At 65.9% G+C, this 55,521-nt stretch carries 55 protein-coding genes and 1 pseudogene (2 of these 56 cut by a window edge); 36 read left to right on the forward strand and 20 right to left on the reverse strand.

Annotated features, from left to right (window positions below; genetic code table 11):
- Both HUT07_RS02025 and HUT07_RS02030 read left to right on the forward strand, forming a co-directional pair.
- On the forward strand, positions 1-904 hold the 3' portion of the coding sequence (locus HUT07_RS02025; RefSeq protein WP_176019512.1) for a YafY family protein. It extends 68 nt beyond the left edge of the window; only the last 904 of its 972 coding nucleotides appear in the window; its start codon lies off the left edge, out of view; it ends in the stop codon at positions 902-904.
- 26 nt (positions 905-930) lie between these two features.
- Positions 931-1,725 carry a MetQ/NlpA family ABC transporter substrate-binding protein gene (locus tag HUT07_RS02030; protein WP_176019513.1) on the forward strand — a complete coding sequence of 265 codons (795 nt, stop codon included), beginning with the start codon at positions 931-933 and terminating at the stop codon, positions 1,723-1,725.
- Between the two features lie 139 nt (positions 1,726-1,864).
- Here HUT07_RS02030 and glpK read toward each other — a convergent pair whose 3' ends face one another.
- From glpK to HUT07_RS02045, 3 genes are all read right to left on the reverse strand, one after another.
- Positions 1,865-3,364, reverse strand: coding sequence for a glycerol kinase GlpK (glpK, locus tag HUT07_RS02035; RefSeq protein WP_176019514.1), 1,500 nt, complete (start codon positions 3,362-3,364; stop codon positions 1,865-1,867).
- A gap of 53 nt (positions 3,365-3,417) precedes the next feature.
- Positions 3,418-4,902 (reverse strand): glycerol-3-phosphate dehydrogenase, encoded by a 1,485-nt coding sequence (gene glpD / locus HUT07_RS02040; RefSeq protein WP_176019515.1) that lies wholly within the window; start codon positions 4,900-4,902, stop codon positions 3,418-3,420.
- A gap of 102 nt (positions 4,903-5,004) precedes the next feature.
- Positions 5,005-5,637, reverse strand: coding sequence for an OmpW family outer membrane protein (locus tag HUT07_RS02045; RefSeq protein ID WP_176019516.1), 633 nt, complete (start codon positions 5,635-5,637; stop codon positions 5,005-5,007).
- 186 nt (positions 5,638-5,823) lie between these two features.
- Here HUT07_RS02045 and HUT07_RS02050 point away from each other — a divergent pair, with 186 nt between their 5' ends.
- The 3 genes from HUT07_RS02050 to lpdA all read left to right on the forward strand — a co-directional run bounded on the left by HUT07_RS02050 (position 5,824) and on the right by lpdA (position 10,148).
- A complete protein-coding gene (locus HUT07_RS02050) occupies positions 5,824-6,393 on the forward strand; it encodes a DNA-deoxyinosine glycosylase (RefSeq protein WP_176019517.1) in 570 nt (189 codons plus the stop codon).
- Positions 6,394-6,506: 113 nt separating this feature from the next.
- Positions 6,507-8,231: a dihydrolipoyllysine-residue acetyltransferase gene (gene aceF / locus HUT07_RS02055; protein WP_176019518.1), complete on the forward strand. Its 1,725-nt coding sequence runs from the start codon at positions 6,507-6,509 to the stop codon at positions 8,229-8,231.
- A 108-nt stretch (positions 8,232-8,339) separates the two neighbouring features.
- Positions 8,340-10,148, forward strand: coding sequence for a dihydrolipoyl dehydrogenase (gene lpdA / locus HUT07_RS02060; protein ID WP_176019519.1), 1,809 nt, complete (start codon positions 8,340-8,342; stop codon positions 10,146-10,148).
- Positions 10,149-10,603: 455 nt separating this feature from the next.
- Here lpdA and HUT07_RS02065 read toward each other — a convergent pair whose 3' ends face one another.
- Positions 10,604-11,422, reverse strand: coding sequence for a hypothetical protein (locus tag HUT07_RS02065; RefSeq protein WP_089237057.1), 819 nt, complete (start codon positions 11,420-11,422; stop codon positions 10,604-10,606).
- Between the two features lie 497 nt (positions 11,423-11,919).
- On the opposite strand from HUT07_RS02065, the gene HUT07_RS02070 reads away from it, so the two are divergent.
- The 9 genes from HUT07_RS02070 to HUT07_RS02110 all read left to right on the forward strand — a co-directional run bounded on the left by HUT07_RS02070 (position 11,920) and on the right by HUT07_RS02110 (position 19,085).
- Positions 11,920-12,252, forward strand: a complete 333-nt coding sequence (locus HUT07_RS02070) for a hypothetical protein (protein WP_032952006.1) — start codon at positions 11,920-11,922, stop codon at positions 12,250-12,252.
- Positions 12,253-12,283: 31 nt separating this feature from the next.
- Positions 12,284-13,072 carry a F0F1 ATP synthase subunit A gene (gene atpB / locus HUT07_RS02075; protein ID WP_176019520.1) on the forward strand — a complete coding sequence of 263 codons (789 nt, stop codon included), beginning with the start codon at positions 12,284-12,286 and terminating at the stop codon, positions 13,070-13,072.
- A 64-nt stretch (positions 13,073-13,136) separates the two neighbouring features.
- Positions 13,137-13,439 carry a F0F1 ATP synthase subunit C gene (gene atpE / locus HUT07_RS02080; RefSeq protein WP_089237053.1) on the forward strand — a complete coding sequence of 101 codons (303 nt, stop codon included), beginning with the start codon at positions 13,137-13,139 and terminating at the stop codon, positions 13,437-13,439.
- A 114-nt stretch (positions 13,440-13,553) separates the two neighbouring features.
- On the forward strand, positions 13,554-14,024 hold the full coding sequence (locus HUT07_RS02085; RefSeq protein ID WP_025877365.1) for a F0F1 ATP synthase subunit B: 471 nt from the start codon (positions 13,554-13,556) through the stop codon (positions 14,022-14,024).
- 2 nt (positions 14,025-14,026) lie between these two features.
- On the forward strand, positions 14,027-14,554 hold the full coding sequence (locus HUT07_RS02090) for a F0F1 ATP synthase subunit delta (RefSeq protein WP_089237051.1): 528 nt from the start codon (positions 14,027-14,029) through the stop codon (positions 14,552-14,554).
- Positions 14,555-14,598: 44 nt separating this feature from the next.
- A complete protein-coding gene (gene atpA, locus HUT07_RS02095) occupies positions 14,599-16,146 on the forward strand; it encodes a F0F1 ATP synthase subunit alpha (RefSeq protein ID WP_176019521.1) in 1,548 nt (515 codons plus the stop codon).
- Positions 16,147-16,241: 95 nt separating this feature from the next.
- Positions 16,242-17,105, forward strand: a complete 864-nt coding sequence (atpG, locus tag HUT07_RS02100; RefSeq protein WP_089237047.1) for a F0F1 ATP synthase subunit gamma — start codon at positions 16,242-16,244, stop codon at positions 17,103-17,105.
- Between the two features lie 38 nt (positions 17,106-17,143).
- A complete protein-coding gene (atpD, locus tag HUT07_RS02105) occupies positions 17,144-18,550 on the forward strand; it encodes a F0F1 ATP synthase subunit beta (RefSeq protein WP_176019522.1) in 1,407 nt (468 codons plus the stop codon).
- 112 nt (positions 18,551-18,662) lie between these two features.
- Entirely contained in the window at positions 18,663-19,085 is a 423-nt protein-coding gene (locus tag HUT07_RS02110; RefSeq protein WP_025877355.1) for a F0F1 ATP synthase subunit epsilon, read from the forward strand.
- 91 nt (positions 19,086-19,176) lie between these two features.
- On the opposite strand, the gene HUT07_RS02115 is transcribed toward HUT07_RS02110, so the two are convergent.
- Positions 19,177-19,560, reverse strand: coding sequence for a GtrA family protein (locus tag HUT07_RS02115; protein WP_176019523.1), 384 nt, complete (start codon positions 19,558-19,560; stop codon positions 19,177-19,179).
- Between the two features lie 79 nt (positions 19,561-19,639).
- Here HUT07_RS02115 and glmU point away from each other — a divergent pair, with 79 nt between their 5' ends.
- Positions 19,640-21,007: a bifunctional UDP-N-acetylglucosamine diphosphorylase/glucosamine-1-phosphate N-acetyltransferase GlmU gene (gene glmU / locus HUT07_RS02120; RefSeq protein WP_176019524.1), complete on the forward strand. Its 1,368-nt coding sequence runs from the start codon at positions 19,640-19,642 to the stop codon at positions 21,005-21,007.
- The gene (locus HUT07_RS02125; RefSeq protein WP_176019525.1) at positions 20,976-21,509 is read left to right on the forward strand and encodes a GNAT family N-acetyltransferase; all 534 of its coding nucleotides are present in this window, start codon (positions 20,976-20,978) and stop codon (positions 21,507-21,509) included. The genes glmU and HUT07_RS02125 overlap by 32 nt, the downstream gene beginning before the upstream one ends.
- Before the next feature lie 140 nt (positions 21,510-21,649).
- On the opposite strand, the pseudogene HUT07_RS02130 reads toward HUT07_RS02125, so the two are convergent.
- The 7 genes and pseudogenes from HUT07_RS02130 to HUT07_RS02160 form a co-directional block, all read right to left on the reverse strand.
- Positions 21,650-23,083: pseudogene (locus HUT07_RS02130) on the reverse strand (ATP-binding protein); the annotation flags it as partial.
- Positions 23,008-24,354, reverse strand: coding sequence for a sigma-54 dependent transcriptional regulator (locus HUT07_RS02135; protein ID WP_176019527.1), 1,347 nt, complete (start codon positions 24,352-24,354; stop codon positions 23,008-23,010). The gene HUT07_RS02135 and the pseudogene HUT07_RS02130, both read right to left, overlap by 76 nt.
- 136 nt (positions 24,355-24,490) lie before the next feature.
- Entirely contained in the window at positions 24,491-24,883 is a 393-nt protein-coding gene (locus tag HUT07_RS02140; RefSeq protein ID WP_176019528.1) for a PDZ domain-containing protein, read from the reverse strand.
- 1 nt (position 24,884) lies between these two features.
- Entirely contained in the window at positions 24,885-26,099 is a 1,215-nt protein-coding gene (locus tag HUT07_RS02145; RefSeq protein WP_176019529.1) for an FtsX-like permease family protein, read from the reverse strand.
- Positions 26,100-26,120: 21 nt separating this feature from the next.
- Positions 26,121-27,425 carry an ABC transporter permease gene (locus HUT07_RS02150; protein WP_176019530.1) on the reverse strand — a complete coding sequence of 435 codons (1,305 nt, stop codon included), beginning with the start codon at positions 27,423-27,425 and terminating at the stop codon, positions 26,121-26,123.
- Between the two features lie 10 nt (positions 27,426-27,435).
- Positions 27,436-28,158 carry an ABC transporter ATP-binding protein gene (locus HUT07_RS02155; RefSeq protein ID WP_025877338.1) on the reverse strand — a complete coding sequence of 241 codons (723 nt, stop codon included), beginning with the start codon at positions 28,156-28,158 and terminating at the stop codon, positions 27,436-27,438.
- Positions 28,159-28,189: 31 nt separating this feature from the next.
- A complete protein-coding gene (locus HUT07_RS02160) occupies positions 28,190-29,467 on the reverse strand; it encodes an efflux RND transporter periplasmic adaptor subunit (protein WP_176019531.1) in 1,278 nt (425 codons plus the stop codon).
- A gap of 214 nt (positions 29,468-29,681) precedes the next feature.
- Here HUT07_RS02160 and glmS point away from each other — a divergent pair, with 214 nt between their 5' ends.
- From glmS to HUT07_RS02180, 4 genes are all read left to right on the forward strand, one after another.
- Positions 29,682-31,520: a glutamine--fructose-6-phosphate transaminase (isomerizing) gene (glmS, locus tag HUT07_RS02165; protein WP_176019532.1), complete on the forward strand. Its 1,839-nt coding sequence runs from the start codon at positions 29,682-29,684 to the stop codon at positions 31,518-31,520.
- 112 nt (positions 31,521-31,632) lie between these two features.
- Positions 31,633-32,001, forward strand: coding sequence for a hypothetical protein (locus HUT07_RS02170; RefSeq protein WP_176019533.1), 369 nt, complete (start codon positions 31,633-31,635; stop codon positions 31,999-32,001).
- Positions 32,002-32,109: 108 nt separating this feature from the next.
- Positions 32,110-32,571 (forward strand): DUF2846 domain-containing protein, encoded by a 462-nt coding sequence (locus HUT07_RS02175; protein WP_176019534.1) that lies wholly within the window; start codon positions 32,110-32,112, stop codon positions 32,569-32,571.
- 504 nt (positions 32,572-33,075) lie between these two features.
- Positions 33,076-33,507, forward strand: a complete 432-nt coding sequence (locus HUT07_RS02180) for a CBS domain-containing protein (protein WP_176019535.1) — start codon at positions 33,076-33,078, stop codon at positions 33,505-33,507.
- A gap of 92 nt (positions 33,508-33,599) precedes the next feature.
- Here HUT07_RS02180 and HUT07_RS02185 read toward each other — a convergent pair whose 3' ends face one another.
- Positions 33,600-34,028, reverse strand: coding sequence for a VOC family protein (locus HUT07_RS02185; RefSeq protein ID WP_176019536.1), 429 nt, complete (start codon positions 34,026-34,028; stop codon positions 33,600-33,602).
- 126 nt (positions 34,029-34,154) lie between these two features.
- Positions 34,155-34,673, reverse strand: coding sequence for a lactoylglutathione lyase (gene gloA, locus HUT07_RS02190; protein ID WP_176019537.1), 519 nt, complete (start codon positions 34,671-34,673; stop codon positions 34,155-34,157).
- A gap of 126 nt (positions 34,674-34,799) precedes the next feature.
- Between gloA and HUT07_RS02195 the strand changes: the two genes are divergently transcribed.
- Positions 34,800-35,912: a PLP-dependent cysteine synthase family protein gene (locus HUT07_RS02195; RefSeq protein WP_176019538.1), complete on the forward strand. Its 1,113-nt coding sequence runs from the start codon at positions 34,800-34,802 to the stop codon at positions 35,910-35,912.
- Between the two features lie 97 nt (positions 35,913-36,009).
- Here the strand turns inward: HUT07_RS02195 and HUT07_RS02200 are convergent, their stop codons facing one another.
- On the reverse strand, positions 36,010-36,414 hold the full coding sequence (locus HUT07_RS02200; RefSeq protein WP_176019539.1) for a hypothetical protein: 405 nt from the start codon (positions 36,412-36,414) through the stop codon (positions 36,010-36,012).
- A 170-nt stretch (positions 36,415-36,584) separates the two neighbouring features.
- Here HUT07_RS02200 and HUT07_RS02205 point away from each other — a divergent pair, with 170 nt between their 5' ends.
- On the forward strand, positions 36,585-38,615 hold the full coding sequence (locus HUT07_RS02205; protein WP_176019540.1) for a M3 family metallopeptidase: 2,031 nt from the start codon (positions 36,585-36,587) through the stop codon (positions 38,613-38,615).
- Between the two features lie 107 nt (positions 38,616-38,722).
- On the opposite strand, the gene HUT07_RS02210 is transcribed toward HUT07_RS02205, so the two are convergent.
- From HUT07_RS02210 to HUT07_RS02220, 3 genes are all read right to left on the reverse strand, one after another.
- Positions 38,723-39,523 (reverse strand): SDR family oxidoreductase, encoded by an 801-nt coding sequence (locus HUT07_RS02210; RefSeq protein ID WP_176019541.1) that lies wholly within the window; start codon positions 39,521-39,523, stop codon positions 38,723-38,725.
- Entirely contained in the window at positions 39,520-40,086 is a 567-nt protein-coding gene (locus HUT07_RS02215) for a DUF1415 domain-containing protein (RefSeq protein WP_176019542.1), read from the reverse strand. Before HUT07_RS02215 ends, HUT07_RS02210 begins: the two co-directional genes overlap by 4 nt.
- Positions 40,087-40,192: 106 nt before the next feature.
- A complete protein-coding gene (locus tag HUT07_RS02220) occupies positions 40,193-40,675 on the reverse strand; it encodes a YajQ family cyclic di-GMP-binding protein (protein ID WP_176019543.1) in 483 nt (160 codons plus the stop codon).
- 155 nt (positions 40,676-40,830) lie between these two features.
- Here HUT07_RS02220 and HUT07_RS02225 point away from each other — a divergent pair, with 155 nt between their 5' ends.
- The 3 genes from HUT07_RS02225 (at position 40,831) to HUT07_RS02235 (ending at position 43,630) form a co-directional block, all read left to right on the forward strand.
- On the forward strand, positions 40,831-41,727 hold the full coding sequence (locus HUT07_RS02225) for a DMT family transporter (protein ID WP_176019544.1): 897 nt from the start codon (positions 40,831-40,833) through the stop codon (positions 41,725-41,727).
- Between the two features lie 209 nt (positions 41,728-41,936).
- The gene (locus HUT07_RS02230; protein ID WP_176019545.1) at positions 41,937-42,944 is read left to right on the forward strand and encodes a methionine ABC transporter ATP-binding protein; all 1,008 of its coding nucleotides are present in this window, start codon (positions 41,937-41,939) and stop codon (positions 42,942-42,944) included.
- Complete coding sequence (locus tag HUT07_RS02235; RefSeq protein WP_176019546.1) at positions 42,941-43,630, forward strand: methionine ABC transporter permease; 690 nt, start codon at positions 42,941-42,943, stop codon at positions 43,628-43,630. The genes HUT07_RS02230 and HUT07_RS02235 overlap by 4 nt, the downstream gene beginning before the upstream one ends.
- Positions 43,631-43,697: 67 nt before the next feature.
- Here HUT07_RS02235 and HUT07_RS02240 read toward each other — a convergent pair whose 3' ends face one another.
- Positions 43,698-44,297: a lipocalin family protein gene (locus HUT07_RS02240; RefSeq protein ID WP_176019547.1), complete on the reverse strand. Its 600-nt coding sequence runs from the start codon at positions 44,295-44,297 to the stop codon at positions 43,698-43,700.
- A 125-nt stretch (positions 44,298-44,422) separates the two neighbouring features.
- Here HUT07_RS02240 and HUT07_RS02245 point away from each other — a divergent pair, with 125 nt between their 5' ends.
- Positions 44,423-44,740: a hypothetical protein gene (locus HUT07_RS02245; RefSeq protein ID WP_176019548.1), complete on the forward strand. Its 318-nt coding sequence runs from the start codon at positions 44,423-44,425 to the stop codon at positions 44,738-44,740.
- 69 nt (positions 44,741-44,809) lie between these two features.
- Positions 44,810-46,906, forward strand: coding sequence for a prolyl oligopeptidase family serine peptidase (locus tag HUT07_RS02250; protein ID WP_176019549.1), 2,097 nt, complete (start codon positions 44,810-44,812; stop codon positions 46,904-46,906).
- Positions 46,907-47,016: 110 nt separating this feature from the next.
- On the opposite strand, the gene HUT07_RS02255 is transcribed toward HUT07_RS02250, so the two are convergent.
- On the reverse strand, positions 47,017-48,201 hold the full coding sequence (locus HUT07_RS02255; protein ID WP_176019550.1) for a pyridoxal phosphate-dependent aminotransferase: 1,185 nt from the start codon (positions 48,199-48,201) through the stop codon (positions 47,017-47,019).
- Between the two features lie 203 nt (positions 48,202-48,404).
- Here HUT07_RS02255 and HUT07_RS02260 point away from each other — a divergent pair, with 203 nt between their 5' ends.
- The 9 genes from HUT07_RS02260 to hslU form a co-directional block, all read left to right on the forward strand.
- On the forward strand, positions 48,405-50,537 hold the full coding sequence (locus tag HUT07_RS02260) for a S9 family peptidase (RefSeq protein WP_176019551.1): 2,133 nt from the start codon (positions 48,405-48,407) through the stop codon (positions 50,535-50,537).
- A gap of 56 nt (positions 50,538-50,593) precedes the next feature.
- On the forward strand, positions 50,594-51,016 hold the full coding sequence (locus tag HUT07_RS02265; protein ID WP_176019552.1) for a YbaN family protein: 423 nt from the start codon (positions 50,594-50,596) through the stop codon (positions 51,014-51,016).
- A gap of 68 nt (positions 51,017-51,084) precedes the next feature.
- A complete protein-coding gene (locus HUT07_RS02270) occupies positions 51,085-51,324 on the forward strand; it encodes a lipoprotein (protein ID WP_176019553.1) in 240 nt (79 codons plus the stop codon).
- Positions 51,317-52,168, forward strand: a complete 852-nt coding sequence (dapF, locus tag HUT07_RS02275; protein ID WP_176019554.1) for a diaminopimelate epimerase — start codon at positions 51,317-51,319, stop codon at positions 52,166-52,168. Before HUT07_RS02270 ends, dapF begins: the two co-directional genes overlap by 8 nt.
- A complete protein-coding gene (locus HUT07_RS02280; RefSeq protein ID WP_176019555.1) occupies positions 52,165-52,839 on the forward strand; it encodes a DUF484 family protein in 675 nt (224 codons plus the stop codon). Before dapF ends, HUT07_RS02280 begins: the two co-directional genes overlap by 4 nt.
- A gap of 16 nt (positions 52,840-52,855) precedes the next feature.
- Entirely contained in the window at positions 52,856-53,749 is an 894-nt protein-coding gene (gene xerC, locus HUT07_RS02285) for a tyrosine recombinase XerC (protein WP_176019556.1), read from the forward strand.
- Between the two features lie 176 nt (positions 53,750-53,925).
- Entirely contained in the window at positions 53,926-54,126 is a 201-nt protein-coding gene (locus tag HUT07_RS02290; protein WP_025877286.1) for a DUF3079 domain-containing protein, read from the forward strand.
- A 74-nt stretch (positions 54,127-54,200) separates the two neighbouring features.
- Positions 54,201-54,752: an ATP-dependent protease subunit HslV gene (gene hslV, locus HUT07_RS02295; RefSeq protein ID WP_108758868.1), complete on the forward strand. Its 552-nt coding sequence runs from the start codon at positions 54,201-54,203 to the stop codon at positions 54,750-54,752.
- Positions 54,753-54,812: 60 nt separating this feature from the next.
- Positions 54,813-55,521 carry the 5' portion of an ATP-dependent protease ATPase subunit HslU gene (gene hslU / locus HUT07_RS02300; RefSeq protein ID WP_176019557.1) on the forward strand. It continues 668 nt past the right edge of the window, so 709 of the gene's 1,377 nt are visible here — the first part of the coding sequence; its start codon is at positions 54,813-54,815; its stop codon lies off the right edge, out of view.

The raw sequence follows: 55,521 nt of genomic DNA on the forward strand, positions 1-55,521 counted from the left end.
GGCGACCCTGCAGGACAAGCTCGGTTGCTCCCGGGCCACCGTCTACCGCGACCTGGCGTTCCTGCGCGATGCGCTGATGGCGCCGATCGAGGGCGATGGCGAGGCCGGCTTCCGCTACCTGGCCGACGAGAGCGACCGCTTCGAGCTGCCCGGCCTGTGGCTGAGCTCGGAGGAGCTGCACGCACTGCTGGCCTCGCAGCACCTGCTGGCCCGTACCGGCGGCGGCGTGCTGTCTTCGGTGCTGGCGCCGCTGCAGCAGCGCATCGAGAGCCTGCTGGCTGCCCAGGCAGGTGTTTCCAGCTGGCCGGTGGACCGGGTGCGGGTGATTCCGCACCGTGGCCGCAAGTTCGATGAAGCCAGCTTCCGCTCGGTCGCCTCGGCAGTGCTGGAGCGAAAGCAGCTGGGCTTTGAATACCGTGCCCGCTCGACCGATGAAGCGACCAAGCGCACCGTATCGCCGCAGCGGCTGACCCATTACCGCGACAACTGGTATCTGGACGGCTGGGACCATGACCGCGAGGCCCTGCGCAGCTTTGCGGTGGACCGCATCTACAAGGCGCGGGTGATCGACAGTACCGCCCGCGATGTCGCCGACAGTGAGCTGGACGAACAGCTGGGCGCCAGTTACGGCATCTTCTCCGGTGCGCCAAAGGGCTGGGCAACCATCCTGTTCAGTGCCAAGGCCGCGCGCTGGGTGGCCGATGAGCACTGGCACTCCAAGCAGCAGGGCCGCTTCCTTCCTGATGGCCGCTACGAACTGAAAGTGCCTTACAGCGTGTCGCGCGAACTGTTGATGGACGTGTTGCACTACGGGTCCGATGCCGAGATCGTCGAGCCGATGATGCTGCGCGAGCAGGCCAAGGCATTGCTGGAACTGGCCCTGACCAACTACGAAAAATCCTGACACCTCCCCCGAGATCGATTGCGCCCATGAAGAAGACCCTGTTGCTGCCCCTGTTCGCCGCTGCGCTGGCCCTGACCGCCTGCGGCAAGTCCGGCGAGCCTTCGCAGAAGCTGGTGGTGGCCGCCACCGCCGTGCCGCACGCCGAGATCCTGGAAGTGGTCAAGCCGATCCTCAAGCAGGAAGGCGTGGAGCTGGACGTGCGCGTGTTCAACGACTACGTGCAGCCCAACGACCAGCTGGTGCAGAAGCAGGTGGATGCCAACTACTTCCAGACCGAGCCGTACCTGGACGCCTACAACCGCGACCGCAAGACCGACCTGACCAAGGTCATCGGCGTGCACATCGAGCCCTTCGGTGCGTACTCGCGCAAGATCAAGTCGCTGGCTGAGCTGCGTGAAGGGGCCGATGTGGTGATCCCCAACGACCCGAGCAACAACAGCCGCGCACTGATCCTGCTGCACAAGGCCGGTGTGATCGAGCTGAAGGACCCGACCAATGCGTTGGCAACGCAGCGCGACATCGTCTCCAACCCGAAGAACCTGAAGTTCCGCGAGCTGGATTCGGCGATGCTGCCGCGCGTGCTGGACCAGGTTGATCTGGCCCTGATCAACACCAACTATGCGCTGGATGCCGGCCTCAACCCGACCAAGGACGCGCTGGCGATCGAGAGCAAGGACTCGCCGTACGTGAACTTCCTGGTCGCTCGCCCGGACAACAAGGACGACGCCCGCGTGCAGAAGCTGGCCAAGGCGCTGACCAGCCCGCAGGTGAAGACCTTCATCGAGACCAAGTACAAGGGCGCTGTGCTGCCGGCGTTCTGACTGCGGCTGATCTGTTGATTTGAAGGGTAGATGTCGACCTTGGTCGACACTGCCCTTCCTGAAGAGCCGGGCCCACGCTCGGCTCTGCTGTTTTCGGCATTCCACCAACGGCAGCCGAGCATGGCTCGGCTCTACAATGTCAATCGACGTGGAAGGCGAGGGTGGCGGCCACGGCCTGCTGCCACCCTGCGTACAGCTTCTCGCGCCTGGCGACCGCCATCTGCGGTTCGAAGCGTCGATCCAGCCCCCACTGTGCCGCGATCTGCTCGCGGCTTTCCCAGAAGCCGACCGCCAGCCCGGCCAGGTAGGCGGCCCCCAGCGCGGTGGTCTCGGTCAGCCGCGGTCGCAGCAGCGGTACGCCGAGGATGTCGGCCTGGAAGCCGGCGAGGAAGTCGTTGCCGATCGCACCGCCATCGGCGCGCAGTTCACTGAGCGATATGCCCGCATCGGACTGCATTGCATCCAGTACGTCGCGGGTCTGGTAGGCCATCGCCTCCAGCGCTGCGCGCACGAAGTGCGCCTTGCGGGTGCCACGGGTCAGGCCGAACATCGCGCCGCGTACGTCGCTGCGCCAGTACGGTGCCCCCAGGCCGACGAAGGCCGGCACCAGATACACGCCCGCGCTGTCCGGCACCTGTGCGGCCAAGGCCTGGCTGTCGCCGGCACGATCGATCATGCGCAGGCCATCGCGCAGCCACTGCACCACCGAGCCGGCGACGAAGATCGACCCTTCCAGCGCATATTCCACCTTTCCCTCCAGGCCCCACGCAATGGTGGTCAGCAGGCCATTGCGCGAACGTACGGCCTGCGTGCCGGTGTGCATCAGCATGAAGCAGCCGGTGCCATAGGTGTTCTTGACCATGCCCGGCTGGAAGCAGGCCTGGCCGAACAGCGCAGCCTGCTGGTCACCGGCGATGCCGGCGATCGGGATCGGGTGGTCGAAGAAGAACTGCGGGCGCGTGTGCGCATACACCGAACTGGAATCACGCACCTGCGGCAGCATCGCACGGGGGATGTCCAGCAGTGCCAGCAGGTCGTCGTCCCAGTCCAGGGTATGGATGTTGAACAGCAACGTGCGCGCGGCGTTGCTGTAGTCGGTCACGTGCGCCTGACCGCCGCTGAGATTCCACACCAGCCAGCTGTCGATGGTGCCGAACAGCAGTTCGCCACGTTCGGCGCGCTGCTGCGCGCCTTCGACGTGATCGAGGATCCAGCGGATCTTGGTGGCCGAGAAGTAGGCGTCGATCAGCAGGCCGGTGCGCTCGCGGATCAGCGCTTCGTGGCCGCCGGACTTCAGCCGCTCGCAGATCGCCTGGCTCTGCCGCGACTGCCAGACGATGGCGTTGTGGATGGGTTGTCCGCTGTTGCGGTCCCAGACCACCGTGGTTTCGCGCTGGTTGGTGATGCCCAGCGCCGCGATGTGGCGGGGATCGATCTGTTCGCGGCTGAGCAGCTCGGTGATCGTGGCGTAGACGCTGGTCAGGATCTCGCGCGGGTCATGCTCGACCCAGCCCGGCTGTGGAAACACCTGGGTGAACTCGCGCTGCGCGCTGCCGACGATGTCGCCAGCGCGATCGAACAGAATCGCGCGCGAACTGGTGGTTCCCTGGTCGATGGCCAGCACGTAACGGGGCGTCATGCAGCATCTCCGGTGACGATGTTGAAAGCGTAATGCATCGGCGGTGCCAGGCATTACCGGCAATGTGAATCCATCCACGCCTGCAGCCGCGCTGCTTGTGACGCATCCATCTGCAGCCCCAGCTTGCTCCGTCGCCACAGTACATCCTCGGCGGTGCGGGCCCACTCGTGGTCGCACAGGTACGCCAGCTCGCGTGCGTGCAGGCCCGCGCCAAAGTCCTCGCCCAGATCGAGCAGGGTGTTCGCTCCGCGCAGCAGATCGACGCTGCGGCTGCCATAGGCACTTGCCCAGCGTCGCCGTGTGACTTCCGGCAACCAGGGGGCCTGCTGCTGCAATTGCTGACGTGCCTGCCCGGCATCGCCCCAGTCGCCGCCAGGCAGCGGGGCACCTGTCGCCGTCCAGGCTGGGCCTGCGTGGGGCAGGTGGGGGCGCAGCAGGTCCAGTGCTTCCTCGGCCAGCACACGGTACGTGGTCAGCTTGCCGCCGAGCACGTGCAGCGCAGGCGCACCTTCGGCGTCCAGGTGCAGGCGATAGTCACGGCTCAGTTTTGCCGCGCGCGGGTCCGGGTTGGCCAGCAACGGGCGCACGCCGGCAAACTGCCAGACCACCTCGGTGGCTGAGATCGGATCGCGCAGGTAGCCGTTGGCCGCGCTGCACAGGTAGTCCACTTCCGAGGGCAGCACCGTGCAGCGTGCGGGATCGCCGCGATAGTCGGTGTCGGTGGTGCCGATGAGCAGATGGTCGTGGAAGGGCAGCAGGAACACCACGCGGCCATCAGGCTGCTGCAGCAGGCAGGCCCTGTCGTGCGGCCAGGGGCGGCGCAGCACGATGTGGCTGCCCTGCACCAGGCGCAGCGCAGGTCCGCCGCTGCGGGCGTGCATGCGCTCCAGCAGGCCGCCAGCCCACGGGCCTGCGGCGTTGGCCACCGCCTGTGCCTGCACGATCTGCTGATGGCCGGAAGTGTTTTCCAGCACCACGCGCCAGCGCCCGTGCTCGCGCCGCAGGTCCACGCAGCGCGTGCTGGTCAGGATGCGAGCACCGCGTTGCGCAGCGTCGAACGCATTGAGGATGACCAGCCGCGCATCGTCCACCTGTGCATCGGCGTAGCTGAAGGCCTGCTGCAGCTGTGGCGACAGCAGCGCGCCGAGCGGATCGTCGCGCAGATCCACACCGCGCGAGGCGGGGAAGGCGGGGCTGCGGCTACCCAGATGGTCGTACAGCCAGAGCCCGAGGCGCAGCATCCAGCGCGGGCGCAGGTGCGGTTGCCACGGGAGCACGAAGCACAGTGGCCGCACCAGGAACGGCGCCTGCCGGCGCACCACTTCGCGTTCGCCCAGGGCCTTGCGCACAAGGCTGAACTCGCTCTGCTCCAGATAGCGCAGGCCGCCATGGATCAGCTTGCTGCTGGCGCTGGACGTATGTGCTGCCAGGTCGTGCTGTTCGCACAGCAGCACCTTCAGGCCACGGCCACTGGCATCACGGGCGATCCCGGCACCGTTGATGCCACCGCCGATCACCAGCAGGTCGACCTCGTCCATCGCGCCTCCGCATCTTGTTTGTCGACTCTACCTAATGCGGGTGACGGAAACGAAGACGGGCCCCGAAGGGCCCGTCGCGGTAGAACAGTGACGCAGAAGCGCTTAGAAGCGGGCGCCGATGCCGAAGCCGACTGTCCAGGGATCCATCTTCGCTTCGCCGATCGTCTCGCCGCCGACCTTCACGTCCGGACGCGAGCGCATGTAGCGGGCATCGGCACGGGCGAACCAGGTCGAGTTGATGTTCATGTCCACACCGACGGTGCCGATCACGCCCTTGGCATCCTTCAGGCGGATGTCGGAGTCGCTGCCGTCAGCCAGCTTTTCGCCGCTGAAGCTGGACTGGTAATAGCCCACGCCCACGAACGGGCGGAACACGTTGTCGGCCTGGCCGAAGTGGTACTGGCCGCTCAGTGCGACGGGCTGCTGCTCGACGCTGCCGAGGCGGGCATTGCCCGGGCCCTTCACCTTGTGGTCGAACTTGTCTGCAGCGCCCCACAGTTCAACGGCCCAGTTGTCGTTGATGTAGTAGCTGAAGCTGACGGTCGGCGCCGGGCCGCCATCGACCTTCTTGATGCCGTCGATCGGGTCATTCTTCGGCTGCAGCAGCGAGACGCCGCCAACCACGGCAAAATGCTTGCCCGAGGCGGTGTCGGTGCTGCTGTCCTGCGCGAAGGCAGCCGGTGCGAACGCGGCGGAGGTCAGCAGGGCGAGGCTCAGGATACGGATGGAGCGCATGGGGGAATCTCCTAATGTTTCTTGTTTTGGGCCCCCGGTTGCGGGGCGAGCACACCGTAGTCGCCCCAACATGAATCGAATCCGACGCGCGTTAAAAATTGGTTCGCACTGTTCAGCGAGCAGCGCGAAACGCTTGTTTTCATGTGGTTTCTGCCATTCCGGAATATTCATGCAGTTGGAGAAGATGTGAGCGCCGCAACGTTGTGCATCGGCTTGCCTGCGCAGGTGAACACGGATTGCCGGGTGTTGCTGCTGGGTTCAATGCCCGGTATTGCTTCATTGCAGGCACAGCATTACTACGCGCACCCGCGCAATCGCTTCTGGCCATTGCTCGGCGATCTGTGCGGCTTCGATCCATCGTTGCCGTATGAGCAGCGCCTGCAGGCACTGGCCGCCAATGGTGTCGGCCTATGGGATGTGATCGGCCGTTGCGAGCGGCGTGGCAGCCTGGATGCGGACATCGTGCGTGGCACGGAAGTGGCCAATGCACTTTCCGCACTGATCGCCACGTTGCCTGACCTGCAGCTGATCGGCTGCAATGGTGGCGCAGCGATGCAGGCCTTCCAGCGTTGGGTGCGGCCGCAGCTGGCCAGTCCACCAACGGTGCTGTCGCTGCCGTCCACCAGCCCCGCGAACGCAGCGTGGTCCTTGCCGCGGCTGCGCCAGGCCTGGCAGCCGGTGGCCGTCGCACTGGCGACATCAAGCGGACATCGACGGGACAATACGCTACCGACTGGAAGCGCCGGCGAGCCATGAGCAACAGCGTGTCCCGGCTGCGTGCGTACTGAAAACACCTGTAACGGTTGGCGCTGGCTCCCGCTGGCCGCACAATAGACGTTTCCCTACACCAGATTGCCGGAGTTCTCCCCATGGCCGAAATCAAGGAAGCACGTGTCCCCGATATCGGTGACTACAGCGATATCCCGGTAATCGAGGTGCTTGTTGCCGTCGGCGATACGGTGAAGAAGGACCAGGGCCTGGTCACGCTGGAAAGCGATAAAGCGACCATGGAGGTGCCGTCCTCGGTGGCCGGCGTGGTCAAGGAAATCAAGGTCAAGCTGGGCGACAGCCTGTCCGAGGGCAAGGTCGTGGCACTGATCGAAGTGGCTGACGGCGAGGCTGCCCAGCCGGTCGCTGCGCCGGCGCCGGCCAAGGCCGCTGCTCCGGCCGCTGCCACCCAGGCGGCTCCCGCTCCGGCCGCTGCCGCCCAGGCCGCCCCCGCTGCCAGCGGTGGCGCGGTTGAAGCGCTGGTGCCGGATATCGGCGATTACAGCGGCATTCCGGTCATCGAAGTGCTGGTCGCCGTGGGCGATACGGTGAAGAAGGACCAGGGCCTGGTCACGCTGGAAAGCGACAAGGCCACCATGGAAGTGCCGTCGTCGGTCGCCGGCGTGGTCAAGGAGATCAAGGTCAAGGTCGGCGACAATCTGTCGCAGGGCAACGTGGTCGCCATCATCGAAGCCGAAGGCGCTGCCGCCCCGGCCCCGGCCCCGGCCAAGGCTGCCGCTGCGGCTGCCCCGGCCGCCGCCGAGACGGCCACCAAGGTCGAGCCGGTCGCCGTGCCGGCGCAGCCGGACAAACTGGCTGCCCGCGAGATCGCCAGCGCCCCCTCGGCCGGCGCGCCGAGCAGCCCGCCGGTGCAGTTCAATGCCGATGGCGTGCTGCCGGCCAAGGTGCCCTACGCATCGCCGGTGGTCCGCGTGTTCGCCCGTGAGCTGGGTGTCGACCTGCTGCAGGTCAGCGGTACCGAGAAGGGCGGCCGCATCAGCAAGGCCGACGTGCAGAAGTTCGTCAAGGCCGCGCTCAGCGGCGGCGCTCCGGCGGCTGCCGGTGGCACCGTGGCCGCCGGCGGTGGCCTCAACCTGCTGCCGTGGCCGAAGGTCGACTTCAGCAAGTTCGGCGATGTTGAAGTGCAGCCGCTGTCGCGCATCAAGAAGATCTCCGGTGCGAACCTGGCCCGCAACTGGGCGATGATCCCGCATGTCACCCAGTTCGAGCAGGCTGACATCACCGATCTGGAAGGCTTGCGCGTTGCCCTGAACAAGGAGAACGAGAAGGCCGGCATCAAGCTGACCATGCTCTCCTTCCTGATCAAGGCCAGCGCTGCGGCGCTGAAGCAGTTCCCCGAGTTCAACGCTTCGCTGGATGCCAGCGGCGAGAACCTGACCCTGAAGAAGTACTTCAACATCGGTTTCGCGGCCGATACCCCGAACGGCCTGGTCGTTCCGGTCATCCGCGATGTCGACAAGAAGGGCGTGGTGCAGATCGCGCAGGAAACCGGCGAGCTGGCCAAGAAGGCGCGCGACGGCAAGCTGGGCCCTGCCGACATGAGCGGCGGCTGCTTCTCGATCAGCTCGCTGGGCGGCATCGGCGGCACCGCGTTCACCCCGATCGTCAATGCACCGGAAGTGGCCATCCTGGGCGTGTCCAAGTCCTCCATCCAGCCGGTCTGGAATGGCAAGGAATTCGCGCCGAAGCTGATGCTGCCGCTGTCGCTGAGCTACGACCACCGCGTCATCGACGGCGCTCTGGCCGCACGCTTCACCACGTACCTGTCGCAGGTACTGGCCGACATGCGCCGCGTGCTGCTGTAAGGCACCGCTTCGCCCCCCACCGTGCGGCCGCTGCCCCTGGCGCGGCCGCCTGTCGAAACGCAGTGACAGCCCATCGGCCACGCCGGTCGGGCACGAGGAAAACCCACCATGGCCACGATTGAAGTCAAGGTTCCCGACATCGGCGATTACAGCGATGTGCCGGTGATCGAAGTGTTGGTCGCCGTCGGCGACACGGTGAAGAAGGATCAGGGTCTGGTGACCCTGGAGTCGGACAAGGCCACTCTGGAAGTGCCGTCCTCGGCTGCCGGCGTGGTCAAGGAAATCAAGGTCAAGCTGGGCGACACCCTGTCCGAGGGTGCCGTGGTCGTGGTGCTGGACGCTGAAGGCGCCGCCGAAGCCCCGGCCAAGGCCGCTGCGCCGGCTCCGGCAGCAGCTGCTCCGTCCAGCAAGCCGCCGGTGACCCCGTCGCACCGCGCCCCGGCCGAACCGGCCGCACCGAAGCCGGCGTTGTCCAGCGGCAAGCCGGCCGACATCGAATGCGAAATGGTCGTGCTGGGCTCGGGCCCGGGCGGCTACACCGCCGCCTTCCGCGCCGCCGACGTCGGCCTGGACACCGTGCTGGTCGAGCGTTACGCCAGCCTCGGCGGCGTCTGCCTCAACGTGGGCTGCATTCCGTCCAAGGCACTGCTGCATGCCGCAGCGGTGATCGACGAAGTCGCCCACGCCGGTGATTTCGGCGTCGAGTTCGGCAAGCCGACCATCACCCTGGACAAGCTGCGCCAGTACAAGGAAAAGGTCGTCAACCAGCTGACCAAGGGCCTGGCCGGCATGGCCAAGCAGCGCAAGGTCCGCAACGTGCAGGGCGTGGGCAGGTTCGTTTCGGCCAACGAGCTGGAAATCACCGCCGCTGACGGCAGCACCCAGCTGCTGCGCTTCCAGAAGTGCATCATCGCCGCCGGTTCGCAGGCGGTGAAGCTGCCGAACTTCCCGTGGGACGACAAGCGCGTGATGGATTCCACCGACGCGCTGGAACTGGCCGAAGTGCCGGCTTCGCTGCTGGTCGTCGGCGGCGGCATCATCGGCCTGGAAATGGCCACCGTGTATGGCGCGCTGGGCAGCAAGGTCACCGTGGTCGAGTTCATGGACCAGCTGATGCCGGGCGCCGACAAGGACCTGGTCAAGCCGCTGGCCGACCGCCTGAAGAAGCAGGGCATCGAGGTCCATCTGAAGACCAAGGCCTCCGGCGTCACCGCCGATGCCAAGGGCATCACCGTGACCTTCGAAGCCGCCGAGGAAGGCCAGGCGCCCGCATTGGCGCAGGGCACCTTCGACCGCGTGCTGGTGGCCGTGGGCCGCTCGCCGAACGGCAAGAAGATCGATGCCGAAAAGGCCGGCGTGCAGGTCACCGATCGCGGCTTCATTCCGGTCGACCGGCAGATGCGCACCAACGTGCCGCACATCTTTGCCATCGGCGATATCGTCGGCAACCCGATGCTGGCCCACAAGGCCACGCATGAGGGCAAGCTGGCGGCCGAAGTGGCTGCCGGCCACAAGAAGGAGTGGGTGGCCCGCGTGATTCCGTCGGTGGCCTACACCAACCCGGAAATCGCCTGGGTCGGTGTCACCGAGACCGAAGCCAAGGCCAAGGGCCTGAAGGTCGGCGTGGCCAAGTTCCCGTGGGCCGCCAGCGGCCGCGCGATCGGCATCGGCCGTACCGAGGGCTTCACCAAGCTGATCTTCGACGAAGAGACCCACCGCATCATCGGTGGCGCCATCGTTGGCGTGCACGCCGGTGACCTGCTGGCCGAGATCGGCCTGGCGATCGAGATGGGTGCGGAAGCCGAAGACATCGGCCACACCATCCATGCCCACCCGACGCTGAGCGAATCGGTGGCGATGGCCTCGGAAATCTACGACGGCACGATCACCGATCTGTACATGCCGAAGAAGAAATAAGGCGCCTGCGCCTTTGCGAACGAGAAGCCCCGGCCTCTGCCGGGGTTTTTTGTTGGGCGTCGATCAATCTCATTGCGGGCGGTGGGGCCGCTGCACGGGCGGCAGGCATTTCGACAAATGTCCCCCGTCGCCCGCCTGTGGCGGTCGCCTCCTCCTTTACTTTGTCCAAACGCCTGCCACCCGCGCAGCGGCTCGGCTTGCGGAAGGTAGAGCAGCAGCCACTACAAAGGCAGCGTGGATGCCTGGCACGCGGAGGCAGAGGGGGCTGGGTGCGAAGTAAAGGAGGAGGTGACGGCCGCAGGCCGGCGCCGGGGGACATTCGCACCCAGCCCCCTCTCCCTCCAGCGCTCGACCATCCTGCTCTTGCCCCTGTACGGAGCAACAGCAGCACAAAAAACGCGGCCCCGATGTTCCGGAGGCCGCGCCAGGAGAGAGGCTGTGGAAGGGGATAGGGCTTAGAAGGTGACGCTGATACCGGCCACCGGGCCCTTGAATTCCTGCTTCAGGCCGATGGTGCCGTCGCTGCCCTTCTTGTCCGCGTCCAGCTTGAACCAGTCGTAGCCGGCGAACACGCCAAAGTTGTCGGTGAAACGGTAATCGACGATCGCGTTGGCGCGGCTGAGGTCACCCTTGTAGTCGTCGAAGCTGCCCCAGCGCGTGTTGAGGTACTGGCCCTGCAGGGTGATCATCCACTTTTCGGACGGGGTGAAGCTCAGGCGTGCACCGACCACCGGCGCCACACCGTCGGTCTTCTCGTCCAGGAACTGGCCTTCATACACAGTGCCCAGATCGGCGTAGCCCTTGGTGCTGACCTTGGCGTATTCGGCACCCAGCTGCAGGCCCAGATCGAACTTCTCGGTATCCACCACCGAGTAGTCATACACCAGGCTGGCCACCTGGTACTTCAGCTCTGCCTTGACGAAGCTGTCGGCCGGCACGTTGACGTTGCCGAAGGAGATATCCTGGCCCAGCGTCTCGCGGCGGTCCTTGTCGTACTTGAAGTAGTTGAACAGCAGTCGCTGGCGGTTGCTGATGCGGAACATGCCGTCGATGCGCGGCTCCCATTCCTTGCCACCCAGCTTGAAGTCCTCGGAGAAGCCGATGTCCTGGCCGGCGACATTGGTATTGCCGCGCAGGGTGTTGTCCGAGTCGATGTTCATCGCACCCAGGCGCAGGGCGAAGCGGTCATCGCCTTCGGCGGCATGGGCAGCGGAGGCGAACGACGCGCCGGCGGCGAGAAGCGAGAGGGCGAGCAGGGTGGGGACGGAGCGCATCGAAAGAGTCCTTGCAGTGGTTCATCGGAATGAAGGCCACTTTGCCGGACGTCGCTGTCCACCATCCGTGAACGTATGGTCCACGCGGTGTGGACGGTTCAGCGCCGTCAGCGCCCTGCGAAAAAGATGGCCCCGGAGCGGCGCTTCGGGGCCATCATGGGGACCTGCACGCGGAGCGTCGACGAGGTAGCTGCAGGCAGGTCGCAGGATCGGACCCATGCCGTCGGCGGAAAGTTCCATCGCCTGCGACCAAAGTTCAATGCGTTGCGTCGCAACATCGCGCAGATGTCATTGTCCCCGTGGTGGGCTGCAAAACCGCAGCCCTTACCGCAACTTGCGCTGTTCCGATATGAACAGGGACCGGTTGTCTCGCAAATTGTCCCATTGCTATAATTTGGCGGCTCGATGAGGCCCCCCTGCTGTAGTCGCCTCAGCCATCCACTTGTAACCACGCGGGACGTCCTGTGCTGAACTCCGTAGAAACGGGTCGGCGACTGATGCTGCGCGCCGCGGTCTACCCGCTGGCCGCAGTGGCTGTCCTGGCTCTGGCCTTCCTGCTGGTAGGGCCGAAGTATGCCCTTGGTGCCCTGGCATCCGGTGTGGCGGTTTCGGCCGGTGGTTGGGTGGCGGCACGGATGGCGCTGGGTGGTGGTGCGCTGGGGGCCGGTTCGGCCATGGCACGCCTGATCGTTGCGATCGTGGCCAAGTGGGCGCTCGTTTTTGGTGTCCTGATGGTGGGGTTCCTGGTCTTCAAGCTGCCTGCATTGGCGCTGTTGGCCGGTATCGCCGTCGGGCTGATGTTCCAGGTCCTGGCCATGGCCAGGCGCTAATCGAATTCATTTAACTTAAGGTTCCGGACACATGGCAGGCGAGGCGCTTACACCCACCTCCTACATCCAGCATCACCTGCACAATCTGACTGCAGGTCATGGCTCTCCGTGGGCAATCCACGTGGACACGCTGGTGACCTCGCTGCTGATGGGCCTGGTGATGGTCGTCGCCTTCTGGCTCGGCACCCGCAAGGCCACCTCCGGCGTGCCGGGCAAGTGGCAGGCATTCGTCGAGATCTGCCTGGAGTTCGTTGACCGCCAGGCCAAGGACACCTACCACGGCACCAGCAAGCTGGTGACCCCGATCGCGATCACGATCTTCTTCTGGATCCTCCTGATGAACCTCATCAAGATGATCCCGGCCGACTTCATCGCCAAGCCGCTCGAACTGATGGGCGTGCCGTACTGGAAGCCGGTGCCCACCGCCGACGTCAATGCCACCCTGGGCATGTCGATCAGCGTGTTCTTCCTGATGCTCTTCTTCGCGCTGCGCTCCAAGGGCTTTGGCGGTTTCGCCAAGGAATTCCTGACCGCACCGTTTGGCAAGTGGATGATGCCGTTCAACCTGATCCTGAACATCGTCGAGTGGCTGAGCAAGCCGATCTCGCTGGCGATGCGACTGTTCGGCAACATGTTCGGCGGTGAAATCGTGTTCCTGCTGATCTGGGTGCTGGGCGGTGCAGGTATCGCCGGCATGTTTGCAGGCGCGTTCGCCGGCTTCGGCTGGATGCTGTTCCACCTTCTGGTGATTCCGCTGCAGGCCTTCATCTTCATGATGCTGTCCATCGTGTACCTGAGCCTGTCGGAAGACGCTCACTGAGTTTCGCTTCACCCTTCATCCGTTTGTTTCTAAACCCTTAGCAATCAAGTTCCTGGAGAAAACCATGTACTTCGCCGTCCTGACCAATCTCGCCCAAGTTCAGAGCTCCACCGTCCTCGCCGTCGGCATCATGATCGGCCTGGCCGCGCTGGGCGCTGGCCTGGGTCTGGCCATCATGGCTGGTAAGTTCCTGGAGTCGGCCGCGCGCCAGCCGGAGCTGATCCCGGTCCTGCAGGTCCGTATGTTCATCACCGCCGGCCTGATCGACGCCGCCTTCATCATCTCGGTCGCCGTTGGCCTGCTGTTCGCCTTCGCCAACCCGATGGTCGGCGAGTTCGTCTCGCGCCTGCCGGCAATCGCTGGCTGATCCAGCGAAAGCGAAACGACCGGGCGCCGCAGGCGCCTGGTCGCGGATGAAGGTTCGGAGGCGCCGCCCGTGCGGCGGCGCATCCATCCCGTCACAACCGACTGAGCGAACCCCATGGATATCGGTTTTACCCTCATCGCCCAGGCCCTGGCCTTTGCCGCCCTGATCTGGCTCATCGCGACCAAGATCTGGCCGCCGCTGATGAACGCGATCGAAGAGCGCCAGCAGAAGATCGCTGAAGGCCTCGCTGCTGCCGACCGCAGCCAGAAAGATCTGGCCCAGGCGCAGGACAAGGTCAATGAAGCGCTGAAGGAAGCCCGCACCAAGGCCAACGAGATCATCGACCAGGCCCATGCGCGTGCCAACCAGATCGTCGACGCGGCCCGCAACGAAGCTGTTGCCGAAGCCACCCGTCAGAAGGACCTGGCCCAGGCCGAAATCGACGCCGCCGCCAATCGTGCCCGTGAAGATCTGCGCAAGCAGGTGTCCGCGCTGGCCGTGACCGGTGCCGAAAAGCTGCTCAAGCGCGAAATCGACGCCAACGCCCACAAGGCGCTGCTCGACGAGCTGGCCTCGGAGATTTAAGGATGAGCCAGGCCCTCACGCTTGCCCGCCCGTACGCCCGCGCCGCCTTCGCGACCGCGCGTGACGAAGGCGCGTTCGCGCCGTGGTCGGACGCTTTGGCGTTCTCCGCCCACGTCGCCGCCGACCCGCGCGTGGCGGCCCTGCTCGCCAACCCGGAGCTGGGTCGCGATGACGCCGTCGCCCTGCTGGCGCCGGAGTCCCGCGGCGAGACCTACTCGCGCTTCCTGGCTGTGCTTGCCGAATCGCATCGTCTGCCGCTGCTGCCGGAAATCGCTGGCATGTTCGACGCGCTGCGCGCCGAGGCCGAGCACGTGGTCAAGGCCACCGTGACCTCCGCGGCCGAGCTGTCGGTTGCCGAGCTGGACGCGATCAAGGCCGCGCTGCGCAAGCGCTTCAACCGCGAGGTCGAAGTGGCCACCGCGGTCGACGCCTCGCTGATCGGCGGCGCTGTGATCGACGCCGGCGACGTGGTCATCGATGGTTCGCTGAAGGGCAAGCTGGCCCGTCTGCAGACCGCGCTCGCTAACTGAATTCATTTAACGTCCGGCCCCGCTGCCGGCACTAGGACTTGACGATGGCAACCACGCTCAACCCCTCCGAAATCAGCGAACTGATCAAGAACCGCATCGAGAAGGTCAAGCTGGCCGCGGAATCGCGCAACGAAGGCACCGTGACCAGCGTGTCCGACGGCATCGTGCGCATCTTCGGTCTGGCCGACGTGATGCAGGGCGAAATGATCGAACTGCCGAACAACACCTTCGCCCTGGCCCTGAACCTGGAGCGCGACTCGGTCGGCGCCGTGGTCCTGGGTGGCTACGAGAAAGTGCGCGAAGGTGACGTCGCCAAGACCACCGGCCGCATCCTGGAAGTGCCGGTGGGTCCGGAACTGCTGGGCCGCGTCGTCAACGCGCTCGGCGAGCCGATCGACGGCAAGGGCCCGCTGGGCACTGAGCTGACCGCTCCGGTGGAGCGCGTTGCTCCGGGCGTGATCTGGCGCAAGTCGGTCGACCAGCCGGTGCAGACCGGTTACAAGTCGGTCGACTCGATGATCCCGATCGGCCGTGGCCAGCGCGAGCTGGTCATCGGTGACCGCCAGACCGGCAAGACCGCGCTGGCCATCGATGCGGTGATCAACCAGAAGGGCACCGGCATCAAGTGCGTGTACGTAGCGATCGGCCAGAAGGCCTCGACCGTTGCCAACATCGTGCGCAAGCTGGAAGAGAACGGCGCCCTGGCGCACACCATCGTGGTGGCTGCCACCGCGTCCGAATCGGCCGCGATGCAGTACATCAGCGCCTACTCGGGCTGCACCATGGGCGAGTACTTCATGGACCGCGGCGAAGACGCGCTGATCGTGTACGACGATCTGTCCAAGCAGGCCGTGGCCTACCGCCAGATCTCGCTGCTGCTGAAGCGCCCGCCGGGCCGTGAAGCCTACCCGGGTGACGTGTTCTACCTGCACTCCCGTCTGCTCGAGCGCGCTGCCCGCGTGTCCGAGGAATATGTCGAGAAGTTCACCGAAGGCAAGGTCACCGGCAAGACCGGTTCGCTGACCGCGCTGCCGATCATCGAAACCCAGGCCGGCGACGTGTCCGCCTTCGTTCCGACCAACGTGATCTCGATCACCGACGGCCAGATCTTCCTGGAAACCGACCTGTTCAACGCCGGCATCCGCCCGGCCGTGAACGCCGGTATCTCGGTGTCGCGCGTCGGTGGTTCGGCGCAGACCAAGATCATCAAGAAGCTGTCCGGCGGCATCCGTATCTCGCTGGCCCAGTACCGCGAGCTGGCTGCGTTCGCGCAGTTCGCCTCGGACCTGGACGAAGCCACCCGCAAGCAGCTGGAGCGCGGCCAGCGCGTCACCGAGCTGATGAAGCAGAAGCAGTACGCGCCGATGTCGATCGCCAACCAGGCGCTGTCGATCTACGCCGTCAACGAGGGTTACCTCGACGACGTGCCGGTCAGCAAGCTGCTGGCGTTCGAAGAAGGCCTGCACGCGCACTTCGCCAACACCCAGGGCGAACTGATCGGCAAGGTCAACGCCACCGGCGGCTGGGACAACGACATCGAAGGTGCCTTCAAGAAGGGCATCGTCGAGTTCAAGACCACCGGCAGCTGGTAATCGAGGTCCTGTAGAGCGGAGCGATGCTCCGCTGGACCAGACGATCAAACGGTTGAACAACGCGGGGCCCAGGCCCCGCGCCACGGGAATAAGAGATGGCAAGCGGACGCGAAATCAAAACCAAGATCAAGAGCGTGCAGAACACCCGCAAGGTGACGCGCGCCCTGGAAATGGTCTCGGCCTCCAAGATCCGCAAGGCGCAGGATCGGATGAAGACCTCGCGTCCGTACGCGCAGGCGATGAAGCAGGTGATCGGCCACCTGGCGCAGGCCAGCACCGACTACCAGCATCCGTTCCTGGTCGAGCGTGAGCAGGTCAAGCGGGTCGGTTTCATCGTGATCTCCTCCGATCGCGGTCTGGCCGGCGGCCTCAACAACAACCTGTTCCGCAAGATGCTTGGCGAAGCCAAGGCCTGGCAGGACAAGGGCGCCGAAGTGGACCTGGTGACCATCGGCCAGAAGGCGTCGACCTTCTTCCGCCGGGTCAAGGTGAACATGGTCGGCACGGTGACCCACATCGGTGACACGCCGAAGCTGGAATCGCTGATCGGTGTGATCAAGGTCATGCTCGACGCCTTCACCGAAGGCAAGGTCGACCGCGTGTACCTGGTCTACAACCGCTTCGTCAACACCATGGTGCAGAAGGCCAGCTTCGATCAGCTGCTGCCGCTGCCGGCCGCGGAGAAGCAGGTTGCGCATCACGACTGGGACTACCTGTACGAACCCGATGCCGCGACCGTGCTCGAGCACGTGATGACGCGTTACATCGAGTCGCTGGTGTACCAGGCGCTGCTGGAAAACGTCGCTTCCGAACATGCCGCGCGCATGGTGGCGATGAAGTCGGCCAGTGACAACGCCAACAAGCTGATCGGAACCCTGCAGCTGGTCTACAACAAGGCCCGCCAGGCAGCGATCACCCAGGAAATCTCCGAAATCGTCGGCGGCGCGGCAGCAGTCTGACCGCGTTCGTTAAAAGCACACATTTAGAGGATGCAGCAATGAGTCAGGGCAAGATCGTTCAGATCATCGGCGCCGTCGTCGACGTCGAATTCCCCCGCGAGTCGGTGCCGAAGGTGTACCACGCGCTGAAGGTGGACAACACCGAAATCACCCTGGAAGTGCAGCAGCAGCTCGGTGACGGCGTGGTCCGCTGCATCGCGCTGGGCTCCACCGATGGCCTGAAGCGCAACCTGGTGGCCACCAACACCGAACGCGGTATTTCCGTGCCGGTCGGTGCTGGCACCCTGGGCCGCATCATGGACGTGCTCGGCCGTCCGATCGACGAAGCCGGTCCGGTTGCCGCCAGCGATACCTGGGAAATCCACCGCTCTGCTCCGTCGTACGAAGACCAGTCGCCGGCCACCGAGCTGCTGGAAACCGGCATCAAGGTCATCGACCTGATGTGCCCGTTCGCCAAGGGCGGCAAGGTCGGCCTGTTCGGCGGCGCCGGCGTCGGCAAGACCGTCAACATGATGGAACTGATCAACAACATCGCCAAGGCGCACAGCGGTCTGTCCGTGTTCGCCGGCGTGGGTGAGCGTACCCGTGAGGGCAACGACTTCTACCACGAGATGAAGGACTCCAACGTCCTGGACAAGGTCGCGATGGTGTACGGCCAGATGAACGAGCCGCCGGGCAACCGTCTGCGCGTCGCCCTGACCGGCCTGACCATGGCCGAGTACTTCCGCGACGAGAAGGACGAAAACGGCAAGGGCAAGGACGTGCTGCTGTTCGTCGACAACATCTACCGCTACACCCTGGCCGGTACCGAAGTGTCGGCACTGCTGGGTCGTATGCCGTCGGCAGTGGGCTACCAGCCGACCCTGGCCGAGGAAATGGGCGTCCTGCAGGAGCGCATCACCTCGACCAAGAACGGTTCGATCACCTCGATCCAGGCCGTTTACGTGCCGGCCGATGACTTGACCGATCCGTCGCCGGCGACCACCTTCGCCCACCTTGACTCGACCGTGACCCTGTCGCGTTCGATCGCTTCGCTGGGTATCTACCCGGCGGTCGATCCGCTGGATTCCACCAGCCGCCAGATGGACCCGCTGGTCATCGGCCACGAGCACTACGACACCGCCCAGCGCGTCCAGCAGACCCTGCAGAAGTACAAGGAACTGAAGGACATCATCGCCATCCTGGGCATGGACGAACTGTCCGAAGAAGACAAGCAGGCCGTGTCGCGCGCCCGCAAGATCGAGCGCTTCTTCAGCCAGCCGTTCCACGTGGCCGAAGTGTTCACCGGCTCGCCGGGCAAGTACGTGTCGCTGAAGGACACCATCCGTGGCTTCAAGGCCATCGTCGATGGCGAGTACGACCACCTGCCGGAGCAGGCGTTCTACATGGTCGGCAGCATCGAAGAAGCGGTCGAGAAGGCCAAGAAGATGGCCGAGAAGGCCTGATGCGGCAGGGACGGGCACACGCCCGTCCCGACCGTGACACGGGGTGGGCCTGCGCCCACCGCTGCGGAATCCCTGCGGTGGGTCCGACCCGCCCCCTAGCGAAGAGAGTTACATGAGCACCATCCGTTGCGACATCGTCAGCGCCGAGCAGGAAATCTTCCGTGGCGAAGCGACCCTGGTCGTGGCCACCGGTGAGCTGGGCGAACTGGGCATCGCGCCCAAGCACGCACCGCTGATCACCCGCCTGAAGCCGGGCAAGGTGGTAGTGACCACGCCGAGCGGCGAGCAGCTGGATTTCGCCATTTCCGGCGGCATCCTGGAAGTGCAGCCGCAGGTGGTGACCGTGCTGGCCGACACCGCGATCCGCGCACAGGACATCGACGAAGCCTCGGTCCGCAAGGCCAAGGAAGAAGCCGAACGCATCCTGGCCAACCGCGGCGAAGCGATGGAAGTGGCCGAAGCCCAGCAGAAGCTGGCCGAAGCCGTTGTCCAGCTGCAGGCGCTGGAGCGCCTGCGCAAGACCCTCAAGCACTGAGGCTCAGCGTCATCAAGCAGGAACGCCGGCCATGTGCCGGCGTTTTTGTATGTGCCGACGTTGCATGTGCCGACGACGCACCGAAGCGCCTTTACCGGTACACGACGTGGCGCAGCAGCAGGAAAGACACCACCGCCAGGCAGGCTTCCACCAGCGGCTTTGCCAGCCAGGCGTACTGCAGACCCAGCGCCTGGTCGGCGGCGGTCACCAGCAGCGTGCTGGCCAGGGTCAACAGCAACCACAGCGGCAGGAATCGTGCGAAGCGGTGCCAACCCAGGCGCTGCCCGTTGGCATCGGCGAAGGTGATGCGTCCATTGAGCCAGAAGCCCAGCAACATGCCGGCAACGCGTCCGCAGACGTTGCCAGGCGCCGCAGGCATGCCGGCCGCCGTCGCCAGTACGAACACCGCCCAGTCCAGCAGCAACTGCAGCAGGCCGACGACGAGATAGGAACGGCCTTGGCGGAGCAGGCTCATGGTGCCGGGGGCAAGGTGGGGGCTCCATGTTAACGGCCCCCGTTCTAGAATCATCGCCATCGAATCGTGGATCGCCCGCATGACCCAACCCCTGCACGTCATCATCCTCGCCGCCGGCGCCGGCAAGCGCATGAAATCGGTGCTGCCCAAGGTTCTGCAGCCGATTGCCGGGCAGCCGATGCTGGCGCATGTGATCGCCACGGCGCGGGAACTGCAGCCGGCTGCCATCCACGTGGTGTACGGCCATGGCGGGGATCAGGTGCGGCACTACTTTGCTGACCAGCCGGACCTGTTGTGGGCGGAACAGGCACAGCAGCTGGGAACCGGCCACGCCGTGGCCCAGGCCATGCCGGAGGTGCCCGACGCCGCACAGGTGCTGGTGTTGTACGGCGATGTGCCGTTGATCCGTGCGCAGACACTGCGCGACCTGCTGGCCCAGCCCGGCCGGCTGGCGGTGCTGGTGGCCGATGTCGAGGACCCCACCGGCTACGGTCGCGTGTTGCGCGATGCCGAAGGCAAGGTGGGGGCGATTGTCGAGCAGAAGGACGCCGATGACGAACAGCGCCGGGTGCGCATCATCAATACCGGCATCATCACCGCTGAGTCGACGGCGCTGCGGCGTTGGCTGTCGCAGTTGTCCAACAGCAACGCGCAGGGCGAGTATTACCTGACCGATGTATTCGCCTTCGCCGCCCGCGAGTTCACTCCGGCGGAGATGGCGTTGGTGGCCGATGCACAGGACGCGGAAGGCGCGAACGATCCATGGCAGCTTTCGCAGCTGGAACGGGCCTGGCAGCGGCGCGCGGTGCGTGCGTTGTGCATCCAGGGCGCGCGCGTACGCGATCCGGCGCGGGTCGATATCCGCGGTGAGGTGATTGTCGGCAGCGATGTGATGATCGATGTCGATGTGATCCTCGAAGGCAAGGTGGTGCTCGGCGATGGCGTAACCATCGGCCCGTTCACGCGGCTGAAGGACGTCACCCTCGGCGCCGGCACCGAAGTGCGCGCGCACTGCGATGTCGAAGGCGTGATCAGCGAGGGTGCGGCACAGATCGGTCCGTTCGCGCGCCTGCGCCCGGGTACCGTGCTGGCCGATGGCGTGCACGTGGGCAACTTCGTGGAAACCAAGAAGGTCACTCTGGGCGTCGGCAGCAAGGCCAACCACCTGACCTACCTGGGTGATGCGGTGATCGGCAGCAAGGTCAACATCGGTGCGGGCACCATCACCTGCAACTACGACGGCGTGAACAAGTCGACCACCACCATTGGCGACAACGCGTTCATCGGTTCCAACAGCTCGCTGGTTGCACCGGTACTGATCGGTGAAGGGGCGACGATTGCTGCAGGTTCGGTCATCACCCGCTCTGCGCCGGACGGCAAGCTGACCGTGGCCCGTGCGCGCCAGGAAACGATCGATGGTTGGCAGCGACCCGTCAAGAAAAGCTGAGCCGAGGCCGCCGCGCGTCGACGAACTCGACGCGCTGCCCTGCATCGAACAGCGTGCGGGGGAACTGCTGCGCGGTCATGAGGCGTACCCGGTGTTCGCCGGTCATGGTCTGGACCTGCTTACGTTGCAGGCTGGACTGCAGCGTGGCCAGTTGTGGGTCATCGAAGGAGTGGACGGAGACATCGCCGGCTACCTGCTGGGCGGCGTGCTCGATGGCGATTTCCATGTGCTGCAGATGGATGTAGACCCCAGCCACGCGCGGCGTGGTTATGGAAGAGCGCTGCTGAGGCATGCGCTGGCCGAGGCCAGGACGCGTGGCTATCCGGCTGCGGTACTGACCACGTTGTCCGATGTGCCGTGGAATGCGTCTTTTTACGCCAGCGAAGGGTTCAATGCGCTGCCGGAGGCAGAGTGGGGTGCAGGCCTGCGAGCGGTGATGGCCGAGGAAGCCGCGTTGGGATTCCCGATGCATCTGCGCGTGGCGATGCGGCGGGTTCTGTAGTGGCGGCACGTGGATGCCCGCACAGCGCCGTGCGTGCTTCTGATCGTTCCCGACCTTGGCAGGCATATCCACGCATGGCGTGGATCTACCGGGTTCGCGCGGTCCAGTAGATCCACGCCATGCGTGGATACGGCCACTCGTCAGCTCAGCGGCAATAGAATCGACACACACAGCCCACCGTCGGTTCGGTTCTGCAGCGATACCCTGCCGCCGTGCGCCTCGACGATCTCGCGGGTAAGTGCCAGCCCCAGCCCGGTGCCATTGCGCTTGGTCGAATAGAACGGCATCAGCGCATTCTGCAGCACCTGCTCGTTCATGCCCTTGCCACGGTCCAGCACATCCAGCCGCAACCACTGCGGCAGCCGGGTCAGCTGCACCTGCACGTCGTCGTTGGGCGGATCTGCTTCGGCGCAGGCCTCGTGCGCGTTCTTCAGCAGGTTGAGCAGGGCCTGGCCGAACTGGGCGATGTCGATCCGGCTGCTCAGCTCCTCGTCGAGTTCACGCTCCATCGTGAACGGAATCTGTTGGCACAGGCTGGACAGGAACGGCGCCCAGTGCACGGTCTGCAGTTGCGGCTGTGGCAGCTTGGCGAAACGTGCGTAGCCCCGGATGAAGCCTTCCAGGTGGCGTGCGCGGTCTTCAATGGTGGTGAAGATCTCCGGCAGCCGGTCGAAGCGCTCGCGTTTGACCAGCTCGCCACCGGAGTGCGCCAACGAGGCGATCGGCGCCAGCGAATTGTTGAGTTCGTGGCTGATCACCCGGATCACCTTCTTCCAGGTCTGCACTTCCTGTCGGCGCAGTTCGGCGGTGAGCTGGCGTACCAGCAGCAGGTCATGCGGGCGGCCGTTGAGCTGGAACGCACGCCGCGACAGGTGATAGACCTGTTCGTCATCCTCGTCGCCCTCCACGCCGTCTTCGTTTTCCGACTTCACCGCGAACAGGCTGTCGCCGCCGCGGCCGATGGCATCGCGCAGCTCCACCGGCAGCTGCTCGAGCACGTCTTCCATGCGCTGGCCTTCCAGCTTCCAGCCGCCGTGCAGCAGCTTGCGCGCAGCCAGGTTGGAAAACACCACGCGGGAAATGCCATCGCCGCCGGCGGCGATCAGCAGCATTGCCACCGGGGTGTTCTGCACCATGGTGTCCAGCAGCAGTTCGCGTTGCACCAGGCCCTGGCGCTGCTCGCGCAACACGTCACCCAGTTCGCGGTGTGCCGCCACCAGGTCGCCCAGCTCGTCGTTGCCGGGCCAGTGCACGCCGAAGTTGTACTCACCGTCGCGGTAGCTGCTGGTGGTCCCGGATAGCGCGCGCATCAACGAGCGCACCGGTGCGGTGGCGCGGCGCAGCGTCCACCACATCAATGCCAGCAGGACGATCGTGGAAACGGTGGTCACCACCCAGCCATGGTCCATCCAGTAGGCCAGCAGCCACGGCAGCGCGGCAGCCAGCGCCAGCACCGGCAGCAGGCGCAGGAACAGGCGGAAGGTGAACGAGCGTCGTTTCATTCGCGCGGGATGCCGTGACGGTCCATGCGCCGGTACAGCGCCTGCCGGCTCAGTCCCAGCTCGTTGGCCGCCTGTGCGATGACGCCGTGGTTGCGCGCCAGCACTTCTTCGATACGCGCGCGGTCGGGATCGTTGCCGGCGCTCGGTGTCGGGCGTGGCGCAGCAGGCGCACGCGGCAGGTTGAGATCGGCAGCGTCGATGCGGTTGCCCGTGGCCAGCAGTTCGGCACGCTGGATCACGTTGCGCAGTTCGCGCACGTTGCCCGGCCACAGGTGGCGTTGCAGCGCAGTGGCGGCCGCGCTGGACAGCGGCTTGCCGATGCTGAGGAAATGCTCGGCCAACGGCACGATGTCGCCGGGGCGCTCGGCCAGCGGCGGCAGCGCCAGTTCCACCGTGTTGAGCCGGTAGTAGAGGTCTTCGCGGAAGGTACCCTCGCGGATCATTGCCGGCAGGTCGGCATTGGTCGCACTGACCACGCGCACCTTGACCTGGCGTTCGCGGTTGGAGCCCAGGCGTTCGAAGCGTCCGGTCTCCAGCACGCGCAGCAGCTTCATCTGCCCGCCCAGCGACAGGTTGCCGATCTCGTCCAGGAACAGCGTGCCGCCGTCGGCCGCCTCGAACTTGCCTTCGCGTGCCTTGTTGGCGCCGGTGTAGGCGCCAGCCTCCGCACCGAACAGTTCGGCCTCGATCAGTTCGGAGGGCAGGGCGCCGCAGTTCACTGCGACGAACGGACCCTTGGCCACCAGCGAGTTGGCCTGGATGATCTGCGCGATCTTTTCCTTGCCGGCGCCATTGGGGCCGGTGATCAGCACCGGCAGTTCCGAACGCGCGACCTGGCAGGCCAGGGCGATGACACGTTCGCTGGCGGGGTCGGCGAACACCGCGCCGCACAACGCGTACTTGTCTTCCAGTGCATGGCGCTGGCGCTGTTCGCGCTGGCGTCGCTGGTCCAGCTCGCGCCGGGCTTCGGACAGTTCCAGCAGGTTGTTGACGGTGGTCAGCAGCTTGCGGTCATCCCAGGGCTTGGCAAGGTAATCAGCGGCACCGGCCTTGACCAGGTCCACTGCGCTGCTCAGGTGCGTCCAGGCCGTCAGCAGGATCACCGGCAGATCGGGGTGGCGTTCGCGGATCTGCGCAAATAGTGCCTCGCCTTCCTCGCCGGAGGTGGTGTCCTCGCTGAAGTTCATGTCCTGGATCACCAGGTCGACCGCCTGTGACTCCAGCAGCGCCAGCCCTTCGGCCGGGCTCTGCGCCAGCAGGGTGTCGATGTCGTGCAGGGAGAACAGCACGTCCAGCGCGGTACCCACGCTGGCGTTGTCGTCGATGATCAGGATCGCAGGCATTCGGCGGCTTCTGGGAGGGCAGGGAAGCGCCGGAAAGCGTCGGCGCCGCGCACGGAAAAGGGTGGATGACGCCGGAGCTTTCGGCGCCACCCACCAAGCATAGCCAAACCGATGGCGGCGCAGGGGCCGCCGGGCCTCAACGCCTTGGCGGCGGCGGAGGTGGGGGAGCCGGCCGCGGCGGCGGTGGCGCCAGCGCGGGGCGCCACTGGGCTACGTTCACCGGCACGGTGAGCATCCGGCCATCGCGGCGCAGCAGCAGGTGGACGGTGGCCGTCGATGCCGCCTGCACGGCGTCGGCGAGCTGCTCGATCTGCCGCACCGGCGAATCGTCCACGCGCAGGATGCGGTCGCCGCTGCGCACGCCGAAGCGGGCCTCCGGGCTGGCTGCATCCACGCGTACTACGCCCTCGGTGGAGCGCAGCGCCAGCCGCGCATCGTCCTGGCGCCACTCCAGCGTCTGCGCGCTGCTGCTGCCGGCGAGTACCGGCAGCGGCAGGGCCAACAACATCAGCAGTAGGCTGGCACGCATCTCATGCCCCCCGCGTGGCGACGGCCGGCGGCACGGCAGCGGCACGGCGGGCCGGGCCGAACACGGCGATCTGGCCCAGCAACCACAGCAGTACCGCGCCCAGTGGCAGGTACAGCAGCGGCATGCGCGGCAGCTCGTACATGTTCATCAGCGCCAGGTTGATGGCGTAGGCCGCCAGCATGCCCAGCACGATGCCCAGCGTGGCCAGCAGGAAGTTCTCGGTCTGGAAGTAGCGCAGGATCTGTCCACGGGTGGCGCCCAAGGCGCGGCGGATGCCGATCTGCTTGCTGCGCTGCTGCACCCAGAAGCTGGCCAGGCCGACGATGCCCAGTGCAGTGACCACCAGCAGCGCGATGCACACGGTGACCAGCAGGCCAACCATCGAGCGGTCGTTCTTGAAGTAGTCGGCGCGCTGTTCCTGGTAGGTCAGCTTCTCGCGCACCAGGCGGTTGGGGTCGTTGTGCTCCAGCGCGGCCAGTGCGCCCTTCAGCACTTCATCGCGGCGCTCCGGCGAGGTCCGCAGCATGTACGGCCCGCGGGTGAAGTCGGTACGCACCGGCAGGATCATCGACAGGGTGCTGTTGTCGTTGTAGTCGGTCGGAGTGGCCAGGTGGGCGACCACGCCGACCACATGCAGCGCCTGGTTGCCCATGTAGAACGTCTTGCCCAGCGCACTCTGGTCCGGATACATCTTGGCGGCGACCTGCTGGTTGATGATCACCGGCGCGGCGCGGTCAGGTTTGGGATTCTTCTGCGCTTCTTCCAGGTCGATGTACTCGCTGGGCAGGAAATCGCGCCCGGCGACCAGTTGCAGGCCCAGCGTGGACAGAGCGTTTTCACCAACCATGTACTGCGACACGAAGGCTGTCGGGCGTTCCTGCTCCCGCTCGCGCGAGATGCTGGTGTTGCTCGAATTGCGGCGGAACGGCAGCTGGTTGACCTTGGCCACGCTGGTCACGCCGGGAATCGCGCGCAGCGACGCCAGGTCTTCGTTGGTGCGGGCCATGGCGTTGGTCTGCTTGCCGATGCCGTTGACCCGGACCATGACCAGTTCGTTCTCGACCAGGCCGCTGGGCTGGCTGATCTTCTCCACGCGCTGGGTGACCAGGAACAGGGCATTGCAGACGATGGCGCAGGTCAGGGCGATTTCCAGCACGATCAATGCGGCTGCGGTCTTGTGCCGGCGCAGGGTGCTGAGGATGGGGCGGATGTCCATGGGATGTCCTCGTTCCGGTGCTTACTGCGACTTGAGCTGGATGGCCGGGGTGACCTGCATCGCGCGCCAGGCGGGCAGGAAGCCGGCAGCGATGCTGGCGAGCAGGGTCAGGCCGAGCGAGAGCAGCAGCATGCTGCCGTCCAGGTGGGCCAGCTTGGCGTAGTCCACCGGCTGCTGGCGCACCGCGTACAGGCCCAGCAGCGCCAGCCCGATACCGAGCACGCCACCGACCACGCCCACCGCACCCGCTTCGACCAGGCACTGCAGGAAGATCTGCCCGCGGCTGGCGCCCAGTGCGCGACGCACGCCGATCTCACCGCTGCGGCGCAGGAACTTGGCCAGCAGCAGGCCGACGGTGTTGACCAGGCAGACACCGAGGAAACCCAGCGCCAGCCACATCTGCAGGCGCACGTCGCTGGGCACCGCGTTGTTGAAGGTCAGCCATTCCATCACGGTACGCAGGCGCACATTGGCCGGACGCTCGAAACGGCCGGCAGCCCGCTGCTGGTCCGAATAGTTGACCAGGTAGCGGCGGTAGTCCTCGGCCTTGGACGGGTCAAGCTCCACCCAGTACTGGACCCAGGTGCACGGCGCGTTGATCGAGTTGCTGTCGTCGTCGGGGGCGCCGTCGCGGAAGCAGTTCATGTTGCCGTTGCTGCCGAACTTCAGGTCCATCGCGGTGGACAGCGGCATCATCAGATCCTCTTCGCGGCCGTAGTTGCCCACGGTCAGGTCGAAGAAGTGCGGTTCCGGATTCCAGGTGTCCATCACGCCGATCACGCGCAGCGAATGGCCATCGACACGGACCTGGCGGCCGACACTGTCGGCACCCTGGAACAGCTTGTCGTTGATCACCTTGGACAGCACCACAACGCGGGCGCGACCGTCATCGTCGCTGGCCGTCCAGGCACGGCCATACAGCATCGGCACGTTGAACATCGGGAAGAAATCGGCCGAGGTCCAGCGCGTATCGATGTTGAACGGCTTCAGCGTGCTGCCTTCCGGCTCGACGGTCACATCGCCGGCACTCATCATCGCCTGGCGCTCGCCACGCTTCTCGCGCAGCAGCGTCTCGGCATCGAAACGGGTCATCTGGGTCTCCGGCTCTTCACCGGTCAGGTAACCCGAGCGCGGGCGCGGATCAACCTGTACGTAGAACAGGCGGTCGCTCTTGTCCGGGATCGGATCGCCGGACAGCACATGGAACACGGTCAGGGTGGTCATCGAAGCACCGATGCCCAGCGCGATGGCCACCACCATCAGCGCGGTCAGTACCTTGTTGCGGCGGAAGCTGCGCACCGCCAGTCGGGCGTAGTAGGCGAACATGGTCGTGCCCTCACTCGTTGACGGCGACGATGCGACGTGGGGTGGCCAGCACCGGCTCGCGCACCAGGTCGGTGACCTGGCCGTCGACGATGTGTACGTTGCGCTGCGCGCGTGCGGCCAGTTCCGGGTCATGGGTGACCATGACGATGGTGGTGCCGGCGGCGTTGATCTCTTCCAGCAGTTCCATCACGCCACGCGCCATCTGCGTGTCCAGGTTGCCGGTCGGTTCGTCAGCCAGCAGCAGGCGCGGGCTGCCGGCCAGGGCACGGGCAATCGCCGCGCGCTGCTGCTGGCCGCCGGAGAGTTCGTTCGGGTAGTGCTTCATGCGCGAGCCCAGGCCAACCTGGCTCAGCGCCTTTTCAATGCGCTCGCGGCGCTCGCCGGCGCTCATCCTGCGGTAGCGCAGCGGCACGTCGACGTTGTCGAACAGGTTGAGGTCCGGAATCAGGTTGAAGCCCTGGAAGATGAAGCCGATCTTCTGGTTGCGCAGGCGGCTGCGCGCGTCATCGCCGAGCTTGCTGACGTCCTGGCCATCAAGCATGTAGGTGCCGCTGGTGAAGGTCTCCAGCAGGCCGGCGATGTTGAGGAAGGTGGTCTTGCCGGAGCCGGATGGGCCGGTGACGGCGACGAACTCGCCTTCCTTGACCTGCAGTTCCAGTGAACGCAGCGCGTGGGTTTCCACCTGTTCGGTACGGAAGACCTTGGCGACCGAACGCATTTCGAGCATGTACATGGGGTGTCCTCTCTCCAGGATGTATGAGTTGTCAGTTGACGGAGACGCGTTCGGCGTCCTTGAACAGGTCGCTGCCCGAGACCACGATGCGGTCCCCCGGCTGCACACCCGACTTGATTTCCACTTCGCCCAGGCTGCTGACGCCCAGTTCGACCGGACGGCGCACCGCAGTGCGGCCGTCCATCACGTACGCCACGCCGTTGCCCTGTTCCACGAACGGGCCGCGCTCGACCTTCATGACGTTCTTGCGGGTATCCAGCAGCACCCGCACCGACATCCGCTGGCTCTGGCGCAGGCCTTCCGGCTGGGCCGCAGCGAAGCGGACGCGCGCGTTGACTTCGCCGTTGACCACTTCCGGCGACACCGCGCTGATCTCGCCCGGGAACGGCTGGCCGTTGCCGCCGGTCAGCTGCGCCGGCATGCCGATCGCCAGATCGCGCGCGAAGCTCTCGGGCACCTTGATCTCGACTTCGAACTTGGACAGGTCGACCACGCCCAGCACCGGCGCGTTGGCGGCGAGGTTGGTGGCCTGGGTGGCCTGCACCTGGCCCACCTGGCCGTCGAACGGTGCGCGCAGGGTCAGCGCGTCCACCTGTCGCTGTACTTCGGCCACCACGGCCTTCTGGCGGTCGGCCAGCAAGCGCTTGTTGCGTGCGTCCAGATCCGCGCCCTGGCTCTGCAGGCGCGCATCGGTGGTGGCATTGGCCAGGCTGATGTCGGCCTTCTTCAGGGTGTCCTGGGCCTTGGCCAGATCGATCTGCGGCACCGCACCACCATCGAAGCCGCGCTGGTAGCGCTGCAGGTCGCGGTCGGCGGCCTGGCGCTCGATGCTGGCCTGGTCGGTTTCCTTGCGTGACTTGGCCCGGGCCAGGGTCGCATCCAGGTTGGCGCGGCTGGCCTCGGCCTCCAGGCCGGCCAGGGTGGCCTCCTCCTGCGCCAGCTTGCTGCGCAGCTCGGGGCTGTCGATGATCGCCAGCTCCTGGCCCTTCTTGACCACGTCGCCGGCCACCACCTTCAGGTCGACGGTGCCAGCGGAGATCGCATACAGCACCGGGCTGTTGGCGGCGATCACGCGGCCGTCGGCGGCGATGTCGCGCACCAGGTCGCCACGCTGGACCTCGGCAATGCGTACCCGGCTGCTGTCGAACGAGCGGCTGGCGTTGGACCAGGCATGCACGGCCCAGCCGATGCCGGCGAGCAGGGCGATGCCAGCCAGGGCCGGCCAGCGGTAACGGTGCCATGCGGCCTTGGGCGCACTGGCCGAAGCGGAGGAAACGATCTGGTCCTGGGCGGAGGTGTCGCGGATCATCGGGTTCGTGCCTGTCGGTGGTGCCAGAGTGGTGCTCTACACAAAGCACACAGCGTGCCAACTTTATTTCCTTTTCCATCAATGATTTGCAGATCTTCCTCGGCTGTCCGGGTGTCCGCGGACACCTTTCCGGACACTTTCATTAAGCGGACAGGAGGGGGCTGGCGGACACGCAGGCTAGAATGCGGCGACCGTCTTCAAGGAAATGCGTGACATGTGTGGAATCGTAGGTGCGATCGCCCAACGGGATGTGGTGCCGGTCCTGATCGAAGGACTGAAGCGATTGGAATACCGTGGTTACGATTCCTCCGGTATCGCCGTGATCGATCAGGCCGAACGGCCCGACGTGCGCCGCGTGCGCCGTACCGGTCGTGTCTCTGAAATGGCCACTGCTGCCGAGGCCGAAGGCTTCACTGCCAGCCTGGGCATCGGCCACACGCGTTGGGCCACGCACGGTGGCGTTACCGAGGCCAATGCGCATCCGCACATCAGCCACGGCGTGGCGCTGGTGCACAACGGCATCATCGAAAACCATGAAGAGCAGCGCGAGAAACTGCGCGCGCTGGGCTATACCTTCGAGTCGCAGACCGATACCGAAGTGATCGCCCACCTGATCCACCACCACCTGAAGAATGGCGATGACCTGCTGGTCGCGCTGCAGCACACGGTCAAGGAACTGACCGGTGCCTACGCACTGGCCGTGGTCAGCCGTGCCGAACCAGAACGTTTCGTCTGTGCGCGCATGGGCTGCCCGTTGCTGGTCGGCCTGGGCGAGGGCGAGAATTTCGTGGCGTCCGATGTGTCGGCCGTGCTGTCGGCCACGCGCAAGGTGATCTTCCTGGAAGAGGGCGACACCGCCGAGATCCGCCGAGAGGGTGTGCGCATCTTCGACGGCAACGATCAGCCGGTCGAGCGCGACGTGCACCTGTCCGATGTCTCGCTGGCCTCGCTGGAGCTTGGCCCGTACCGCCACTTCATGCAGAAGGAAATCCACGAGCAGCCGCGTGCACTGGCTGACACCATCGAAGCGGCGATCGACGCCGGTGGTTTCCCGGCCGAGCTGTTCGGCAAGAATGCCGCGGCGGTACTGTCGGGCATCGAAGGCGTGCAGATCCTGGCCTGCGGCACCAGCTACTACTCGGGCCTGACCGCGCGCTACTGGATCGAGGCCATTGCCGGCCTGCCGTGCAGCGTGGAAATCGCCAGCGAGTACCGCTACCGCGCTGCGTATGCCAACCCGAAGCACCTGATCGTGACCATCTCCCAGTCCGGCGAAACGCTGGATACGATGGAAGCGCTGAAGTACGCCAAGTCGCTGGGCCACAAGCACACGCTGTCGATCTGCAACGTGCCGGAAAGCGCGATTCCGCGTGCCAGTGAACTGGTCTGCTACACCCGCGCCGGCGCCGAGATCGGCGTAGCGTCGACCAAGGCCTTCACCACCCAGCTGGCTGCGCTGTTCCAGCTGACCGTGGTCCTTGGCAAGCTGCATGGCCGCGTTGATGCCGCGCAGGAAGCGGACTACCTGGAGCAGCTGCGTTTCCTGCCGGGCAGCGTGCAGCATGCGTTGAACATGGAGCCGCAGATCGCTGCATGGGCCGAGCGCTTCGCACGCAAGAGCAGTGCGCTGTTCCTGGGCCGCGGCCTGCACTATCCGATTGCTCTGGAAGGCGCGCTCAAACTCAAGGAAATTTCGTACATCCACGCCGAGGCCTACCCGGCCGGCGAGCTCAAGCACGGGCCGCTGGCGCTGGTGGACGAGGACATGCCGGTGGTGGTGATCGCACCCAATGACAGCCTGCTGGAGAAGGTCAAATCCAATATGCAGGAGGTGCGGGCGCGTGGCGGTGAGCTGTTTGTGTTCGCCGACCAGGACAGCAACTTCAACGAATCCGAAGGCGTGCACGTGATCCGCACGCCGCGCCATGCTGGCGTGCTCAGCCCGGTGGTGCACACCATTCCGGTGCAGCTGCTGGCATACCACACCGCGTTGGCACGCGGCACCGACGTGGACAAGCCGCGCAACCTGGCCAAGAGCGTGACGGTGGAGTAACACTGGACGTGGCTGGTTGAGAGCGAAACAAGGGGCGGTCCGGGAGGATCGCCCTTTTTCGTTCCCGCGTGGCACCATGCGTCTACCAGGCCTGCTGCATCACGGAGGATGCATGCGCCATCTTGACCAATTCGATGTGCTCGCCAACCTGCGCAACGGTCGCAGCGTTGAACAGTTGCTGGCAGCCGGCCAGGATGCCGACGGGCGGATCGTCCGCTTTCTGGTCATCCATCTCGAACGGGAAGGGCAGTGGGCAGTGACCTTGCACGAGCTTGCCGACGTGGGCACTGCGCAGTATCTGGACATCTACAGCTTTCCCAGCGTCGCGCCAGATCCGGACGACGCGCAGAGCGCATCATTCGCCAGCGTCGAGGCCGCACTGGAGTACGCTCGGCGCGCATTGAGTGCGGACATGCGGCGCTTCGTCAATTCAGGTATGGCTGAATCAGAGTACAGGGATACCTATCACCCGCAGTGGTGAAGACTGCCGAGCAGTGGCGGGTCCGCGCGAGGCTGTGCGGGCCTCCCTCGGTACGGTCGATGGAAGACTCAATCCGCGCGCACCGACGCGCATGACAGGGGGCGGTAGATGAAGAAGTGGCAGGTGGTTGCACTGGCAGCGTCAATTGCGATGTTGTCTGCGTGTGCGAGTGTCCCGGCAGCGGACAAGGGGCAGATGGAGCTGGCCAAGACCTTCCCGGTGCCGGAGGAAGGCAAGGCAGGCGTCTATGTCTATCGCAACAGTTTTATCGGCCAGGCACTGAAGAAGGATCTCTGGATCGATGGCGAATGCCTGGGTGAGACCGCGAACAAGGTGTTCTTCTACACCCTGTTGTCCGGCAACCAGGAACATGCGATCTCGACGGAATCGGAGTTCTCGCCCAATGACATCAAGCTGCTTGTCGAGGCGGGAAAGAACTACTTCATCGAGCAGACCATCAAGATGGGGGTGTTCGTTGGTGGCGCCAAACTCACTGTCGTTCCAGAGGCGGAGGGGCGGCGCCAGGTGGCGCAGTTGAAGCTGGCCCAGAAAGGACAATGCTCCCGATAGCATCGGGCAGGATGCGCCGGTCGTGAACCGGCGCATCCGTACATGCCGCAGCGCATGCGTCGCACCCGCGTTGTCGGCGCGCTGCGGGTCCTGGTATCGGCACCTTCCGCGACGGATCGGGCCTGACCGCCCTGACTTTGCAGGGTCGGGCGGTTGCAGTGGTGGCGGCCATCGCTGTGCGAACTTGAGGGCGTGGCACCCACTGCATTCAGCGCCGGTTTCAGCCCGGGTGCGATTCTCGGAGGCGTCGAAGGTTCCTACGACGAACTGTCCCATCGATGCCGCTAGTGACCGATGGACGCAGTCGTAGAATCAAGTTGACCGAGATCCGGGTTGAGTCGTTGAACCCGCCTCGTTCGCGTTGCAGCACCTAGCCCGCCTCCTGGCGAAATGCCAGATCCGGCAAAGTGCGCCAGACGTGCGCTGAAGGGTCTGTTCCCGGGGAGGGGGCGAATCGGCAGAGCACACTTTTTTGACTTCAGTGACCTGCACCAGGAAACAAGAATGAACGTCCGCGAGCTCCTGCAATCCAAGAAAGAAGCTGTCATCACCATCGACACGGAAGACACGATCGGTGCCGCCGCACACAAGATGAGCGCGAATAAAATCGCCGCACTGGTCGTGATGAAGGATGATGCCCCGGTCGGCATCATTTCCGAGAAGGACATCGTCCGCAGCCTGGCCGATGATGGCCCGCAGGCGGGCCGACGGGTGATTTCCAGCCTGCAGTCCACCGGCCTGGAAGGCATCGCGCCGGACGCCACGCTGAAGCAGGCCATGTCCCTGATGACCTACTCGCGTCGTCGCCACCTGATGGTCACCGACGGCAACCAGCTGGTCGGCATCCTCAGCCTGGGTGACATCGTGAAGAACCTGCTGGGCGAGCTGGAGCTGGAAAAGGCCGTGCTGCAGGACATCTACATGGCGGCCCACTGAGGCCCGCGCAGTACGATGAGACGAAGCCGGGCATTGCCCGGCTTCTTCGTTGGTAGCGCCGGGCCATGCCCGGCGAGCGCGTAGCGCAGGAATCAGAAGCTGACCTTGACCGAATCGGCGCTGTAGTTCGCCGGGCCGTGGTAGACCACTTCGATGTTGTTGCCATCCGGGTCGAGCACGAAGGCGCCGTAGTAGCCGGGATGGTAAGGGCGCTCGCCGGGCGCGCCGTTGTCCTTGCCGCCCGCCGACAGTGCGGCGGTGTGGAAGGCGTCGACGGTAGCGCTGTCGCGGGCCTGGAAAGCCAGATGGTGGCGGCCGGTCAGCTGGCCGGCCGCAGCCTCGCTGCTCGCACTTGAAATGAACAGCTCGTCGGCCCAGAAGTAGTCATCGCCTTCGCCGGCCACCGGGATGCCGATGGTGTCGAACACCGCCTGGTAGAAGCGGCGGCTGGCGGCCAGATCGCGTACGACCAGCTGGATGTGGTCGATCAATCGCCCGCGGTGCAGTTCCATCGTTTCCATACGAACCTCGCAAAAAAAGGGGGACGGAGTCGGTAGCGCCGGGCCGTGCCCGGCGAGCGCGCAGCGCGGCCTGCTCAAGGCCGCCGGGCATGGCCCGGCGCTACCGGAATTGTGCCCCTTTCTGGGTCAGGCGTTGGAGATGATCTCGACCCAGTAGCCGTCCGGGTCCTTGATGAATGCGAGGTTCTTCATGCGGCCGTCGGTCAGGCGCTTCTGGAAGGCCACACCCAGGTCCTCGAAGCGCTGGCAGGCCGCTTCGATGTCCGGCACCGACACGCAGATGTGGCCGAAGCCGCGCGGGTCGCTGTTGCCGTCGTGGTAGACCGCGCCGTCCTGGTTCTCGGTGCCATGGTTGTGGGTCAGCTCCAGCACGCCCGGCAGGCCGGCCATCCACAGGCGGCGGGTGTCGTCGTCTTCCGGCACGGTGGTGCCAGCCGGAACGTAGGCCAGGAAGTACAGGCTGAACTTGGCGTCGGCGAAGTCGCGCTTGTCGATCAACTGGTAGCCCAGCACGCGGGTGTAGAAGTCCAGCGAAGCGGTGGCGTCCTTGACCCGCAGCATGGTGTGGTTGAAGACGAAGCCGGTGGTTTCGGCCGGGGCCTGGGCGGCGACGCCGGGGACATCGCGCAGGGCGGGAATGGTCATGGGGGAGGTCCTTCAGACAGGGCCGTTGCCGGCCGGATGGGGGTCATTCTACGGGCCGGCAGCTGACGGCACCGCGACGTACAATGGTTGGATCGCACCGTTCCGTCCTGATGACCATTGCCCGCCATGTCGCAGCGTGAATGGGTGGCTGCCGCCATCCGCAAGATCGAAGCCGATTTCAATCGTTCCGCCGATACCCACCTGATCCCGCTGGCCTTGCCCGGGTTCGATGGCATCGAGGTGTACCTGAAGGATGAATCGAGCCATCCCACCGGCAGCCTCAAGCACCGGCTGGCGCGCTCGCTGTTCCTGTATGCGCTGGCCAACGGCTGGCTGCGTGAAGGGCGGCCGGTGATCGAGGCCTCCAGCGGCTCCACTGCCGTATCCGAGGCCTACTTCGCGCGACTGCTCGGCCTGCCGTTCATCGCGGTGATGCCGGCCACGACGTCGCCGGAGAAGATCGCGGCGATCGAGTTCCATGGTGGCCGCTGCCATCTGGTCGAGCGCGCATGCGACCTCAACTGCGATTCGGAAAAGCTGGCCCGCGAAACCGGCGGCCACTTCATGGACCAGTTCACCTACGCCGAGCGCGCCACCGACTGGCGTGCCAACAACAACATCGCCGAATCCATCTTCAAGCAGATGGCCGAGGAGCCCAGCCCGATTCCGGACTGGATCGTGTGCAGCCCCGGTACCGGCGGTACTGCGGCAACGCTCGGGCGCTACGTCAGCTATCGCCGGCATGACACCCGCATCCTGTGTGCGGACCCGGAAGTCTCGGTGTTCTTCGACGGCTACCAGGCCGCACTGGCCGGCGGCACCGAGTGGCGCGGCATGACCTGCAGCGGTGGCTCGCGGGTGGAAGGTATCGGCCGGCCGCGTGTGGAGTCGAGCTTCATCCCGACCAGTGTCGATGCCATGGTGAAGGTGCCCGATGCCTTGAGCCTGGCTGCGATGCGCCACGTCAGCCGGCAGCTGGGGCGCCGTGTCGGTGGCTCCACCGGTACCAATTTCATCGGCGTGCTGCAGGCCGCGCAGTGGATGCGCGAGGCCGGCCGCCAGGGCAGCATCGTCAGCATCCTCTGTGACAGCGGCGATCGCTACGCGCACAGCTATTACGACCCCGCCTGGTATGTGCGTCAGGGAATCGATGTGGACGCGGCCGACGCGCAGGTCGCCGCAGCAGTAGCCGGGCAGGGCCTGCCCGCACTGCCGTGGTGCAGCCTGGAAGCGCTGTAAGCCCGTCAGGCATCCGCCGGGCATGGCCCGGCGCTACCAAGACAGGTCGGTAGCGCCGGGCCATGCCCGGCGAGCGCAGCGGCGCATTGGATCGCGCTCAATACCCCGCGGCCATGAACGCATCCAGCACCGCATCGCGCAGGGCATCGGGCAGGGCCTCGATCTCCACGGCGCGGTCGTCCAGATGCAGACGCGGGTCCAAGCTGCTGGCCCGGCCCTGGGCCAATGCCTGCAGCCACAGCAGCACGCAGATGACGAACTCGCGCTCGTGGCCGAGCTGCACCTGGCTGGCGCCGCGTTCGATCACTTCGAACGGATACCATTCCTGCTCGTCAGTGAACCTGCCGCCCTGGTGTTGCAACGCCTGCAGCTGTTGCAGATGGCGCGGCGCATCGTCGCTCGCATCGCACAGCGCGGCGATCCAGGCCAGCTCGGTCGGGCTGGCCGACAGCGCCAGCGACGGTGAACGTACTGCGGATGGAGCTGGAGCCAGACCTTCCATGTGGGGCCTCCTCGACACGTTCCGCTGCGGTCTCCCCCGCGTCGCCAGCTTCAGCCGACGGCCGTAAGGCCGACGTGAACAATGGCCCGCTGCCCCTTGTCTGCCGGCCCGGCAAACGCCATATCGATCTGGCTGCCCGCACTGCCGGGCCCGTACTCTGGAGACCTGCCGTGACCGCTGCCAACCCCCTGCTCGATTCTTCCGGCCTGCCGCGCTTCGAGGCGATCCGCCCCGAGCATGTGGCGCCGGCGCTGGACGTGCTGCTGGCGCAGGCCGAGGCGGCGGTCAGCGCTGCCGAGCAGGTGCAGCCGGTCAGCTGGCAGGCCTTCGTTACTCCGCTGGATGATGTCACCGAGCGCCTGTGGCGCGCCTGGGGCCTGGTCGGCCATCTGCAGGGCGTGGTCAACACGCCGGAGCTGCGTGAGGCATACAACAGCAACCTGCCGCGGGTGACCCGCTTTGCCAGTGCGCTGGGCCAGAACCTGGCGTTGTACCGCCAGTACCAGGCCCTGGCTGCCAGCGCCGAAGCGGCGGATTTCGATGAGGCGCGCCGCAAGGTCCTGGAAAACACCCTGCGTGATTTCCGCTTGGGCGGCGCCGAACTGGATGCGGACGCGCAGCAGCGTTTCGCGGCGATCAAGGAAGAGCTGTCGGCGCTGTCGGCGAAGTTCTCGCAGAACGTGCTCGACGCCACCGATGCGTGGTCGTTGATCGTCGAAGATCCCGCGCGTCTGGCGGGCGTGCCGGACGACGTGAAAGCTGCGGCGCGTGCTGCAGCGGAGAAGGATGGCAAGACGGGCTGGAAGCTGACCCTGCAGATGCCGTGCTACCTGCCGGTGCAGACCTGGGGCGAGGACCGCGACCTGCGCGAGATCCTGTACCGCGCCAGCGCGCAACGCGCGTCCGAGTTCGGCGACGACGCGCTGGACAACGGTGGCAACATCGACCGCATCCTTGCACTGCGTGCCGAGCTGGCAGCGCTGCTGGGCTTTGATTCCTACGCCGACTATTCGGTAGCCACCAAGATGGCCAAGGACCCCGCCGAAGTGCTGGGTTTCCTGCGCGACCTCGCCGCGCGCGCCAAGCCATTCGCTGCCCAGGACCGTGCCGAACTGGAGCAGTTCGCCCGCGAGCATCTCGGTATCGACAGCCTGCAGGCCTGGGATCTCGCCTTCGCCGCCGATCGCCTGAAGCAGGCGCGTTACAGCTATTCGGAGCAGGAAGTGAAGCAGTACTTCACCGAGCCGAAGGTGCTCGGCGGCCTGTTTTCTGTGATCGAACAGCTGTACGGCCTGCGTGTGCAGGAAGACAGCGCGCCGGTCTGGCATGAGGATGTGCGCTTTTTCCGTTTGGTGGATGCGCAGGGCAGCCTGGTGGGCCAGTTCTATCTGGATCTGTACGCCCGCGAGGGCAAGCGTGGCGGCGCGTGGATGGATGACTGCCGCAACCGCCGCGAGCGCGCCGATGGCAGCGTGCAGACGCCGCTGGTGTACCTGGTGTGCAACTTCGGCCGTGGCGCCGACGGCAAGCCGGCGACCTTCAGCCACAACGAAGTGACCACGTTGTTCCATGAAATGGGCCATGGCCTGCACCAGCTGCTGACCCGCATCGGTGAACTCGGTGTGGCCGGCATCAACGGCGTGGAGTGGGATGCGGTGGAGCTGCCGAGCCAGTTCATGGAGAACTTCTGCTGGGAATGGGACCACCTGCAGGGCATGACGGCGCATGTGGACAGCGGCGAGCCGCTGCCGCGCGCGCTGTACGACCGCATGCTGGCCGCACGCAATTTCCACAGTGGCATGGCGACCGTGCGCCAGCTTGAATTCGGCCTGTTCGACATGCTGCTGCACAGCCAGTTCGAAGCCGCGCAGGACAGCGTGCTGGCACTGCTTGAGCGCGTGCGTGCGGAAGTGGCGGTGAACCATCCGCCAAGCTGGAATCGCTTCCCGCACCAGTTCAGCCACATCTTCGCCGGTGGCTATGCCGCCGGTTACTACAGCTATAAATGGGCCGAAGTGCTGAGCGCCGATGCCTACGCTGCGTTCGAGGAAGCACCGCAGGCGCTGGCTGCAACCGGGGCGCGTTTCCGCGACGAAGTGCTGTCGCGCGGTGGCAGCCGGCCGGCCGCCGAGAACTTCAAGGCCTTCCGCGGCCGCGCACCGCAGATCGACGCACTGCTGCGTCATTCGGGCATGGCGTAAGCACGTCACCACCATCCACGCATGGCGTGGATCTACTGGAAATCGATGTTTGATGCCCGGGTGCGTGCCAACCAAGGTTGGCATCTACCGGGTGCGGTGGCCCGGGTTCACTCGGCGTAGATCATCTTCCGGGTCATGCCGCCATCGACGATGAAATCCTGGCCTGTAGTGAAGCCGGACAGCGACGACAGCAGGTACACCGCCAGCGCGCCGATATCCTGCGGTTGCCCGACCCGACCCACCGGATGCTGGGCATGGTCGATGGCTGAGTACTGCGGCACGTGCCGGCGCGATGGCGCCTGCCACGCGTCGGTGCTGATCCAGCCGGGGCTGATGCTGTTCACCCGCACCGCTGGCCCGGCACTGATCGCCAGTGCATGGGTGAAGGCCACCAGCCCGCCCTTGGCCGCTGCGTAGGCTTCGCTGTGCGCTTCGGACTGCCAGGCACGCGTCGATGCGATGTTGATGATCGCGCCTGCATCCGCCGACAGTGCCGGCAATGCGTGCTTGCTGCACAGGAACGCGCCATGCAGCGACGATAGCCGGCGCTGCCATTCTTCCCAGTCCATGTCCTGCAGCAGGGTGCCGTGCGGCCCGGCGATGCCGGCATTGTTGACCAGGCCGTCGATGCGACCGAAGCGTTGCAGCGCCACCGCGATGAAGTCGCGCACGCTGGTTTCGTCGGTGATGTCCAGCCGCTGGAACGCGGCATCCTCACCGCGCTGCCATTCGGCGAGGCAGGCTTCGCCCGCCTCCACATCCAGATCGCCGATCAGCACCCGGCCGCCGGCCCCAAGCACCGCCTGGGCGATGCCGCGGCCGATGCCGTTGGCGCCACCGGTGACCAGCACGACCCTGTCGTGCAGCGGCGCGACCGGCCAGGTGGCAATCGGCGGCACCGCGCTCATGACAGGTCTTCACCGCGCAGGCGGCGGTGCCAGCCCTCAACACCGATCCGGTCCAGGGTCTGGATGTTGCGCTCGACGATCACGTCCGGGTCCGGGTAGACATCCACCGCGCGTGCCACGCTGTCTTCGCGCAGCAGGTGCAGGGTGGGGTAGGGCGCGCGGTTGGTGTAGTTGCTGGCGTCATCGGCGGCGACGCCATCGAACTGGTAGTCCGGATGGAAGCTGGCCACCTGCAGGATGCCCTGCAGGTCCAGCGCCTCGATCGCCGCATCGGCGTTGTCGAGGAAGTCGTTGTAGTCGAGGAAGTCGGTCAGCACCTGCGGATGCACGATCAAGGTGGTATCGATCTGCTCGGCCGGTGTGTCGCGCAGCAGCACCAGTTCTTCAGCCAGTTCTTCCACCAGGGCTTCCGGTGTGGTCGCGTCGCTCAGCACGATGCGGACCTGATCCTTCACGTACACCGCCTTGGCGAACGGGCACAGGTTCAAGCCGATGACGATGCGCTCCAGCCACAGGCGGGTGGCAGAGATCGGGTCATCGGTGGGCAGGGGGGTGTCGGTCATGGCGGGCACATCGGCTGGCGGGTGCCATCATTGTAGGCGCGTCGCTGGCAACGCGCCGTCCTGCCGCTGCGGCTTGGTACTCGCCGGGCCACACCGGCGAAAACCCTCAATCGCGGAAGTTGTTGAACTGCAGCGGCAGCTCGAACTTGCCGGCCTTCAGCACAGCGATGGCGTCCTGCAGGTCGTCGCGCTTCTTGCCCATCACCCGCAGCTTGTCGCCGTTGATCTGGGTTTCCACCTTGAGCTTGGCTTCCTTCAGCGCCGCAGCGATCTTCTTGGCGATCTTCTGCTCGATGCCCTGCTTGACGGTGATCTTCTGCCGGGCCTGCGCCAGGTTGGTTTCCACATCGCCATATTCCAGGCTGAGCACGTCGATGCTGCGGGCGGCCAGGCGTGCGCGCAGGATGTCGTTCATCTGCTTGAGCTGGAACTCGCTCGGCGCGGACTGGGTGATCACTTCACCCTCGCGCTCGAACCTGGCCTCCACGCCCTTGAAGTCGAAACGGGTGGCAAGCTCGCGGTTGGCCTGGTCGAGCGCATTGGTCAGTTCGTGGGTGTCGACTTCGGACACAACGTCGAAGGAAGGCATGGGCGAGGCTCCGCAGGTTTCAGTGGTGGCCATTCTATCGTGCGGGGCCACGTGCCCGCTTTCTGTAGAGCCGAGGCCATGCTCGGCTGCATTGTGAAGAACAGCCGGGCATGGCCTCGGCTCTACAGATGGCAACGACCGGGCGATAATGTGCCATGAACATGCAACGCTCTCCTTCGCGCGCCGTGGCCTGGATGGTCGCCGCCGTCGCCTGCTTCTCGTTGATGGACGCTGGCATGAAGCAGCTTTCGGCCAGCTATCCCTCGCTGGAGGTGACCTTCCTGCGGGGTGTGGCGTCGCTCCCCTTCGTACTGGTCTGGGTGCTGGCAAGTGCCGGGCCACGCTCGCTCATCCCGCGCCGCTGGGGCCTGCACCTGCTGCGCGGCGGGCTGGGCATGGCGATGATCGGCTGCTTCGTGTTCGCCCTGCGCGACCTGCCGCTTTCCACCGCCTACAGCATCTATTTCGTGGCCCCGCTGCTGATCGCCGCGCTGTCGGTCCCGCTGCTGGGCGAGCGGGTCGGGCCGCGGCGCTGGGTGGCCATCGGGGTCGGCCTGCTGGGGGTGATCGTGGTGCTGCGCCCCGGCGTGGACGGCTTCATTTCCATTCCCGGCCTGATGGTGCTGGCCGCTGCCACCGCCTACGCCATCGCCGCCATCACCGTCAGCCTGCTGACCCGCACCGATACCTCGCAGTCGATGGTGGTCTGGTTCCTGGTCATCATGGCCATCGGCGCTGGGCTGCTGGCGATTCCGGGCTGGGTGCCGCTGCAGATGGCGCATGCCCCGCTGATCGCCGGCATGGGCCTGGCCGGCGCGCTGGGCCAGATCGCGCTGACCAAGGCCTTCCAGCTGGGCGAGGCTTCGATGATCGCGCCGCTGGAGTACAGCGGCCTGGTCTGGGTGATCGGCTGGGACCTGGCGTTCTGGGGGCAGCTGCCGGATGGCTACACCTGGGCGGGCGCGGCGATCATCGTCGCCTCGGGCCTGTACCTGTTGCACCGCGAGCGGGTGAACCGGCAGGAGCCGCCGAAACCGTTGGACCATCCCTGAACCGGGGGAGTGCCGGTCGCTGCCCGGCAATCCTTGCGCAGGAAGGGCCGTTGCAATTGCCGGGCGGCTGCCGGCACTACCGGTTTCGAGGGTTCACGGCAGGCTTAGAACCAAAAGGAATAACATTCTGGCTCATGGCGCGGGCGCGCGAGCGCCGGCGCTGGTAGGCTGCACGCCCCCTTCCATCGCCCTCCCGGTGAGCTGATCCCGTGATCGAGTTCCAGCGCCTGCACAAATCCTATGCCGTTGCCGGCCGCGCGGTCAGCGCGCTGCAGCCGCTGGACCTGACCATCGAGGCCGGTGAGGTGTTCGGCATCATCGGCCATTCCGGTGCGGGCAAATCGACGCTGATCCGCATGATCAACCGCCTGGAAGAGCCCAGCGGCGGCCGCCTGCTGATCGCTGGCGAAGATGTCACCGCGCTGGACCCGGAGGGCCTGCGCGCGCTGCGCCGCCGGATCGGCATGATCTTCCAGCACTTCAACCTGCTGTCCTCGCGCACGGTGGCTGGCAACGTCGCCTTCCCGTTGGAACTGGCCGGAACGCCGAAGGCCGAGATCGATGCGCGTGTGGCCGAACTGCTGCAGACCGTGGGCCTGCAGGCGCATGCAGACAAATACCCGGCGCAGCTGTCGGGCGGGCAGAAGCAGCGTGTGGGCATCGCCCGCGCACTGGCCACCCGGCCGCAGATCCTGCTGTGTGATGAGGCTACCAGCGCGCTCGATCCGCAGACCACCGCCTCGGTGCTGGCGCTGCTGTCGAAGATCAACCGCGAACTGGGCCTGACCATCGTGCTGATCACTCACGAGATGGACGTGATCCGTCGCGTCTGCGACCGCGTGGCCGTGCTCGATGCCGGGCAGCTGGTCGAGACCGGCCCGGTGACGAAGGTGTTCCTGCACCCGCAGCACCCGACCACGCGCCGTTTCGTCAGCGAATCGGAGCATGTGGACGAGGGCACGCTGCACCGTGATTTCGACGCTGTCGGTGGCCGTGTCGTACGCCTGACCTTCCTCGGCGCCGACACCTACGAACCCCTGCTCGGCAGCGTCGCGCGGCAGACCGGGGTCGACTACAACATCCTGTCCGGCCGTATCGACCGGATCAAGGACACTCCGTATGGCCAGCTGATCGTCGCTCTGGTGGGCGGCGACCAGTCCGCCGCGCAGGCCGCGTTCGTGGCCGCCGGCGTGCACGTTGAGGAACTGCGTCGATGATCATCGCCACCGCCGGCGGCTTCTTCCGCCACCTCGATGCAGGCAAGTGGGCCGACATCGGCCAGGCCACCGTCGATACCCTGCTGATGCTGGCCGGCTCGCTGCCGCTGACTCTGGCCATCGGCCTGCCGTTGGGCGTGCTGCTGTACCTGTTCGGTGCGCCACAGCTGAAGCGCCGGCCGTTCGCCTACGGCGTGCTCGCGCTGGTGGTGAACCTTCTGCGCTCGGTGCCCTTCATCATCCTGATGATCGTGCTGATTCCGGTAACCCTGTTCCTGATGGGGACGTCGTTGGGGGTGCGCGGTGCGATCGTGCCGCTGGTCATCGGCGCGGCGCCGTTCTATGCGCGCCTGGTGGAAACCGCGCTGCGCGAAGTGGATCGCGGGGTGATCGAGGCGACCCAGGCCATGGGCGCCACCACGTGGCAGTTGGTCACCCGTGTGCTGCTGCCCGAAGCACGGCCAGGCCTGATTGCCGGTGCGACGGTGACCACCGTGGCGCTGATCGGTTTCACTGCGATGGGCGGTGCGATCGGTTCCGGTGGTCTCGGTGACCTGGCGTTCCGCGATGGCTACCAGCGTTCGCATACCGACGTGGCACTGGTCACTGTGGTCCTGCTGTTGATCCTGGTACAGCTGCTGCAGATGCTGGGCGACCGCCTGGTCGCGCATTACAGCCGCAGATAACAGAATGCCGGGCGGCGCCCGGCATCGTTTCGGGTAGTGCCGGCCGCTGGCCGGCAACCGCAGGCGCTCAACGCACGTTCGGCACTTCGTAGCCCAGCTTGCCGACCTGCTCGGGATGCTGCGGCACGCGCTTGAGCTTGTCGGTGTTCACCCCGTACTCGTCGCGCAGGCGTTCGGCCAGGTCCTTGTACAGGGCCTTGTCCATGTCCGGTGTGCGCGAGAAGATCCAGGCCATCTCGCGGCCCGGGTAGCCGATCAGCGCCCAGGAGTAGTCGGGCGCCACTTCCAGCACCCGTGAATGGGTCGGCACGACCCGGTAGAACCAGGTGCGCCAGCCGTGGTTGCCACTGTCGGGATCGACACTGGCGCGCGCGCGGATTTCCTGCATCGGTTCGCCGAAGCCGTCACGATAGCGATAGGTGATGGCGACTTTGTTGTCCTCGCGCAGCGCGTACTGGTTGACGCTGGCGACGTGGCCGCGTTCGATGAAGTTCGGCACACGGCCGATCACGTACCAGGTGCCCATGAAGCGCTGCAGGTCGATCGCCCCATCTGCAGAGGCTTCCGCGGTGCTGTTGCTGGATGAGGGGGGGCTATTGGCAGCCACTGCCGGACCACCCAGGGACAGGGCCAGCAACACAGCGCAGAGCGGGCGGATCGAGGTCATGCGGGAGCGGGCTCCAGTGGGCTTGCCCGCGCATGGTCACTGTGTGCACGCAATCCGTCAATGGTGTCGCAGCCGGTGAGAAGCCGCGCGGCCAAGCTGGCCGCATCGACCACCGGAGAATCCGCATGCGCACACGTCCCCGCCACCGCCCGCCAACTGAACGCGTCAGCGAGCGCAGCGATCCCCGCCTGCTGCGGGTGGTGCCGCAGATCGCCTTGGCGGGGCTGGCCGTGGTGCTGGTGTGGCCAGCCGCGCGTGGCAGCAGTGCCTGGCTGGGCTGGTTGCCGTTGTGGCTGGTGGGGATGCCGTTGGCGGCCTGGTGGGCGCTGCTGCGCTGCCCGTTGCCGACGCGGGCCGTGCTGCGCTGGCTGCGACGCGACAATCGGCAGGCCAGGCGCCGCTCCCCGCCACGCTCGCGCAAGACGCACGCGGCCACGGCCTGACCTTCGACACGGGGGCGGCCCTGGTGATCCATGCTAGCGTTCCACGGCTAATGACTGCCTGGAGCTGCAATGTCACGATTCGCTTCCGCCTGCCTGCTGGCCGGCATGATGACCGCTGCCTCGGTGGGTACCGCCGTGGCTGCTGAAGACACCGACCGTTACGCCTGGCTGGAGGACGTCACCGGCGACAAGCCGTTGTCCTGGGTCAAGGAACAGAACGCCAAGTCCGAGGCGCGCCTGGCGCAGACCCCGGCCTTCAAGCAGATGGAGAGCAGCATCCGCGAGGTGCTCGACTCGGACGCCAAGATTCCCGGCGTGCAGAAGATCGGCGATTACTACTACAACTTCTGGAAGGACAAGCAGCACGAGCGCGGCCTGTGGCGCCGTACCACCCTGGCCGAGTACCGCAAGGCCTCGCCGACCTGGGAGACCGTGCTCGACCTGGATGCGCTGAACAAGGCCGAGAACGAAAACTGGGTCTGGCACGGCGCCGACTGCCTGCGTCCGGACTACAGCCGCTGCCTGATCGCGCTGTCGCGCGGCGGTGCCGACGCCGATGTCACCCGCGAGTTCGACCTGGCCAGCAAGAGCTGGATCAAGGACGGCTTCTTCCGTCCCGAATCGAAGGGCGGCCTGAGCTGGATCGACCGCGACACCGTGTTCGTCTACACCGACTTCGGTACCGGCACGATGACCACCTCCGGCTACCCGCGCGTGGCCAAGCTGTGGAAGCGTGGCACGCCGATGTCTGCGGCCAGCCTGGTCTATGAAGGCAAGCCGGAAGACATGTACATCGCGGCGATGCACGATGACACCCCGGGCTTCGAGCGCAACCTGGTCAGCCGTACGCTGGCCTTCTACAACAACGAGCTCTACCTGCGCGGCGACGATGGCAAGCTGACCAGGATCGATGCACCAAACTCGGCCGAGAAGGGCCTGCACAAGCAGTGGCTGACCCTGGAACTGCGCGATCCGTGGACCGTGGGTGGCAAGACCTACGCCTCCGGCTCCTTGCTGGTGACCAAGCTGGATGATTTCCTGGCCGGCAAGCGCGACTTCGAAGTGCTGTTCACCCCGACTGCGACCACCTCGCTGGCCAGTGCCTCGTGGACGAAGAACCACCTGGTGCTGAACGTGCTGGACGACGTCAAGAACCGCTTGTCGGTGCTGACCCCGACCGCCAAGGGCTGGCAGAAGAGCGACTTCGTCGGCGCGCCGGCCTTCGGCACCCTGGGCGTCAGTGCGGTCGACAGCAATGACAGCGATGCGGTGTGGCTGACCGCCACCGACTACCTGACCCCGACCACGCTGGCCATTGCCGACATCGGCAAGGCGCCGGAAGTGCTCAAGACCATGCCGGCGTTCTTCGACGCCGACGGCAAGGTCATTGAACAGCACTTCGCCACCAGCAAGGACGGCACCCGCGTGCCGTACTTCGTGGTGCACGACAAGGCGATGAAGCTCGATGGCTCCAACCCGACCCTGCTGTACGGCTACGGTGGCTTCGAGATCTCGCTGACCCCGTCGTATTCCGGCGGCATGGGCCGCGCCTGGCTGGAGAAGGGCGGCGTGTACGTGGTCGCCAACATCCGCGGTGGTGGCGAGTACGGTCCGCGCTGGCACCAGGCGGCGCTGAAGCAGAACCGTCACAAGGCCTATGAAGACATGGCCGCCGTCGCCCAGGATCTGGTCACCCGCAAGATCACTTCGGCCAAGCACCTGGGCGTGCAGGGCGGCAGCAACGGTGGCCTGCTCACCGGCAACATGCTGACCCAGTACCCGGAGCTGTTCGGTGCGGTGGTGGTGCAGGTTCCGCTGCTGGACATGAAGCGCTACAGCCACCTGCTGGCCGGCGCGTCGTGGATGGCCGAGTACGGCAACCCGGACACCAGTGACTGGGAGTTCATCAAGACCTTCTCGCCGTACCACCTGTTCGACGCGAAGAAGACCTACCCGCCGGTGCTGTTCACCACATCCACCCGCGATGACCGCGTGCATCCGGGCCATGCCCGCAAGATGGCCGCGAAGATGATCGATGCCGGCAAGGACGTGACCTACTACGAGAACATCGAAGGCGGTCACGGCGGCGCAGCCAACAACGCGCAGGCTGCACACATGTCGGCCCTGGCCTACAGCTTCCTGTGGGAGCGGTTGGGCGGTAAATAAGCAGAACGGAAAACGCCGCCCCAGGGCGGCGTTTTTCGTTATCGGGTAGCGCCGGGCCATGCCCGGCGGCTCCCTTGCCGAACTACGCGCTCGCCGGGCACGGCCCGGCGCTACCGGAAATGTTTCAACCCGCGCGCGATGCGCTCCACCGCCTCCTGCAACCGCGGCACTTCCTGGGTATAGGCCAGGCGCACGTGCTGGTTCGATCGATGGAAGCCGAAATCCAGGCCCGGGGTGAATGCCACGTGCTCGGTTTCCAAAAAATGCGCACAGAACGCCTGCGCATCATCGGTGAACGCACTCACATCGGCATACAGATAGAACGCCCCCTGCGGCTCCACCTCGATGCGGAAGCCCAACTCGCGCAATGCCGGCAGCAGGAAGTCGCGGCGCTGCTGGAAGGCCTGGCGGCGTTGTTCGAAGATCGCCATCGCCTCTTCGCTGAAACAGGCGAGGGCCGCATGCTGGGCGATGCTCGAGGCGCTGATGTACAGGTTCTGCGCCAGCTTCTCCAGGTCGGATACCGCCGCTGGCGGCGCCACCAGCCAACCCAGTCGCCAGCCGGTCATGCCGAAGTATTTGGAGAAGCTGTTCAGCACGAACGCGCTGTCATCCACCTGCAGCACGCTGGCTGCATCCAGACCGTAGGTCAGGCCGTGATAGATCTCGTCGACCACCAGGTGGCCGCCGCGCGCATGCAGCGACGCCGACAGTGCCGCCAGTTCATCGGCGGACAGCACGGTGCCGGTGGGATTGGCCGGTGATGCCACCAGCGCGCCGACGCTGTCGGCGTTCCAGTTCCGCTGCACCAGCGAGGGAGTCAGCTGGTAGGCCGTGTCAGGCCCCACCGGCACCAGCTGCGCGCCGCCTTCCACCAGACGCAGGAAATGGCGGTTGCACGGATAGCCGGGATCGGCCAGCAGCCAGTGGCGACCCGGGTCGACCAGCAGGCTGCTGGCCAGCAGCAGGGCGCCAGAGCCGCCCGGCGTGACCAGGATGCGTTCGGGGTCGACATCCAGGCCGTAGTGGCTGCGATAGAAGCCGCTGATCGCCTGGCGCAGGGCGGGCAGGCCGCGTGCGGCGGTGTAGCGGGTATGGCCGGCGGCCAGTGCCGCCTGGCCGGCCCGCACGACCGGCTCGGCGGTGGTGAAGTCCGGTTCGCCGATCTCCAGATGGATCACATCGTGACCGGCCTGTTCCAGCGCCTGTGCGCGGGCCAGCAGGGACATCACATGGAAGGGAGCGATTTCGTGGCTGCGCCGGCTGTAGCCCGGCGTGTGGGGCAGGGTACTCATGCCCCACATGGTACGCCGCCGGTCCAGGGAGTGCCGGCCGCTGGCCGGCAACCGCACGGGGCTGTTTATCCCGAGGTTGCCGGCCAGCGGCCGGCACTACCTGCGTGCAACCATGACCCTCCTCAGGGTTGCCCGCAGCCCCCCTGCAACCCAGACTCAGGCGCAAGGACGCCATTGCATTGCCGATCAAGGAGCCTTATTTCATGAAATCCACTCTCTGCCTGTTGCTTGCGAGCCTGATGACCAGCACCGCTACCGCCGCCACCCCGCCCGTTCCGCCGGATGTTGAGAAGCGTCCGCACGTGGTCAAGGCGCCGTTCGGCGCGACCCGCAACGATGACTATTACTGGCTGCGCGATGACAAGCGCGAGGACAAGGCCATGCTGGCCTACCTGCAGGCCGAGAACGCCTATGCCGACCAGCTGCTGGCACCGCTGAAGCCACTGGAGGATGCGCTGTACGGCGAGATCGTCGGCCGCATCAAGCAGGACGATGCCAGTGTGCCTGCGCGCGAGCGCGGCTACTGGTACTACAGCCGCTACGAGACCGGCCAGGACTATCCCATCCATGCGCGCCGCAAGGCCAGCATGGACGCGCCCGAAGAGGTCCTGCTCAACGTCAACACGATGGCTGCCGGCAAGGGCTATTTCAGCGTCGGCTCGATGGAGGTCAGCCAGGACAACCAGTTGCTGGCCTGGGCCGACGATGACGTGGGTCGCCGCCAGTACGTCATCCGCTTCAAGGACCTGCGCACCGGCGCGGTGCTGCCGGACACGATCACCGGCACCTCCGGTGACCTGGTCTGGGCCGACGACAACCGCACCGTGCTGTATGTCGAGAACGATCCGGAAACCCTGCTGACCGTGCGGGTGAAGAAGCACGTGCTGGGCACCCCGGCCAGCGCCGACACCGTCGTCTACGAAGAAAAGGACGACAGCTTCTACATGGGCATCGGCCGCACCCGCGACGATCGCTTCATCACCATCGGCGTGCACAGCACCGTGTCCTCCGAAGAGCGCTACGCGCCGGCCAGCGACCCGACTACCTTCACCGTGCTGGCGCCGCGCCAGCGCGATGTGGAGTACGACGCGGACCACTACGACGGCCGCTGGGTGATCCGTACCAACGATGGTGCGAAGAACTTCAAGCTGGTCACCGCGCCGACCGATGCCACCTCGCGTGCGCAGTGGAAGGACTGGATCGCCCATGACGATGCGGTATTCATCGAAGGCTTCGAGCTGTTCGATACCTACACCGCCATTGCCGAACGTTCCGAAGGCCTGGAGCGCGTGCGCCTGCTGTTCAAGGACGGCCGCACCGATTACGTGAAGGCCGATGAGCCGGCGTATTCGATGGGCCTGGGCGACAACACCGAGGCTGATACGCCGTGGCTGCGCTACGTCTATACCTCGATGACCACCCCGACCACGGTGTTCGAACTGAACACCGCCACCGGTGAGCGCCGCCAGTTGAAGGTGCAGCCGGTGATCGGCTACGACGCCAGCAAGTACGAAACCGACCGCGTGTGGGTGACCGCACGCGATGGCGTGAAGGTTCCGGTGTCGCTGGTCTATCGCAAGGGCTACAAGAAGGATGGCACCGGCGCGCTGTTCCAGTACGCCTACGGCAGCTACGGCATGTCGATGGATCCGTACTTCAACCAGACCGCGGTGAGCCTGCTCGACCGTGGCGTGGTGTATGCCATCGCGCACATCCGTGGTGGCCAGGAAATGGGCCGCGACTGGTACGAGAACGGCAAGCTGCTGCATAAGCAGAACACCTTCAACGACTTCGTCGACGTCACCCGTGGGCTGGTGGCGCAGGGCTGGGCGGCGAAGGACCGTGTTGCTGCCTCCGGTGGCAGTGCCGGTGGCCTGCTGATGGGCGCGGTGGCCAACCAGGCGCCGCAGGATTACCGGGTGATGGTGGCGCAGGTGCCGTTCGTCGATGTGGTCACCACCATGCTCGACCCGACCATTCCGCTGACCACCAACGAGTACGACGAGTGGGGCAACCCGGAACAGAAGCCGTACTACGACTACATGCTGTCCTACTCGCCCTACGACAACGTGAAGAAGCAGGCCTATCCGTCGCTGTTCGTGGGCACCGGCCTGTGGGATTCGCAGGTGCAGTACTGGGAGCCGGCCAAGTGGGTGGCCAAGCTGCGCGATGACAACACCGGCCACTTCCCCATCCTGTTCCGCACCAACATGGAAGCTGGCCACGGCGGCAAGTCCGGGCGCTTCCAGCGTTACCGTGAGCTGTCCGAGTCGTATGCGTTCGTGCTGCAGCAGCTGGGCATCGAAACACCCGCTGCCGGTGCTGCGACGGAATGACGCATTGTGGCGGCGGTGATATCGCCGCCGCCACCTGCGCTGGGTATCCTTGCGCGATGAGCCTGCCCGAACCGCCCGTCCCCAAGGATCTGCCAGCGCCCGCCCGGCCCGTGCGGTTCCGTTGGGCATGGTGGCTGCTGGCCTATGCCAGCCTGGGCACCGGCATTGTCGGCATTTTCGTGCCGGGGCTGCCCACCACCGTATTCATCCTGATCTCGGCCTGGGCCGCCTCGCGCGGCTCCGAGCGCTTGCACGGCTGGCTGCTGCAACACCCGCGCTTCGGCCCGGCCATCGGCAACTGGCAGGCACATGGTGCGGTCAGCCGCTACGGCAAATGGATGGCCACGATCACCATGGCGGTGTGCGCCGGCATCATGCTGTGGTGCGTACCGGTGGCCTGGGTGAAGTGGTTCTCCATCGGCAGCATGACCGTGGTGGCGATCTGGCTGTGGACCCGGCCGCTGCCACCGGCCGATTGATCTCTCCCGCCGGGCATGGCGCGGCACCCTGCACCAACCGCTCAGCCGCCAATGGCTATACTCGGGGCATGAACATCCCCCATCGCAATGTCATCCTGATTCCGCTGGCAGCGGCCTCGCTGCTGTTCCTCGCCGCATGCGGCAACAAGGGCCCGCTGGTGCTGCCGCAGAAGCCGGTGCCGGTGGAAGAGACCGTCGAGCCGGCGGCCGATGCCGACGCCACGCCCGCTGCTACCCAGAGTACCGGTGACGGCAGTCCGTCGGTCACCCCGGACCCGGTCAAGAAGGTGGACGACGGGAATGAGTAAGGCCGGCTCCAATGGCCTGCGCTTCAGCAAGATGCACGGCGCGGGCAACGATTTCGTAGTGATCGACCTGCGCGACGGCACCGCGCCGCCCACCCCGGAACTGGCCGCACGACTGGCCGACCGCCATACCGGCGTCGGCTGCGACCAGATCCTGACCATCGAGCCGCCGCGTGCCGAAGGCTCGGTCGCCTCGTACCGCATCTGGAACGCCGATGGTTCCAACTCCGAGCAGTGCGGCAACGGCGCGCGCTGCATCGCGGCCTGGCTGGTACGCGAGGGCAGTGCGCAGGGCGATCGCTTCGTCATCGACAGCCCGCTGGCCAGCCATGCCGTGGATGTCCTCGGCGGTGGTCAGTACGCGGTGGCGATGGGCGTGCCGGTGTTCGAACCGGCGCAGGTGCCGCTGATCGGCTTCGCCCACCCCCGCGAGGAATACCTGCTGCCGCTGCAGGGCGAGACCGTGCGCTTCGCGGCAGTGTCGATGGGCAATCCGCATGCGGTGATCGAAGTGGGCCTGGTCGACGCTGCACCGGTTGAGCGCGTAGGCGGACTGCTGCAGCAGCATGCCTCGTTCCCGAAGTCGGTGAACGTGGGCTTCGCCCAGGTGATGGGCCCGGAACATGCGCGCCTGCGTGTGTTCGAGCGCGGCGTGGGTGAAACCCTGGCCTGTGGCAGTGGCGCCTGCGCTGCCGCAGTGACCTTGATGCAGCGCGGCCGCCTGCAGCGCGATGCGCGCATCAGCCTGCCCGGTGGCGACCTGCGCATCCAGTGGGCGGGCGATGGCCAGCCGGTGGTGATGGCGGGCCCGACCGCATTCGTCTTCGAAGGGGAGTGGATCGCATGACTGAGACCGTCGACAAGCTCGGGGCCCACGAAGTTGCCGCCTGGTTGCGGCGCCATCCGGGCTTCCTCAAGCAGTTCCCTGACCTGGCGCTGACCCTGGTGGTGCCACGTGATGACGGTCCGACCGCATCGCTGGCCAGCTACCAGCTGGAAGTGCTGCGAGAGAAGAACCGAGAGCTGGCGCGACGGTTGGCCGACCTGGGCGCGACCGCGCAGGTCAACGAGCGGCTGGCGGTGCGTACGCATCAGCTCACCCTGGCCCTGATGAAGCAGGACAACGCCGCCGATACGCTGCGCGCGATGGCCGCATCGTTGCAGGAAGACTTCGCCGGCGATCTGGTGCGGCTGGTGGTGCATGCGCCGGTAGTCGGGCTGGAGCAGGCCGAGTGGCTGCAGGTGCTGGCTGCCGATGATGCACAGCTGGGCCCGTTCCGCGACTGCCTGAAGGATGGCGAGCCGATCTGTGGCCGCCTGCACAGCGACAAGAACGCGGTGCTGTACGGCGCGCGCAGCGAGGACGTGCAGACCACCGCGCTGCTGCCGTTGCCGGGTGTCGGCCTGATCGCGGTGGGCAGCCATGATCCGAACCGTTTCTATCCCGGCATGGGCACGCTGTTCCTGCGGATGATGGGCGAGGCGCTGGTTACCGGGCTCAAGCGCTTCGCGGATTGAGCGGGACACGACGACGATGAGCGCGGTGCAAGCATTCCTGCAGCACCTGCAGGTGGAGCGACGGATGTCGGCGCATACGCTTGACGCCTACCGCCGCGACCTGGAGGCGTTGTCGGTGTGGGCCGAACCCCGCGGCGTGGCCGCGGAAGCGCTGGATACCGACGCGGTGCGCCAGTTCGTTGCCGATGAACACCGCCGTGGCCTGTCGGCCAAGAGCCTGCAGCGCAGATTGTCGGCCTGCCGCAGCTTCTATGCCTGGCTGCTCAAGCATGGCCGTATTGAAGCCAGCCCGGCAGCGACGCTGAAAGCGCCGCGCGCACCGAGACGGTTGCCGCAGGTTCTCGATGCCGACGAAGCCGTGCAGCTGGTTGAACTGGAGCCGGAAGGCGAACTGGGCCGTCGTGACCGCGCGCTGCTGGAACTGTTCTATTCCTCCGGCCTGCGCTTGAGCGAAGTCTGCGCACTGACCTGGCGCGATCTGGATTTCGCCAGCGGCCTGGTCAACGTGATGGGCAAGGGCAACCGGCAGCGTCGCGTCCCTTTCGGAAAGCCGGCGCGCGAAGCGCTTTTGACCTGGCGCAGCGAAAGCGGCGGTGGTGCTGCCACACCGGTTTTCCCGGGCCGCAACGGGCCGATCAGCCAGCGCGCGGTGCAGATCCGCATCCGCCAGTTGGCGCAGCGCCAAGGCCTGTTCAAGCACGTGCACCCGCATATGCTGCGGCACAGTTTCGCCAGCCACATCCTGGAATCCTCCGGCGACCTGCGCGGCGTGCAGGAACTGCTCGGCCACGCCGACATCGCCACCACGCAGATCTACACGCACCTGGATTTCCAGCATCTGGCCAAGGTCTATGATGCGGCGCATCCGCGTGCGAAACGCCGCAAAGACCCGCCCGACAAGGGGGGGTAGCGCCGGGCCATGCCCGGCGAGCGCGCAGCGCGGGCTGCGTCGCATGCACGACACAGGGATCGCACAGCCGCCGGGCATGGCCCGGCGCTACCGGAACGGCCGCCGCTTGATCTTGATCAGGGCAGCGTAGGGGCGACCGGCGCATCGTGGCCGCAGGCCACGAGGAGATGCCGACCATGGCAAAGCCCATTCCGCTGCGTCCCAAGCACCCCGAGCGCATCTGCTGGGGCTGCGACCGCTACTGCGCAGCTGACGCACTGGCCTGTGGCAACGGCTCCGGCCGCACCCAGCACCCGATCGAGACGCAGGGTGAAGACTGGTATGTGGCATGGGGCATCGAGCCCAATCCGGACCGGCCATCGCATGCCAAGCGCTGAACGGCAGCCATCCGCGCAGGCTTGATCGCACCCGGCGCTGTCCCCATGTCCCGTGAACAGCTATCGGAGGCCGCATGGACCCCAGTCAGAATCCCACCGTTTTCCACGCCACCACCATCGTCTGCGTTCGTCGCGGCGAGCACGTGGCTATTGCTGGCGACGGCCAGGTCACCCTCGGCCACACGGTGATGAAGGGCAACGCACGCAAGGTCCGCCGCCTCGGCCGTGATGGCCAGGTGCTGGCCGGTTTCGCCGGCGCCGCCGCCGATGCCTTCACCCTGTTCGAGCTGTTCGAGGCCAAGCTGGAAAAGCATGGCCAGCTGCAGCGTGCTGCGGTCGAGCTGGCCAAGGATTGGCGCACCGAGCGTCGCCTCGGCAAGCTTGAAGCCCTGCTTGCCGTGGCCGACAAGGAAACCTCGCTGATCATCAGCGGCACCGGCGACGTGATCGAGCCGGAGGACGGCATCATCGCCATCGGCTCCGGTGGTTCGTATGCGCTGTCTGCTGCACGCGCGCTGATGGCGCACACCGAACTGGATGCACGGACCATCGCCAGCGAAGCGATCGGCATCGCCGGCGACATCTGCATCTACACCAATCGCAACGTGGTGGTCGAGGAGCTGTAACGCTCCCCGATCCGCCGGGCATGGCCCGGCGCTACCGACAACGAATCCGTGAGCACACCCATGTCGCACAAGATCGAAGTTTCCTCCGCCACCATGACCCCGCGCGAGATCGTGCAGGAGCTGGACCGGCACATCGTCGGCCAGCATGACGCCAAGCGCGCGGTCGCCATTGCCCTGCGCAACCGCTGGCGCCGCATGCAGCTGCAGCCCGAGCTGCGCAACGAGGTCATGCCCAAGAACATCCTGATGATCGGCCCGACTGGCGTCGGCAAGACCGAGATCGCACGCCGCCTGGCCACGCTGGCCAACGCGCCGTTCGTGAAGGTCGAAGCGACCCGCTTCACCGAAGTCGGCTACGTCGGCAAGGACGTCGAGCAGATCATCCGTGATCTGGCCGATACCGCCGTCAAGCTGTACCGCGAGCAGGCCAAGGTGCGGGTGCGTACCCAGGCCGAAGAGCGTGCCGAAGACCGCATCCTCGATGCGCTGCTGCCGCGCCGCAGTGGTGGCATCGGCTTCGACCCGGAAGCGGCGCGTAATGAGCCGTCGGCCCAGGACAACGAGACCCGCATCAAGTTCCGCAAGATGCTGCGCAACGGCGAGCTGGACGATCGCGAGATCGAACTCGACCTCACCGCCAACGTCAGCATGGACATCATGACCCCGCCGGGCATGGAGGAAATGGGCCAGCAGCTGAAATCGATGTTCGCCAACCTCGGCGGTGGCGCCAAGGCGCACAAGCGCACGCTCACCATCAAGGCCGCGCGTC

It is taken from the genome of Stenotrophomonas sp. NA06056 (genome assembly GCF_013364355.1).
In the GTDB taxonomy this organism is placed as follows: domain Bacteria; phylum Pseudomonadota; class Gammaproteobacteria; order Xanthomonadales; family Xanthomonadaceae; genus Stenotrophomonas.

Bases quoted from the DNA above. Each gene is read 5' to 3' on its own strand.
- HUT07_RS02030 (WP_176019513.1), top strand. From the start codon at position 931: ATGAAGAAGACCCTGTTGCTGCCCCTGTTCGCCGCTGCGCTGGCCCTG.
- glpK (WP_176019514.1), bottom strand. From the start codon at position 3,364: ATGACGCCCCGTTACGTGCTGGCCATCGACCAGGGAACCACCAGTTCG.
- glpD (WP_176019515.1), bottom strand. From the start codon at position 4,902: ATGGACGAGGTCGACCTGCTGGTGATCGGCGGTGGCATCAACGGTGCC.
- HUT07_RS02045 (WP_176019516.1), bottom strand. From the start codon at position 5,637: ATGCGCTCCATCCGTATCCTGAGCCTCGCCCTGCTGACCTCCGCCGCG.
- aceF (WP_176019518.1), top strand. From the start codon at position 6,507: ATGGCCGAAATCAAGGAAGCACGTGTCCCCGATATCGGTGACTACAGC.
- lpdA (WP_176019519.1), top strand. From the start codon at position 8,340: ATGGCCACGATTGAAGTCAAGGTTCCCGACATCGGCGATTACAGCGAT.
- HUT07_RS02065 (WP_089237057.1), bottom strand. From the start codon at position 11,422: ATGCGCTCCGTCCCCACCCTGCTCGCCCTCTCGCTTCTCGCCGCCGGC.
- HUT07_RS02070 (WP_032952006.1), top strand. From the start codon at position 11,920: ATGCTGCGCGCCGCGGTCTACCCGCTGGCCGCAGTGGCTGTCCTGGCT.
- atpB (WP_176019520.1), top strand. From the start codon at position 12,284: ATGGCAGGCGAGGCGCTTACACCCACCTCCTACATCCAGCATCACCTG.
- atpE (WP_089237053.1), top strand. From the start codon at position 13,137: ATGTACTTCGCCGTCCTGACCAATCTCGCCCAAGTTCAGAGCTCCACC.
- HUT07_RS02085 (WP_025877365.1), top strand. From the start codon at position 13,554: ATGGATATCGGTTTTACCCTCATCGCCCAGGCCCTGGCCTTTGCCGCC.
- HUT07_RS02090 (WP_089237051.1), top strand. From the start codon at position 14,027: ATGAGCCAGGCCCTCACGCTTGCCCGCCCGTACGCCCGCGCCGCCTTC.
- atpA (WP_176019521.1), top strand. From the start codon at position 14,599: ATGGCAACCACGCTCAACCCCTCCGAAATCAGCGAACTGATCAAGAAC.
- atpG (WP_089237047.1), top strand. From the start codon at position 16,242: ATGGCAAGCGGACGCGAAATCAAAACCAAGATCAAGAGCGTGCAGAAC.
- atpD (WP_176019522.1), top strand. From the start codon at position 17,144: ATGAGTCAGGGCAAGATCGTTCAGATCATCGGCGCCGTCGTCGACGTC.
- HUT07_RS02110 (WP_025877355.1), top strand. From the start codon at position 18,663: ATGAGCACCATCCGTTGCGACATCGTCAGCGCCGAGCAGGAAATCTTC.
- HUT07_RS02115 (WP_176019523.1), bottom strand. From the start codon at position 19,560: ATGAGCCTGCTCCGCCAAGGCCGTTCCTATCTCGTCGTCGGCCTGCTG.
- glmU (WP_176019524.1), top strand. From the start codon at position 19,640: ATGACCCAACCCCTGCACGTCATCATCCTCGCCGCCGGCGCCGGCAAG.
- HUT07_RS02125 (WP_176019525.1), top strand. From the start codon at position 20,976: ATGGTTGGCAGCGACCCGTCAAGAAAAGCTGAGCCGAGGCCGCCGCGC.
- HUT07_RS02135 (WP_176019527.1), bottom strand. From the start codon at position 24,354: ATGCCTGCGATCCTGATCATCGACGACAACGCCAGCGTGGGTACCGCG.
- HUT07_RS02140 (WP_176019528.1), bottom strand. From the start codon at position 24,883: ATGCGTGCCAGCCTACTGCTGATGTTGTTGGCCCTGCCGCTGCCGGTA.
- HUT07_RS02145 (WP_176019529.1), bottom strand. From the start codon at position 26,099: ATGGACATCCGCCCCATCCTCAGCACCCTGCGCCGGCACAAGACCGCA.
- HUT07_RS02150 (WP_176019530.1), bottom strand. From the start codon at position 27,425: ATGTTCGCCTACTACGCCCGACTGGCGGTGCGCAGCTTCCGCCGCAAC.
- HUT07_RS02155 (WP_025877338.1), bottom strand. From the start codon at position 28,158: ATGTACATGCTCGAAATGCGTTCGGTCGCCAAGGTCTTCCGTACCGAA.
- HUT07_RS02160 (WP_176019531.1), bottom strand. From the start codon at position 29,467: ATGATCCGCGACACCTCCGCCCAGGACCAGATCGTTTCCTCCGCTTCG.
- glmS (WP_176019532.1), top strand. From the start codon at position 29,682: ATGTGTGGAATCGTAGGTGCGATCGCCCAACGGGATGTGGTGCCGGTC.
- HUT07_RS02170 (WP_176019533.1), top strand. From the start codon at position 31,633: ATGCGCCATCTTGACCAATTCGATGTGCTCGCCAACCTGCGCAACGGT.
- HUT07_RS02175 (WP_176019534.1), top strand. From the start codon at position 32,110: ATGAAGAAGTGGCAGGTGGTTGCACTGGCAGCGTCAATTGCGATGTTG.
- HUT07_RS02180 (WP_176019535.1), top strand. From the start codon at position 33,076: ATGAACGTCCGCGAGCTCCTGCAATCCAAGAAAGAAGCTGTCATCACC.
- HUT07_RS02185 (WP_176019536.1), bottom strand. From the start codon at position 34,028: ATGGAAACGATGGAACTGCACCGCGGGCGATTGATCGACCACATCCAG.
- gloA (WP_176019537.1), bottom strand. From the start codon at position 34,673: ATGACCATTCCCGCCCTGCGCGATGTCCCCGGCGTCGCCGCCCAGGCC.
- HUT07_RS02195 (WP_176019538.1), top strand. From the start codon at position 34,800: ATGTCGCAGCGTGAATGGGTGGCTGCCGCCATCCGCAAGATCGAAGCC.
- HUT07_RS02200 (WP_176019539.1), bottom strand. From the start codon at position 36,414: ATGGAAGGTCTGGCTCCAGCTCCATCCGCAGTACGTTCACCGTCGCTG.
- HUT07_RS02210 (WP_176019541.1), bottom strand. From the start codon at position 39,523: ATGAGCGCGGTGCCGCCGATTGCCACCTGGCCGGTCGCGCCGCTGCAC.
- HUT07_RS02215 (WP_176019542.1), bottom strand. From the start codon at position 40,086: ATGACCGACACCCCCCTGCCCACCGATGACCCGATCTCTGCCACCCGC.
- HUT07_RS02220 (WP_176019543.1), bottom strand. From the start codon at position 40,675: ATGCCTTCCTTCGACGTTGTGTCCGAAGTCGACACCCACGAACTGACC.
- HUT07_RS02225 (WP_176019544.1), top strand. From the start codon at position 40,831: ATGAACATGCAACGCTCTCCTTCGCGCGCCGTGGCCTGGATGGTCGCC.
- HUT07_RS02235 (WP_176019546.1), top strand. From the start codon at position 42,941: ATGATCATCGCCACCGCCGGCGGCTTCTTCCGCCACCTCGATGCAGGC.
- HUT07_RS02240 (WP_176019547.1), bottom strand. From the start codon at position 44,297: ATGACCTCGATCCGCCCGCTCTGCGCTGTGTTGCTGGCCCTGTCCCTG.
- HUT07_RS02245 (WP_176019548.1), top strand. From the start codon at position 44,423: ATGCGCACACGTCCCCGCCACCGCCCGCCAACTGAACGCGTCAGCGAG.
- HUT07_RS02250 (WP_176019549.1), top strand. From the start codon at position 44,810: ATGTCACGATTCGCTTCCGCCTGCCTGCTGGCCGGCATGATGACCGCT.
- HUT07_RS02255 (WP_176019550.1), bottom strand. From the start codon at position 48,201: ATGAGTACCCTGCCCCACACGCCGGGCTACAGCCGGCGCAGCCACGAA.
- HUT07_RS02260 (WP_176019551.1), top strand. From the start codon at position 48,405: ATGAAATCCACTCTCTGCCTGTTGCTTGCGAGCCTGATGACCAGCACC.
- HUT07_RS02265 (WP_176019552.1), top strand. From the start codon at position 50,594: ATGAGCCTGCCCGAACCGCCCGTCCCCAAGGATCTGCCAGCGCCCGCC.
- HUT07_RS02270 (WP_176019553.1), top strand. From the start codon at position 51,085: ATGAACATCCCCCATCGCAATGTCATCCTGATTCCGCTGGCAGCGGCC.
- dapF (WP_176019554.1), top strand. From the start codon at position 51,317: ATGAGTAAGGCCGGCTCCAATGGCCTGCGCTTCAGCAAGATGCACGGC.
- HUT07_RS02280 (WP_176019555.1), top strand. From the start codon at position 52,165: ATGACTGAGACCGTCGACAAGCTCGGGGCCCACGAAGTTGCCGCCTGG.
- xerC (WP_176019556.1), top strand. From the start codon at position 52,856: ATGAGCGCGGTGCAAGCATTCCTGCAGCACCTGCAGGTGGAGCGACGG.
- HUT07_RS02290 (WP_025877286.1), top strand. From the start codon at position 53,926: ATGGCAAAGCCCATTCCGCTGCGTCCCAAGCACCCCGAGCGCATCTGC.
- hslV (WP_108758868.1), top strand. From the start codon at position 54,201: ATGGACCCCAGTCAGAATCCCACCGTTTTCCACGCCACCACCATCGTC.